The 57303-nt window shown below is 40.8% G+C and carries 58 protein-coding genes and 4 tRNA genes (2 of these 62 running past the window's edge); 29 read left to right on the forward strand and 33 right to left on the reverse strand.

Annotation, left to right across the window (positions count from 1 at the left end; genetic code table 11):
* Positions 1-883 carry the 5' portion of a cytochrome c oxidase subunit II gene (coxB, locus tag ABZP26_RS15620; protein ID WP_013466140.1) on the reverse strand. The gene continues 260 nt to the left of window position 1, outside the view, so only the first 883 of its 1143 coding nucleotides appear in the window; it begins with the start codon at positions 881-883; the stop codon falls past the left edge of the window.
* A gap of 493 nt (positions 884-1376) precedes the next feature.
* Positions 1377-1994 carry a transcriptional repressor LexA gene (lexA, locus tag ABZP26_RS15625; protein ID WP_008114166.1) on the reverse strand — a complete coding sequence of 206 codons (618 nt, stop codon included), beginning with the start codon at positions 1992-1994 and terminating at the stop codon, positions 1377-1379.
* A 198-nt stretch (positions 1995-2192) separates the two neighbouring features.
* On the opposite strand from lexA, the gene ABZP26_RS15630 reads away from it, so the two are divergent.
* Positions 2193-2636 carry a PaaI family thioesterase gene (locus ABZP26_RS15630; RefSeq protein WP_013466144.1) on the forward strand — a complete coding sequence of 148 codons (444 nt, stop codon included), beginning with the start codon at positions 2193-2195 and terminating at the stop codon, positions 2634-2636.
* Between the two features lie 29 nt (positions 2637-2665).
* On the opposite strand, the gene ABZP26_RS15635 is transcribed toward ABZP26_RS15630, so the two are convergent.
* Positions 2666-3046, reverse strand: a complete 381-nt coding sequence (locus ABZP26_RS15635) for a hypothetical protein (RefSeq protein ID WP_013466145.1) — start codon at positions 3044-3046, stop codon at positions 2666-2668.
* A gap of 252 nt (positions 3047-3298) precedes the next feature.
* Between ABZP26_RS15635 and ABZP26_RS15640 the strand changes: the two genes are divergently transcribed.
* Complete coding sequence (locus ABZP26_RS15640) at positions 3299-3952, forward strand: endonuclease (protein WP_028834827.1); 654 nt, start codon at positions 3299-3301, stop codon at positions 3950-3952.
* 39 nt (positions 3953-3991) lie between these two features.
* Here ABZP26_RS15640 and hmpA read toward each other — a convergent pair whose 3' ends face one another.
* On the reverse strand, positions 3992-5173 hold the full coding sequence (gene hmpA, locus ABZP26_RS15645) for an NO-inducible flavohemoprotein (RefSeq protein ID WP_028834826.1): 1182 nt from the start codon (positions 5171-5173) through the stop codon (positions 3992-3994).
* 165 nt (positions 5174-5338) lie between these two features.
* On the opposite strand from hmpA, the gene norR reads away from it, so the two are divergent.
* Positions 5339-6904, forward strand: coding sequence for a nitric oxide reductase transcriptional regulator NorR (gene norR, locus ABZP26_RS15650; protein WP_028834825.1), 1566 nt, complete (start codon positions 5339-5341; stop codon positions 6902-6904).
* A 5-nt stretch (positions 6905-6909) separates the two neighbouring features.
* Here norR and ABZP26_RS15655 read toward each other — a convergent pair whose 3' ends face one another.
* Entirely contained in the window at positions 6910-7806 is an 897-nt protein-coding gene (locus ABZP26_RS15655) for a LysR family transcriptional regulator (protein ID WP_028834824.1), read from the reverse strand.
* A gap of 116 nt (positions 7807-7922) precedes the next feature.
* Here ABZP26_RS15655 and ABZP26_RS15660 point away from each other — a divergent pair, with 116 nt between their 5' ends.
* Positions 7923-8489, forward strand: a complete 567-nt coding sequence (locus ABZP26_RS15660) for an NADPH-dependent FMN reductase (protein ID WP_013466150.1) — start codon at positions 7923-7925, stop codon at positions 8487-8489.
* A 7-nt stretch (positions 8490-8496) separates the two neighbouring features.
* Here ABZP26_RS15660 and ABZP26_RS15665 read toward each other — a convergent pair whose 3' ends face one another.
* Positions 8497-8940 (reverse strand): TerB family tellurite resistance protein, encoded by a 444-nt coding sequence (locus ABZP26_RS15665; protein ID WP_013466151.1) that lies wholly within the window; start codon positions 8938-8940, stop codon positions 8497-8499.
* Positions 8941-9035: 95 nt separating this feature from the next.
* Between ABZP26_RS15665 and ABZP26_RS15670 the strand changes: the two genes are divergently transcribed.
* A complete protein-coding gene (locus ABZP26_RS15670; RefSeq protein ID WP_013466152.1) occupies positions 9036-9416 on the forward strand; it encodes a hypothetical protein in 381 nt (126 codons plus the stop codon).
* Between the two features lie 74 nt (positions 9417-9490).
* Here ABZP26_RS15670 and ABZP26_RS15675 read toward each other — a convergent pair whose 3' ends face one another.
* The gene (locus ABZP26_RS15675) at positions 9491-10087 is read right to left on the reverse strand and encodes a hypothetical protein (protein ID WP_028834823.1); all 597 of its coding nucleotides are present in this window, start codon (positions 10085-10087) and stop codon (positions 9491-9493) included.
* A 385-nt stretch (positions 10088-10472) separates the two neighbouring features.
* On the opposite strand from ABZP26_RS15675, the gene ABZP26_RS15680 reads away from it, so the two are divergent.
* Positions 10473-10766 carry a hypothetical protein gene (locus tag ABZP26_RS15680; protein WP_013466154.1) on the forward strand — a complete coding sequence of 98 codons (294 nt, stop codon included), beginning with the start codon at positions 10473-10475 and terminating at the stop codon, positions 10764-10766.
* A 51-nt stretch (positions 10767-10817) separates the two neighbouring features.
* Here ABZP26_RS15680 and leuD read toward each other — a convergent pair whose 3' ends face one another.
* The 5 genes from leuD to fabR all read right to left on the reverse strand — a co-directional run bounded on the left by leuD (position 10818) and on the right by fabR (position 16513).
* On the reverse strand, positions 10818-11417 hold the full coding sequence (gene leuD, locus ABZP26_RS15685) for a 3-isopropylmalate dehydratase small subunit (RefSeq protein WP_028834822.1): 600 nt from the start codon (positions 11415-11417) through the stop codon (positions 10818-10820).
* Positions 11417-12817, reverse strand: coding sequence for a 3-isopropylmalate dehydratase large subunit (gene leuC / locus ABZP26_RS15690; protein WP_008465616.1), 1401 nt, complete (start codon positions 12815-12817; stop codon positions 11417-11419). The genes leuD and leuC overlap by 1 nt, the downstream gene beginning before the upstream one ends.
* Positions 12818-12873: 56 nt before the next feature.
* Positions 12874-13950 (reverse strand): 3-isopropylmalate dehydrogenase, encoded by a 1077-nt coding sequence (leuB, locus tag ABZP26_RS15695; protein ID WP_013466156.1) that lies wholly within the window; start codon positions 13948-13950, stop codon positions 12874-12876.
* Positions 13947-15500 carry a 2-isopropylmalate synthase gene (gene leuA / locus ABZP26_RS15700; RefSeq protein WP_368485136.1) on the reverse strand — a complete coding sequence of 518 codons (1554 nt, stop codon included), beginning with the start codon at positions 15498-15500 and terminating at the stop codon, positions 13947-13949. Before leuA ends, leuB begins: the two co-directional genes overlap by 4 nt.
* Positions 15501-15895: 395 nt before the next feature.
* On the reverse strand, positions 15896-16513 hold the full coding sequence (fabR, locus tag ABZP26_RS15705; protein WP_013466159.1) for an HTH-type transcriptional repressor FabR: 618 nt from the start codon (positions 16511-16513) through the stop codon (positions 15896-15898).
* Between the two features lie 130 nt (positions 16514-16643).
* On the opposite strand from fabR, the gene ABZP26_RS15710 reads away from it, so the two are divergent.
* Positions 16644-17777: a fatty acid desaturase gene (locus tag ABZP26_RS15710; protein WP_013466160.1), complete on the forward strand. Its 1134-nt coding sequence runs from the start codon at positions 16644-16646 to the stop codon at positions 17775-17777.
* A 13-nt stretch (positions 17778-17790) separates the two neighbouring features.
* Positions 17791-19221, forward strand: a complete 1431-nt coding sequence (sthA, locus tag ABZP26_RS15715; RefSeq protein WP_016900074.1) for a Si-specific NAD(P)(+) transhydrogenase — start codon at positions 17791-17793, stop codon at positions 19219-19221.
* Between the two features lie 73 nt (positions 19222-19294).
* Here the strand turns inward: sthA and hemE are convergent, their stop codons facing one another.
* Positions 19295-20359: a uroporphyrinogen decarboxylase gene (gene hemE, locus ABZP26_RS15720; RefSeq protein ID WP_368485137.1), complete on the reverse strand. Its 1065-nt coding sequence runs from the start codon at positions 20357-20359 to the stop codon at positions 19295-19297.
* A gap of 503 nt (positions 20360-20862) precedes the next feature.
* Here hemE and ABZP26_RS15725 point away from each other — a divergent pair.
* On the forward strand, positions 20863-21333 hold the full coding sequence (locus tag ABZP26_RS15725; RefSeq protein WP_013466164.1) for an Rsd/AlgQ family anti-sigma factor: 471 nt from the start codon (positions 20863-20865) through the stop codon (positions 21331-21333).
* 59 nt (positions 21334-21392) lie between these two features.
* Here the strand turns inward: ABZP26_RS15725 and fkpA are convergent, their stop codons facing one another.
* Entirely contained in the window at positions 21393-22145 is a 753-nt protein-coding gene (gene fkpA / locus ABZP26_RS15730; protein WP_013466165.1) for an FKBP-type peptidyl-prolyl cis-trans isomerase, read from the reverse strand.
* A 195-nt stretch (positions 22146-22340) separates the two neighbouring features.
* On the opposite strand from fkpA, the gene ABZP26_RS15735 reads away from it, so the two are divergent.
* Positions 22341-23339 carry a WD40 repeat domain-containing protein gene (locus ABZP26_RS15735; protein WP_013466166.1) on the forward strand — a complete coding sequence of 333 codons (999 nt, stop codon included), beginning with the start codon at positions 22341-22343 and terminating at the stop codon, positions 23337-23339.
* Positions 23326-23541 carry a SlyX family protein gene (locus tag ABZP26_RS15740; protein ID WP_013466167.1) on the forward strand — a complete coding sequence of 72 codons (216 nt, stop codon included), beginning with the start codon at positions 23326-23328 and terminating at the stop codon, positions 23539-23541. The genes ABZP26_RS15735 and ABZP26_RS15740 overlap by 14 nt, the downstream gene beginning before the upstream one ends.
* An 11-nt stretch (positions 23542-23552) precedes the next feature.
* Here the strand turns inward: ABZP26_RS15740 and ABZP26_RS15745 are convergent, their stop codons facing one another.
* Positions 23553-23756 carry a YheV family putative zinc ribbon protein gene (locus ABZP26_RS15745; RefSeq protein WP_008114218.1) on the reverse strand — a complete coding sequence of 68 codons (204 nt, stop codon included), beginning with the start codon at positions 23754-23756 and terminating at the stop codon, positions 23553-23555.
* Positions 23757-23888: 132 nt separating this feature from the next.
* Between ABZP26_RS15745 and ABZP26_RS15750 the strand changes: the two genes are divergently transcribed.
* Together ABZP26_RS15750 and ABZP26_RS15755 are read left to right on the forward strand one after the other, a co-directional pair.
* Positions 23889-25808, forward strand: coding sequence for an ATP-binding cassette domain-containing protein (locus ABZP26_RS15750; RefSeq protein ID WP_013466169.1), 1920 nt, complete (start codon positions 23889-23891; stop codon positions 25806-25808).
* On the forward strand, positions 25795-26211 hold the full coding sequence (locus tag ABZP26_RS15755; protein ID WP_013466170.1) for a TIGR02444 family protein: 417 nt from the start codon (positions 25795-25797) through the stop codon (positions 26209-26211). Before ABZP26_RS15750 ends, ABZP26_RS15755 begins: the two co-directional genes overlap by 14 nt.
* Before the next feature lie 77 nt (positions 26212-26288).
* On the opposite strand, the gene ABZP26_RS15760 is transcribed toward ABZP26_RS15755, so the two are convergent.
* Together ABZP26_RS15760 and ABZP26_RS15765 are read right to left on the reverse strand one after the other, a co-directional pair.
* A complete protein-coding gene (locus ABZP26_RS15760) occupies positions 26289-26522 on the reverse strand; it encodes a helix-turn-helix transcriptional regulator (protein ID WP_013466171.1) in 234 nt (77 codons plus the stop codon).
* A complete protein-coding gene (locus ABZP26_RS15765) occupies positions 26515-27015 on the reverse strand; it encodes a hypothetical protein (protein ID WP_368485138.1) in 501 nt (166 codons plus the stop codon). The genes ABZP26_RS15760 and ABZP26_RS15765 overlap by 8 nt, the downstream gene beginning before the upstream one ends.
* A 588-nt stretch (positions 27016-27603) precedes the next feature.
* On the opposite strand from ABZP26_RS15765, the gene ABZP26_RS15770 reads away from it, so the two are divergent.
* The 4 genes from ABZP26_RS15770 to ABZP26_RS15785 all read left to right on the forward strand — a co-directional run bounded on the left by ABZP26_RS15770 (position 27604) and on the right by ABZP26_RS15785 (position 31175).
* Positions 27604-28596 (forward strand): hydrolase, encoded by a 993-nt coding sequence (locus ABZP26_RS15770; RefSeq protein ID WP_013466176.1) that lies wholly within the window; start codon positions 27604-27606, stop codon positions 28594-28596.
* Entirely contained in the window at positions 28593-28838 is a 246-nt protein-coding gene (locus ABZP26_RS15775) for a YheU family protein (protein WP_008114225.1), read from the forward strand. The genes ABZP26_RS15770 and ABZP26_RS15775 overlap by 4 nt, the downstream gene beginning before the upstream one ends.
* Positions 28839-28898: 60 nt before the next feature.
* The gene (locus ABZP26_RS15780; RefSeq protein WP_368485139.1) at positions 28899-30089 is read left to right on the forward strand and encodes a dipeptidase; all 1191 of its coding nucleotides are present in this window, start codon (positions 28899-28901) and stop codon (positions 30087-30089) included.
* Between the two features lie 174 nt (positions 30090-30263).
* A complete protein-coding gene (locus ABZP26_RS15785) occupies positions 30264-31175 on the forward strand; it encodes a hypothetical protein (RefSeq protein ID WP_036957063.1) in 912 nt (303 codons plus the stop codon).
* A gap of 158 nt (positions 31176-31333) precedes the next feature.
* Here the strand turns inward: ABZP26_RS15785 and ABZP26_RS15790 are convergent, their stop codons facing one another.
* The 9 genes from ABZP26_RS15790 to murB form a co-directional block, all read right to left on the reverse strand.
* A complete protein-coding gene (locus tag ABZP26_RS15790; protein WP_164907914.1) occupies positions 31334-31474 on the reverse strand; it encodes a hypothetical protein in 141 nt (46 codons plus the stop codon).
* A 320-nt stretch (positions 31475-31794) separates the two neighbouring features.
* Positions 31795-32979 (reverse strand): elongation factor Tu, encoded by a 1185-nt coding sequence (gene tuf / locus ABZP26_RS15795; protein ID WP_013463851.1) that lies wholly within the window; start codon positions 32977-32979, stop codon positions 31795-31797.
* A 135-nt stretch (positions 32980-33114) separates the two neighbouring features.
* Positions 33115-33190: transfer RNA gene (locus ABZP26_RS15800), tRNA-Thr, on the reverse strand.
* A gap of 10 nt (positions 33191-33200) precedes the next feature.
* Positions 33201-33275: transfer RNA gene (locus ABZP26_RS15805), tRNA-Gly, on the reverse strand.
* A 46-nt stretch (positions 33276-33321) separates the two neighbouring features.
* A tRNA-Tyr gene (locus tag ABZP26_RS15810) sits at positions 33322-33406 on the reverse strand.
* Between the two features lie 39 nt (positions 33407-33445).
* Positions 33446-33521, reverse strand: a tRNA-Thr gene (locus ABZP26_RS15815).
* A gap of 126 nt (positions 33522-33647) precedes the next feature.
* Positions 33648-34346: a type III pantothenate kinase gene (locus tag ABZP26_RS15820; RefSeq protein WP_368485140.1), complete on the reverse strand. Its 699-nt coding sequence runs from the start codon at positions 34344-34346 to the stop codon at positions 33648-33650.
* Positions 34343-35335, reverse strand: coding sequence for a bifunctional biotin--[acetyl-CoA-carboxylase] ligase/biotin operon repressor BirA (gene birA, locus ABZP26_RS15825; RefSeq protein ID WP_024602235.1), 993 nt, complete (start codon positions 35333-35335; stop codon positions 34343-34345). Before birA ends, ABZP26_RS15820 begins: the two co-directional genes overlap by 4 nt.
* On the reverse strand, positions 35332-36342 hold the full coding sequence (gene murB, locus ABZP26_RS15830; protein ID WP_096038835.1) for a UDP-N-acetylmuramate dehydrogenase: 1011 nt from the start codon (positions 36340-36342) through the stop codon (positions 35332-35334). The genes birA and murB overlap by 4 nt, the downstream gene beginning before the upstream one ends.
* Positions 36343-36484: 142 nt before the next feature.
* On the opposite strand from murB, the gene ABZP26_RS15835 reads away from it, so the two are divergent.
* Complete coding sequence (locus tag ABZP26_RS15835; protein ID WP_096038836.1) at positions 36485-38326, forward strand: M1 family metallopeptidase; 1842 nt, start codon at positions 36485-36487, stop codon at positions 38324-38326.
* A 57-nt stretch (positions 38327-38383) separates the two neighbouring features.
* Here ABZP26_RS15835 and ABZP26_RS15840 read toward each other — a convergent pair whose 3' ends face one another.
* Positions 38384-38986 carry a DUF2057 domain-containing protein gene (locus ABZP26_RS15840; RefSeq protein ID WP_013466184.1) on the reverse strand — a complete coding sequence of 201 codons (603 nt, stop codon included), beginning with the start codon at positions 38984-38986 and terminating at the stop codon, positions 38384-38386.
* A gap of 92 nt (positions 38987-39078) precedes the next feature.
* Between ABZP26_RS15840 and ABZP26_RS15845 the strand changes: the two genes are divergently transcribed.
* The 3 genes from ABZP26_RS15845 (at position 39079) to ABZP26_RS15855 (ending at position 42557) form a co-directional block, all read left to right on the forward strand.
* On the forward strand, positions 39079-39450 hold the full coding sequence (locus tag ABZP26_RS15845; RefSeq protein ID WP_013466185.1) for a histidine triad nucleotide-binding protein: 372 nt from the start codon (positions 39079-39081) through the stop codon (positions 39448-39450).
* 213 nt (positions 39451-39663) lie between these two features.
* Positions 39664-40320 (forward strand): response regulator transcription factor, encoded by a 657-nt coding sequence (locus ABZP26_RS15850; RefSeq protein WP_008108518.1) that lies wholly within the window; start codon positions 39664-39666, stop codon positions 40318-40320.
* An 80-nt stretch (positions 40321-40400) separates the two neighbouring features.
* Positions 40401-42557 (forward strand): response regulator, encoded by a 2157-nt coding sequence (locus ABZP26_RS15855; protein WP_013466186.1) that lies wholly within the window; start codon positions 40401-40403, stop codon positions 42555-42557.
* A 96-nt stretch (positions 42558-42653) separates the two neighbouring features.
* Here the strand turns inward: ABZP26_RS15855 and ABZP26_RS15860 are convergent, their stop codons facing one another.
* From ABZP26_RS15860 to ABZP26_RS15870, 3 genes are read right to left on the reverse strand one after another with little or no spacing between them, the layout of a single operon-like run.
* Positions 42654-44078 (reverse strand): mannose-1-phosphate guanylyltransferase/mannose-6-phosphate isomerase, encoded by a 1425-nt coding sequence (locus ABZP26_RS15860; RefSeq protein WP_090495071.1) that lies wholly within the window; start codon positions 44076-44078, stop codon positions 42654-42656.
* 58 nt (positions 44079-44136) lie between these two features.
* Positions 44137-44910, reverse strand: coding sequence for an amidohydrolase (locus ABZP26_RS15865; RefSeq protein WP_290191626.1), 774 nt, complete (start codon positions 44908-44910; stop codon positions 44137-44139).
* Positions 44898-46040 carry a methionine aminotransferase gene (locus ABZP26_RS15870; RefSeq protein ID WP_013466189.1) on the reverse strand — a complete coding sequence of 381 codons (1143 nt, stop codon included), beginning with the start codon at positions 46038-46040 and terminating at the stop codon, positions 44898-44900. Before ABZP26_RS15870 ends, ABZP26_RS15865 begins: the two co-directional genes overlap by 13 nt.
* 107 nt (positions 46041-46147) lie before the next feature.
* Between ABZP26_RS15870 and ABZP26_RS15875 the strand changes: the two genes are divergently transcribed.
* Genes ABZP26_RS15875 through ABZP26_RS15885 form a run of 3 tightly spaced genes read left to right on the forward strand, consistent with a single transcriptional unit; the run spans position 46148 to position 47987 of the window.
* Complete coding sequence (locus ABZP26_RS15875) at positions 46148-46765, forward strand: methylthioribulose 1-phosphate dehydratase (protein ID WP_013466190.1); 618 nt, start codon at positions 46148-46150, stop codon at positions 46763-46765.
* On the forward strand, positions 46762-47448 hold the full coding sequence (gene mtnC / locus ABZP26_RS15880; RefSeq protein ID WP_138561391.1) for an acireductone synthase: 687 nt from the start codon (positions 46762-46764) through the stop codon (positions 47446-47448). The genes ABZP26_RS15875 and mtnC overlap by 4 nt, the downstream gene beginning before the upstream one ends.
* A complete protein-coding gene (locus ABZP26_RS15885; RefSeq protein ID WP_368485141.1) occupies positions 47445-47987 on the forward strand; it encodes an acireductone dioxygenase in 543 nt (180 codons plus the stop codon). The genes mtnC and ABZP26_RS15885 overlap by 4 nt, the downstream gene beginning before the upstream one ends.
* Positions 47988-48050: 63 nt before the next feature.
* Here ABZP26_RS15885 and mtnA read toward each other — a convergent pair whose 3' ends face one another.
* On the reverse strand, positions 48051-49076 hold the full coding sequence (gene mtnA, locus ABZP26_RS15890) for an S-methyl-5-thioribose-1-phosphate isomerase (protein ID WP_368485142.1): 1026 nt from the start codon (positions 49074-49076) through the stop codon (positions 48051-48053).
* A 130-nt stretch (positions 49077-49206) separates the two neighbouring features.
* Between mtnA and mtnK the strand changes: the two genes are divergently transcribed.
* Positions 49207-50424 carry an S-methyl-5-thioribose kinase gene (gene mtnK / locus ABZP26_RS15895; RefSeq protein ID WP_290191621.1) on the forward strand — a complete coding sequence of 406 codons (1218 nt, stop codon included), beginning with the start codon at positions 49207-49209 and terminating at the stop codon, positions 50422-50424.
* 70 nt (positions 50425-50494) lie between these two features.
* Here mtnK and ABZP26_RS15900 read toward each other — a convergent pair whose 3' ends face one another.
* Together ABZP26_RS15900 and ABZP26_RS15905 are read right to left on the reverse strand one after the other, a co-directional pair.
* Positions 50495-51976 (reverse strand): FMN-binding glutamate synthase family protein, encoded by a 1482-nt coding sequence (locus ABZP26_RS15900; protein WP_016899068.1) that lies wholly within the window; start codon positions 51974-51976, stop codon positions 50495-50497.
* A gap of 77 nt (positions 51977-52053) precedes the next feature.
* Positions 52054-53832: a DUF885 family protein gene (locus tag ABZP26_RS15905; RefSeq protein WP_368485143.1), complete on the reverse strand. Its 1779-nt coding sequence runs from the start codon at positions 53830-53832 to the stop codon at positions 52054-52056.
* Between the two features lie 334 nt (positions 53833-54166).
* On the opposite strand from ABZP26_RS15905, the gene ABZP26_RS15910 reads away from it, so the two are divergent.
* From ABZP26_RS15910 to ubiB, 4 genes are all read left to right on the forward strand, one after another.
* Positions 54167-55126, forward strand: a complete 960-nt coding sequence (locus ABZP26_RS15910; RefSeq protein WP_064662687.1) for a diguanylate cyclase — start codon at positions 54167-54169, stop codon at positions 55124-55126.
* A 108-nt stretch (positions 55127-55234) separates the two neighbouring features.
* Positions 55235-55990 carry a bifunctional demethylmenaquinone methyltransferase/2-methoxy-6-polyprenyl-1,4-benzoquinol methylase UbiE gene (gene ubiE / locus ABZP26_RS15915; RefSeq protein WP_008108541.1) on the forward strand — a complete coding sequence of 252 codons (756 nt, stop codon included), beginning with the start codon at positions 55235-55237 and terminating at the stop codon, positions 55988-55990.
* 12 nt (positions 55991-56002) lie between these two features.
* Positions 56003-56662 (forward strand): SCP2 domain-containing protein, encoded by a 660-nt coding sequence (locus ABZP26_RS15920; protein WP_368485144.1) that lies wholly within the window; start codon positions 56003-56005, stop codon positions 56660-56662.
* 17 nt (positions 56663-56679) lie between these two features.
* Positions 56680-57303, forward strand: partial view of a ubiquinone biosynthesis regulatory protein kinase UbiB gene (gene ubiB / locus ABZP26_RS15925; RefSeq protein WP_290191618.1) — the start only. It continues 978 nt past the right edge of the window; the window shows 624 of its 1602 coding nt (coding positions 1-624); its start codon is at positions 56680-56682; the stop codon falls past the right edge of the window.

Raw genomic sequence — 57303 nt, forward strand, 5'->3', positions numbered from 1 at the left:
GCTGATGGCACGCCGCGCAGCTCGCCATATAAACCTGCTCACCAAGCGCCATCAGCTCTTCTTTTGGTACAACTTGGTCTAATAACGCAGCGTCTGCTGCAGCTGCTTTTTGCTTGGCTTGTTTAGCCTCTGCTAACCACGTTTTGAAGTCTTCTTCAGTTTTAGCTTCTACCACAACAGGCATAAAACCATGATCTTTACCGCAAAGCTCTGCACACTGCCCACGGTAAGTACCAACCTCATTAATATTGGTCCATGTTTCATTAATAAACCCAGGGTTTGCATCTTTTTTAACGGCAAAGTCAGGCACCCACCATGAGTGAATAACATCATCTGAAGTCATTAAAAAACGTACTTTTTGATTAATTGGTAGTACCAGCGGTTTATCGACCTCGAGTAAATAATTCGGGTTTTTATCAGCAAGGTTGGTTATTTCATTTTGAGGTGTAGCTAGCATGGAATAAAACTCAACGTCCTCCCCCATATACTCGTAATGCCACTTCCACTGTGAGCCTGTAATTTTAATGGTGAGATCAGCTTTGCTGGCATCCTCCATGGCAATTAAGGTTTTAGTCGCAGGAATGGCCATAACAATTAATATGACAAAAGGGATCGCAGTCCACAGTATTTCTACTTTGGTGCTTTCATGGAATTGGGCAGGGACAGCCCCTTTAGATTTGCGATGATGAATGAGTGCCCAAAACATAATGGCAAACACGATCACCCCAATCACACAACATATTAAAAAAATAGTCATGTGCAGTTGGTATACATTATTACTTATATCGGTTACGCCTTTACGCATATTATATTGGCTATTAGCAAGCACATTCTGCGAAAAAACAAACAATATAAGCCACAAGGAAGAACTCAGCTTACCCATGTGACGGCTCCTTTGATGCTATTGCTGACGCAAAGCGAAGAGGCATACGGCTTAAACGCCTATTCGTTATTTTTATTTTTTATAAGGGTGCTGGATTTAGTAAATGTGTGTTCTCAAAACGACTAAGCTGTGAGTTATTTTTATTCCAGCTCTTTAATAACTAGTTAAAAAATAAACAATAAGCAAGGTGAGTATGAAAAATAAACAAGGTGTATTTTTTAAAATGCGCAGCTAAAAAAATAGCAACTAGTCAGGCAATTAATCTAAGAGTCAGGTTTAGTAAGGGGTGTATTGAAATTACAGGATAGAAATATAAAAAATTGTTAACTTAAAAAAGCAGAGTAAATTTGTTTATTTATAAAGTATTTAGTGATTTTATTTATGATAGGAGAAGCACTTAACAACATATAGTCATACATTTGATAAGTTAGACATTGTGCTGCTAACAAACCCAGCGCCTAATCACTATTAAGCGCTAAATTATGCTTTAATACTACATCCAGTCAGCGTTACGAATAACACCTACCGCTAAGCCTTCAATATTGAACGACTCATTTTCTAAATCGACCTCAATAGCTGAAAACTCATCATTTTCAGCATGTAAGAGTACTTTTCTGCCCGCTTTTTCTAAACGCTTCACGGTTACATCGTCGTCAACACGGGCAACAATAACTTGTCCATTTTCGGCAACTTGGGTTTTATGCACAGCAAGTAAATCACCATCCATAATACCAATGTCTTTCATACTCATACCGTTAACACGCAATAAAAAATCGGCCGCAGGTTTAAACATTAAAGGGTCAATTTTACAGTGGCTTTCTACATGCTGTTGCGCCAATATAGGCTCACCGGCAGCCACCCTGCCAATTAAAGGTAAGCCTAACTGCTCTGGCTCCTCTTCTTCAACAAGCTGAATGCCCCGACTCGCGCCTGGCTTCATTTTAATCACACCTTTTTTGGCCAGTGCTTTTAAGTGTTCTTCTGCAGCATTCGCACTTTTAAAACCCAGTGTTTGTGCAATTTCGGCACGTGTAGGAGGCATACCAGTGTCTTTAATAAACACTTTAATGAGTTCGAGTATTTGCGCTTGGCGTTTCGTTAATGGTCGCATACAACTGGTTTTCCATACAGTACAATTAACTGTGAGTATATACAGTTATTTAAAAATCGCAAATATAAATTAATGCCTTATATGCCGTTATCATCAAACAATAACCTACTTTAAAAGCAGGGTGATAAATGTAATTATTAGCAACGCATTATCATATTAATAAATTTTAATTCTCAATTACTTATCCAAGGAGCTAGCATGAGTATTTGGCATCAACCGATTACATTAGAGTTTTGTAAGCAATTAGATCAAGGTATTACAGGCCAAGGGACACTCATGAAAACCATGGGAATAGAAATCAGTGAAATTGGTGATGACTACTTAGTGGCAACTATGCCGGCAATTCCAGAGCATCATAACCCTATGGGTATCGTTCATGGTGGTGCAAATGTGGTGCTTGCTGAAACAGTAGCAAGTTATGCCGCTAATTTTGTGGTTGATTTCAATCGGTTTTATTGTGTTGGCCAAGAGATCAGTGCAAGTCATTTAAAGGCATCACGCAATGGCACATTAACGGCCACAGCGAGAGCTTATCATATCGGCAAGCGCAGCTCGGTTTGGGATATTAAAATAACCAATAGCCGCAATGAGCTTTGCTGCGTATCACGTATGACCGCAGCCGTAGTAGAGCGAAAAGGCTAGTAAGTCAATTAACCAAGGTTGAAATTAAATTACTTTTCGAAAGGGTAAATAGTAATTTCTACGCCTGCACCAATTGCAGATATACGTAACAAGGTATCTGCATGTAAGGCTTGGTTAAAGCATTTTGGCGAAGTGCCAGACTCAAACCCAATATCGAAAGTTCTGCGTGAACAACTCAACCATTGCTTTAATGCATTGCGTGAACACGACTCGATTAACTCACACAAGTGATTAATCGCTTTATCTGGCGTGGTTATTTCACCTGCAACCTCAATGCGAGCAAGTTGACGGTATTCGTCTTTATCATAATGTAAAATAGTTGCGACCTTTTTTAAATCAGCAACTAATACGCTAATATCTTGCTTTGACTCAAGCTCTAGATCTACATTTAAAAATTGAATTTCCGACATTATCTCGTTTTTACCCTCTATTAATCTCATTGCAAACTTTAACGCAGTTTTACCGTTATACCAAATCAACAACGCAGGAATCACTGCATTAACGCGTTTTTAGCGTTAGCCTCTGAATATTGCCCACTATTTACTCCTAAAAAACGCCCTACACAAAATACGCAAATTAAAATTAAAGCATGCCGGCGGCAGTTTACTTTTTTATTCTAGGCCTTAAACTAGCCGCTCCTGTAGTTCACGTATGTGATGGATATGATTCGGTTTATTTTAGCTTTGTTGGCTTGCTGTGCTTGTTTTTCAGCAATGGGCGAACAATTTACGCGGTTTTCGAGTGCCAAAAAGCACTTAATTAATACCCTTCCCGAAAACGCTAAAAGTATTTATTGTGGTTGCGATATAAAAAAACAAGGCAAAAAGTTGGTACCCGACCCTACCCATTGTGGCTACGTGCCTCGCAACACACTAACCCGCTCAGGCAAAGTAAATCAACGTGCCCTGCGAATTGAATGGGAACATATTGTCCCTGCATGGGAATTTGGTCACCAGTTACAATGTTGGCAAGATGGTGGGCGTAAAAACTGCCGCAAAGTTAGCGCTAAGTTTCGCTTGATGGAAGCCGATATAAACAATTTAGCCCCTGCAATTGGTGAAATTAACGCCGATCGCTCAAACTACCGCTTTGGCATGTTAGCCCAAAACGCGACGCAATATGGTCGCTGTGAGGTTAAAGTTAATTTTAAACAACGTGTTGTTGAACCGCCTGTTCATGCACGTAAACGCATTGCCGATGCGTACGCTTACATGCAAAAAACGTATGGTTTAAAAATTTCAGCTAAACAACAAAAGCTATTTAATGCTTGGCAACAACAAGCTTATGCTGCTAACACAAATAGTAAAAAGCTGTAAGTTTAAATTAAAAGCGTGTAACACACGCTTTTAATTAACCTATAACGCTTGGTGTGGTCCAAATATTTCGTAGTGAATGTTTGAGCTTTGCACACCTAAATCAAGTAGCTGGCCTTTTACGTAAGCCATAAATGATGCTGGTCCACACAAATAAAATGCCCCTTCGCTAATAGGTAATGATGCCTCAAGCACCGATAAATCCATTAGCCCAGTGAAATCACACTCCTCGCCACCTTGATTAAACCAAGTAAATGTTTTTAGCTGTGGATGCATTGCCGTTTGCTGCGCTAAATACCCTTTAAATGAAAATTCGCGGCTGTTTTCACACGCGTGCAAATAACTAATCGCTTGATTTTTATCACCACTAAGTAGCGTTTGCAGCATCGCCATCATCGGGGTTTGGCCAACGCCTGCTGAAATAAGTACCACTGGAGTTGCCTCATTTTTTAAAATGAAATCTCCCGCTGGCGGGTATAACTCTACTCGTGCGCCTTGCTCTAGTGAGTGTAAATAATTAGACACCACGCCAGGCTTTGGTTGGCACTCTTTTTTAACGCTAATACGATAGTTTTTAGCATTGCTCTTTTGCGAAATAGAATACTGGCGGATCTCTTCATATTCTGCGCCCTCAGGCTTAACTTTAATGCCAATGTACTGTCCTGGCTTGTAGGTAATAACTGCTTTACCATCCACAGGTGTCAGCGTAAAACTAGTTACGAATTCAGATTCAATATGTTTATCAGTAATTTCAAACTGGCGCGTGCCTGCCCAGCCACCATGGTTGTTTTTACTGTGCGCATACAATGCCGCTTCTTCGGTAATACAAATATCAGCAAGTACACCGTAGGCTTCGCGCCACGCATATTCAACATCGGCAGTAAACTGCTCAGGAATAAGCTCTTTTAACGTACCGATTAAATGTGCGCCCACAATAGGATAATGCTCAGGTAAAATATTTAAGCTGGTATGCTTATGATTAATTCGCGCTAGCGCCTCTTTTAACACGGCTAAATTATCAATATTTTGCGCGTACGCAGCCAACGCATTAAATAATGCAAATTGCTGACGACCCGTTTCTTGATTAGTCATATTAAAAATATGTTTAAGCTCGGGATTATGACTAAACATGCGCTTGTAAAAATGATCGGTTACGACCGTACCTGCCTCTGCAAGCAATGGCACCGTGCTTTTAACTATTTGTATGGTTTTATCGGATAACATGTTTATTTCCTATGTAATAACTAACTGCTTGCATTTAGCATTACACAGAGTGTGCCAACCAATTAAACCTATAATATTCAAAAGGTTAAATTAACTCGCTTTACAAGATGGGTCTTTATGACCTACTATAAAACCTGTAAAAATACACTAAAAGGTCATTTTGACATGAACCAACAATTCAACCTGACGCAAGTTGCATTAGAACTTGCGCAAAGTACGTTACATGCTCACAGTTTTGAGCAACTTTTAGCCACGGTTGAACGTGTTATTCCCAGCGATGCCAGTGCATTATTAATTCGCCAAGGTGAGCAATTAAAACCCTTAGCCATTAAAGGGCTTATGCCCGATAGCCTAGGACGACGTTTTGATATTGCGGAGCATCCTCGCCTTAAAGCCATCTGCAGTAGTCGTTTGGCTCTGCAATTTGCACATGACTGTCCACTACCTGATCCATACGACGGGCTACTACTGGCTAAAACCGGTGATATTCCAGTGCATGCCTGCTTAGGGTTACCCCTTTATGATAAAAACGCACTACTTGGCATTCTGACCTTTGATAGCCTTAACGCCAATGCGTTTGACGGTATTACCACTGATACACTCAACACCTTACAAACCTTGTGCAGTGCGCACTTTAAAACAGCCCTAGAGCTTGCCCATTACAAACAACATGCGCAGCACTCTAGTGAATTAGTACAAGCGTTAAACCGTGAGGCGCTCAAACGTGATGGTGGTGAAATTATTGGCCAAAGCTCAGCAATACAAACGCTTAAAAATGAGATAAAACTGGTTGCGGCATCAAACTTTAGTGTCCTTATTTTAGGTGATACTGGGGTCGGCAAAGAGTTGGTGGCACGTAATATTCACTTACACTCCGCACGTAAAGATCAGCCATTAATTCATTTAAATTGTGCATCACTGCCTGAAAACCTCGCAGAAAGTGAATTTTTTGGCCATGCAAAAGGCGCTTTTACCGGCGCCCAAAATGCCCGCCAAGGTAAATTTCAGTTAGCCGATGGCGGCACCTTATTTTTAGATGAAATCGGCGAGCTGCCTCTGGCTATGCAAAGTAAATTATTACGCGTACTGCAAAGTGGCGAAGTACAAACCGTTGGCGAAGATGAACTTAAATATGTCGATGTTAGAGTGATTGCAGCAACCAATCGCGACCTAAAACACGAAGTAACACAAGGACGGTTTCGCGCCGATTTGTACCATCGATTAAGTGTTTATCCACTCACAGTCGCTCCATTGAAAGCCCGTGATGAAGATGTTATTTTATTAGCCGGTTATTTTGCAGAAAAAACAGCCCGCAAGCTCGCTATTAAACAGCTAAAACTCAGTATTGAAACGCAACTGCTGCTTAAAAAATATGACTGGCCAGGCAATGTGAGGGAGCTTGAGCATGTGATTAATCGGGCTGCATTAAAGGCTAAACAACATCAGTGGCAGCAACCAATTATTACTATTGAACCTGCGCATTGTGAGCTAAATTTAAGCGATGTTAACACCTTAGCTCTTGAACACTCAAACCAGCTTGTAATCCCACCTTTAGCAAACAACATTTCGTTAAAGCAAGCCACAGATACCTATACTCAGCAACTTATAATACAGCAACTTAAACAACATAATTATAACTGGGCAAGCACAGCGCGTAGTTTACAGGTCGACCGCGCTAACTTAACGCGGCTAGCCAAGCGCTTAGGTGTTTCAATAAAAAAATCGTTGTAGCCTTTTTAACTTAACTTTCGCTGCTTAAAATAATTTTTTAATAGCTGACTAAACGCTTGAACTTTTGCCGTTCGATGCACTAAATGATGCGTAACCAGCCACAAATCGGTTGGCCAACTCAGTTCATTAGGCAGTACAGGGACTAAATCAGAGTATTGCGCTGCAACATCATGCTGTAATCCGCCAATACCGAGTCCTTTAACGATGGCGCGGGTCGCTTCTGAGGTTTCTGACACTCTTAGCTTAACTTGCGACGGGGGAATATTTTCATCAACCCATGCAAAGTAAGGCACTTTGGCATTATACCCTGCTACACCTGACACAAAGCTATGCAGCGATAGTTGCGCTAATGTTTGTGGCAACCCATAACGGCTAATGTAATGCTTTGATGCATAAAATCCTGACGAGAGCGCCGCTAAATGCTGAGCAATATAATCACCCTCATCCGGTCTGGGTCCAGCTCTTACTGCGATATGTGCTTGGCCATGATCTAAACGTAAGCGTTTTTGATCCATAATCACTTGTAATTGCACTTGCGGATGCAAGGTTTGAAACTGCTCACACACCTCACTTAATACATCAATAAAGCCACTAACTGTGGTGAGTAACAAGCTACCTTGCAAGGTGCTATCTGCAGCAATAATGTCATTATGTAGGCGCTCTAGTTCACCATTAATCGCTTGTGCTGTGGTAAATAACTTAGCGCCAATTTCTGTGACTTTGTAGCCGCGAGCATGGCGATGAAATAGTCGCGCATTTAAGCTTTTTTCTAAGTTATTTATTCGCCTGAGCACCGTACTATGGTGAACATCTAACACTTCGGCCGCGGCAGTTAAAGTACCTAAGCGCGCTACCTCGTAAGCAACCTTCAGGTCTTGCCAATCATTAAATTGAATTGCCATGATAACTACTCTTTAATCTGTGCATATACGCACACAAGTTTTGCGTTTATTTGGCTTTTCTGCAAGTGATTATTTGTTAAAGTCACATTATACAAACTCATTATCAGGAGCAGCTCATGACAACACCAAAAATTATTGCCCTAGCAGGTAGCTTACGTAAAGATAGCTTTCATCAAAAACTCATTAACGAAGCGGCACGCTTTGCTTTAGAAAGTGGCGCTGAAGTAGAAGTGATTAAACTCGCAGACTTAGCCATTCCTATGTTTGATGAAGATCTCGAGGCACAAGGCACACCAGCCGGTGTACAACAACTTAAAGACAAACTTCGCGCAGCCGATGGCATTTTGCTGGCCAGCCCAGAATATAATGGCTCTATTACCGCCGTGTTAAAAAATGCTATTGATTGGGCATCGCGCACCGAACAAGGCGCAGAGCCTGCATTTGCAAATAAAGTAACCGCGTTATATGCAGCCTCACCAGGTGGGTTGGGCGGTTTACGGGGCTTAAATCATGTGCGTGATATATTATCAGGCATTGGCAGCTTAGTATTAGCGAACCAACTGGCAGTACCGGCTATTCATACTTTATTAGATGACAACGGTCGAATTAGCGACCCCGCTACCGCTGAAAAAGTGGCTGGTCTTGCACAGCAGTTAGTTAGCGTAGCAAGTAAGCTTAAATAAGCAGCCACTATAACTTTGTTGCTGCAAGCTTTGCAGCAATAAAGTCTTCATGGGTAACATACAATAAATTAGCAACACGACGAATAACGTATTCTTCTTGTGGATCAAGTTCTCCATCGGAGTACGCTAAACGCCAAAGTAATTCAACTATATCAATGCGTTGCTGTGCACTACATTGATTGTTAATTTGCTTAGAAAATTGAAAATAATCAATGGCGTCATCTAAGCTTGCACTTGCTTGCTCGGTTAACTCATCTACTGCTTCATCCGTTAAATCAAAATATTTTTTTAATGTTAGACTTAGCGTATGTTGCTCATCAGCCTGTAAATCGTTATCCGCTCGCATTACCTCAATTAATAATGCGGCAACCGCTGTTTTTAAATCATGTTGTTCAATATCATAATCTTGCTGATCAATACTCGAAAAAAGCTGTTTAATTTGCTTGAACATCACATTTCCCCTTTTTGGGTGTTAGACTTATATCATAACGGGTTTAATAGATATGCTGATCACACTACCCAAAATCAAGATGGAGTTAAAGGTTTATGAGTATAAAAGCCAATCATTACATACATGGAATTATTAGCTGGTGTTTATTAACGGGGTGTTTGAGTGTGTCGGCAGAGCAAAGTGAAATGCAGCGACTTTATGATTTTGATGAAAAGGTGCATTATAAGCAAACTCAAATAGACACTAACAATTACCACCTAGAAATACAGTCTGACGACTACCCACATTTTAGAAACCAAAGTGTGTTTTTGTTGCGCCACGCAAATCGTTTATGTCACGATAATCCTTTTATGTTAAAAGTGACTGAGGGCGTGCAGGAGTACCAACGCTTTCCAACTAAACCGCGTGCTTATCAGCCACCGCTCAGTGTATTTGTGCAGTGTGAAATGCCTGCAGAAAAAACCTCAAAAAAATAACACCTCGTTATTTTCAGTAAAACCACTGAGTATTAAAATAGCCTGTGGTTTTACTGTAGTTAACCTGAACTAAGTTAGTTAACGCCATATCCCCACGGCGCAGCCGGTGGTGTGATAGGTTTAGTTAAATCAAAATCAACACGGAATTCGCGACCTTGGCGAATAAGTCGATAAGTGAACTGTTCAGGGTAAATATACATTTGCCATGTATTGCCTACCGATTGCGGTATGCCTTGGCTAACAAATAACTCTTTTGAATACTGATCTGCAGGGAATGACTGCATATTAGCAAAACCCGCATCCACAGTATGACCGCCATACATAGTAGACACATCATCGCTGCCATCTTTATGGCGATGATCGTGCTTTAGGCTCAAACCACTACCTGTTTTAGTAATGATCCACGTACGTGAAGCATCATCACCGACATGAAACGGCACCTGTAACTCACGGTCATTACACTTACGCACATGCATAATTAACTTTTTATCGGCAAATGAACTCGGCCCTGTTGCATTATCAACCGTTACTTTACCCTCGAAAGCTTTACCGCAGTGAGCAGCAATACTATTGAAAAAGCTATCATGACTTGGAATTGATACCAAAGGCGCTGGACGTGCTAATGCAGCAGTGGATGCCAGCATAAACGCTGCAGCTGTTAATAATTTCATAATGTGTCCCTAAACATGTAAAAAATCAGCTTAGCGTTTAAGCAAACACAAAGAAAATAATCACGATGAACAGCAATAAAAATTAACAGAACAATAGGGTTTTACTTTAATTAATTAGTAAAAAAATATCGCTTGAAAGAAGATAAGAAATTAAATATTGTTGTTTGATAAAGGGGAAATAACTAATACCAATTCGCTTAATTAAGCGGTCTATTTTGAGGCAGGAAAAACGGGGTGATAGCTAGGCAAAAAATTCGCTATTTAGTTGTTCGAAATTAGAATTTTTTAACACAGATAGCGACACGTTTAGCCCCGCAAAATGATTGAGTATTATTGCGGATTGGTATAAACGTAAAGCCAGTTTTAGCGCGGAGCACATATTTAAATGGAAAAATATATCGGCTTAATAATCATCGTATTACTATTAATTATTCAAAATCGCTACACTCTGCACATATATCAACACCTTGCTGAGCAGCACCCAGAACAATGGAAAAAATTATCACAAAATTCATTAGATGGGACACCCTATGCCAATCTTGCTGAGTCATTTAAAGATGGTTTTTTTTCGACTATCAACGACCCAAAGGTAGTCCGCTACCAGAAATTTAAAACTCTCAATTTATTACTAATGGCAATGATTACATTAGCAAGCTTATTGCGTGGTTTTTTAATATAAGCGATTAAAAAAGCGCAACCTAAGTTGCGCTCCAGTTTCATATGTAAAAGGTTACTGCCACGGTCTCTCTGCGGCTAACTGCTTTTCAAACGCATCAATTTGCGGATTGAGGGTTTCGGTTACACCAATAAAGTCTAAGCCACTTAATAAACGCTCTTTCACGTCTTTGCGAATATCAAAGCGAATTGGCGCAAACTTATTGCTGGTAAGTAACTGGTTTTCAAGATCCACATCAATGTGAATATCGTCGTGCTGCTCACTTAACACAAATAACTCTTCCAGCGTTTGCGCTGGCAATGTAATAGCAAGCATTTGATTGTTACCACAGTTATTAAAGAAAATATCAGCAAAGCTTTCAGCTAAAATCACTTCAAACCCATATTGCTTTAATGCCCATGGTGCGTGCTCGCGTGATGAGCCACAGCCAAAATTATCGCGGGTTAATAATATTTGCGCACCTTGGTAACAAGGACGATTTAAAATAAATTCAGGGTTTGGCTCGCCATTATCTAAATAACGCCAATCGTAAAACAGTGCTGCATCAAAACCATCACGGCTGGTTGAAGTTAAAAACTGCTTAGGAATAATTTGGTCGGTATCGACGTTGTTTTTATCAAGTGGGGCCATTAAGCCGCTAAAATAGATGCTCATTAAGCTTCTCCTCTAATATCAACAAAGTGACCATGTATTGCAGCTGCTGCCGCCATTGCAGGGCTCACTAAGTGTGTACGCCCGCCGCGCCCTTGGCGACCTTCAAAATTACGATTCGAGGTGGAAGCACAGCGTTTACCAGCTCCTAAACGGTCATCGTTCATAGCTAAACACATCGAACAACCCGGCTCGCGCCACTCAAACCCTGCAGCTTTAAAAATATCGGCTAAGCCTTCATCTTCAGCTTGCTGCTTAACTAAGCCTGAGCCTGGAACAATCAGCGCTTCAATACCAGCTAAAACCTGTTTACCTTCAACAATTTTTGCTGCAGCGCGTAAATCTTCAATGCGGCTGTTGGTGCATGAGCCAATAAATACCGTGTCTACTTTGGCGCTTGATAGTTTATCGCCCGCTTTTAAGCCCATGTATTTAAGCGCACTGCGAATTGCATCGGCTTTAATTAAATCGGTTTCTTTATCTGGATCTGGAATACATTCATCAACGCCAATCACTTGCTCTGGATTAGTCCCCCAAGTAACTTGCGGTTGAATACTGCCTGCATCTAACTCTACTTCTAAATCAAAATGAGCACCATCATCCGTTTTTAAAGTTTCCCAGTAGGCAACAGCGGCATCAAAATCAGCACCTTTAGGTGCAAACGGGCGCCCTTTTAAGTACTCGTAAGTGATTTTATCTGGGGCAATTAAACCTGCCTTGGCACCCATTTCAATGCTCATGTTACACAATGTCATACGGGCTTCCATTGATAGAGCTTCTATGCCTTCACCACAAAATTCCGCCACATAGCCAGTGCCACCAGCAGTGCCTAGCTTACCAATAACCGCCATAATTAAATCTTTAGCTGTTACTGTAGGGCGTAATACACCGTTAATTTGAATTTTTAACGACTTCGCCTTTTTTTGCTGTAGCGTTTGCGTAGCTAATACATGCTCAACCTCTGAGGTACCAATACCATGTGCCAAGGCACCAAACGCACCATGCGTTGAAGTATGACTATCGCCGCAGACTATAGTGGTACCTGGTAAAGTAATCCCCTGCTCAGGGCCAATAACATGCACTATGCCTTGGTTTACTGAATTTAAGTCGTACAGCAAAATGCCAAATTCTTTACAGTTTGCATCCAGTGCCATTAATTGATTTTTAGAGACTTCGCTGGCTGCATCCAGTGAACGACTTTTAGTTGAAACATTATGATCCATGGTGGCAATGGTTTTTTCTGGACAACGCACTTTACGATTTTTTTCACGTAAGCCTGCAAATGCTTGTGGTGACGTCACTTCGTGTACTAAATGACGGTCAATATAAAGTAAATCGGTTTGCTCATTAATACTGGCAACGGTATGTGCTTGCCAAATTTTATTGTATAAGGTTTGGGCCACTTGCTAACTCCCTGATCTGATTGAGCCACAGCCTGACGGTGCTGTGGCTTTAATAATTAAATGCGTGAAACGATGGCCGCTGCTACATCGGTGGTGGTATAGCCGCCCTGCGGATAAATATCTGGCGTTCCCACACCGGCTTCAACCGCCTCTGCGACTGCTTTTTCAATCGTACGAGCCGCTTCGTCTTGGCCTAATGAGTAACGTAGCATTAATGCGGCACTTAAAATTTGTGCGATTGGGTTTGCCACCCCTTTCCCGGCGATATCAGGCGCTGAACCACCCGCGGGTTCATACAAGCCAAAGCCTGATTGATTCAAACTTGCCGACGGTAATAACCCCATCGAACCGGTGATCATGGCGCACTCGTCCGATAAAATATCACCAAATAAATTATCGCAAAGTAATACATCAAACTGGCTAGGTTGCTTAACCAGTTGCATCGCTGCGTTATCTACATAAATGTAATCTAAGCTCACTTCTGGAAAGTCTTTACTCACTTCGGTTACCACTTCGCGCCATAAAACGCTTGATGCTAAAACATTGGCTTTATCAACCGAGGTCACATGATTGCTGCGCAACTTAGCGGCCTCAAAAGCAAAACGTGCAATGCGCTCTATCTCTTTACGTGAATAAGTTTGCGTATCAAATGCAGTTTCTTCTGCCCCTTCGCCACTGCGGCCTTTCTCACCAAAATAAATACCACCCGTTAGCTCGCGCACACATAAAATATCAAACCCTTTTTCGCTAATATCAGCACGTAGTGGTGATGCAGCGCTTAATGCGGGTAACAACTGAGCAGGGCGTAAGTTACAAAACAAACCAAAGTGCTTGCGCAGTGGTAACAGTGACGCGCGCTCCGGTTGGTCATTAGGTGGTAAATGTTCCCACTTAGGGCCACCCACGGAACCAAATAAAATAGCATCGGCGTTTTCACACGCTTTTAAGGTCGTATCAGGAAGTGCTTTGCCAAATTCATCAATGGCAGCACCACCAATAGCATGGTGTTCACGGTTCAGAGTAAAGCCAAACTTATCACTGACTGCATCAAGCACTTGCTCTGCAGCTGCCATAACTTCTGGGCCAATACCGTCGCCCGCTAATACGGCAACGCTGTAATGTGTTTTACTCATCCTGCTTTCCTTTGTTGTTTTAAATCAGACACTTTTTGTGCTCGATAAATTAAGTTATAAACCCGAACCATAGCGCGTACTGAGGCTTCGACCACATCGGCCGCAATACCGGCACCGTGATAAGGACGGCCATCATATTTAGCAATAATATTCACTTGTCCTAATGAGCTTGCACCTTGGCCGGTGGCCTCTAAATTGTATTCAATCATTTCAACGCTCATACCAGTTAAGCGCTCAATGGCTGCAAATGAGGCTTCTACCGGGCCATTACCTGTGGCCGCTTCTTGTTTTGCTTCGCCAACAATCAACAAACCTATCGTTGAGCTGGCTACCGATTGAGAGTTCGACGTAGAGTGAACAAACTCTAATTGATATTTTTCATCTTTGTCGCTGATTTGATTAAAGTAAATCATTGCTTCTAGGTCGTAGTCATATACTGTGCCTTTTTGGTCAGCTAACGCAACGAAACTTTGGTATAAGCTATCCATGTCGTAATCAGATTTTTGATAACCTAATTCTTCTAAGCGATGCTCTATAACATGACGCCCTGAACGCGAGGTCATATTTAATTGATTACTTGGCACACCCACACTTTCAGGTGACATAATTTCATAGGTATTTTGCGCTTTTAATACACCATCTTGGTGAATACCTGAACTGTGGGCAAACGCATTTTCGCCAACAATCGCTTTATTTGGCTGTACCGGCATATTACAAATTTTGGCTACTTGGCGAGAGGCGCGGTAAATTTCTTCGCTTTTTATATCGGTATATACGTTTAAATAGTCTTTGCGCATTTTCATGATCATCGCCACTTCTTCAAGTGAACAATTACCCGCGCGCTCCCCTATACCATTAATGGTGCATTCGATTTGGCGCGCACCGGCTTGAACGGCAGCAACAGAGTTAGCAACGGCTAAGCCTAAGTCGTTATGGCAATGCACACTTAAACGGGCTTTATCAATATTTGGCACGTTGTTCATTAAATGACGGATCATTGCTGCGTATTCATCTGGCGTTACAAAACCGACGGTATCTGGCAAGTTAATCGTGGATGCACCGGCATTAATAGCTTGCTCAACAATTTTGCATAAATCCCAATGTGGTGTACGTCCTGCGTCTTCACATGAAAATTCCACATCATCAGTGTAATTACGGGCAAGCTTGATTGATTTAACCGCCATCGCGGTTGCATCATCTAAGCTCATACGTAGTTTATGCTCAAGGTGTAAAGGGCTGGTTGCAATAAAAGTGTGAATACGGCTTTGCTGTGCACTGCGAAGTGCCTCGCCACAGGCTTCAATATCTTTGGCAACCGAGCGTGCTAAGCCACAAATAATAGGGCCTTTTACTTCAGTGGCAATTCGCTGCACTGAGCGAAAGTCAGCGGGGCTCGAAACCGGAAAGCCCACTTCCATGACATCCACATTTAAGCGGCTAATGGTATGCGCTAGTTGAATTTTATCATCTTCAGTCAGGCTTGCTTTAAGTGCCTGTTCGCCATCGCGTAAGGTGGTATCAAAAATCCATACTTTATCTTGCTCTTGCATAACTGCCCCTCATTCCTGTGTTACCCAAATTTCGATTTATCCCTGCAGCGAGATAAAAAAAACCCCGCAATTGCGGGGTTTTGTTGTTTAGCTCAATGCAAACACACTAATCCCCGCTCACTTGCCACAGCAGTAAGAGGTTTAGTTTTAGTGTAATTAAACGATTAGTTTGCATTTGTTTTCTTGTGTGTGTGTCCAATGAGGCTTATTTTTATCATTGCAGCGCAATAGGTGCAAGCATAAAAATGCCATAAAAATAATTGCACAAGACTTTTAAGGGATTTAAAATTCAACAAATAGATAAAAAAGAGATAAAGAATTCAATCTTGGAGGACGTGGCGTTTAAATTAACAAGCACCGTAAAGTACAGTGCTTATTTTAACTTTTTTTAATATTTACTCTTTCTTTTCTGCGCGTACGTAATTTGACGCACCACGAGTAATATAGCGTAACTGCCAAATAACTCGCTCAATTAATTCATCGCGTTGCTGACCTTCAATATCTAGCGCTTCGGCGCCAGCATTAAATACCAACGTAACCATAGCCTCTGCCTGAATATACGCATGAATCGCATCACAGGGCGTTTCACTTTCTAAATAATGAGCAAGCTCTAAAATAAAGTGTTTCACTTCACGTGCTACAGCCGCTCTAAATGCTTTTGAGGTACCCGAGCGCTCACGCAGCAATAACCTAAATTGATTACTAGAGTTATCAATAAACTCCATAAAAGTAACCACAGACGTATTTATTACACTGCCGCCACTGGCTATTCGCCTACGAGCTTGACGCATCAGCTGACGCAGCGTTAAACCCGCTTCATCAACCATGGTTAAACCTAGCTCGTTCATATCTTTAAAGTGACGGTAAAAAGAGGTGGGCGCAATACCCGCTTCGCGCGCTACTTCACGCAAGCTCAAATTTGAAAAGCTATGATCAGCACTAAGCTGATTAAAAGCAGCTTCAATTAATGCTTGTCGTGTTTTTTGTTTCTGTTGTGCTCTAACGCCCGACATCAACAGCTCCCTGAATGAATTTGTAATAAATTTTTAATTAAAAAAATAGCTAATAGTACAGTCTAATACTTGACGGCAGCAGATTGAAATATTATTTTAGCGTACAGTTGTACGCTGAGAAATGAGAAAGATGAAAAAACCACCACTTATATGGACCAACGTCCTGTTCTTTAGCCTGACGTTTTTGGCTGCTGTTACACTTGTACCTTGGTATGGGTTTAACTATGGCTTTACAGGCACACAATGGGCTGCTTTTGTAGCTTGCATGTTTTTTGCTGGATTATCGATCACTGCGGGTTACCATCGTTTATGGGCGCACAAAACCTACAACGCACACCCGGTCGTTGAATTTATTTTTGCCTTAGGCGGCGCGTTTGCTTTGCAAAACAGTGCGCTGCATTGGAGCAGCGATCATCGTATTCACCACGGTCAAGTTGATGACCCTGTAAAAGACCCTTATGCCGCTACCAACGGCTTTTGGTATAGTCACATAGGCTGGATGCTGCGCGACTACCAAGGCGATAGCTACGGTGATTACAGCAATTGCCGCGACCTACAACGCAATAAAATAGTGATGTGGCAACATAAACATTACTTAAAGCTGGTAGTTGCCATGAATGTTGGTTTACCACTGGTATTAGGTTTAATGTTAGGTGATGTGTGGGGCATGTTATTACTAACGGGACTACTTCGTTTAGTACTGAGCCAGCATTTTACCTTTTTTATTAACTCTGTTGCGCACATTTGGGGTTCTCGCCCTTACACAGAAAAAAATACCGCACGCGATAATGGCTTTTTAGCCTTATTTACTTATGGCGAGGGTTATCATAACTTTCATCATATTTTTGCTAGCGATTACCGCAACGGCATTAAGTGGTTTCATTACGACCCAACTAAATGGATGATCCGCTCGTTAGCTGCACTTGGTTTAGCGAGTAAATTAAAGCGCACACCGGTTGAGCGCATAGAAAAAGCTAAAGCAGAAACCTTGATGAGCAAAACACAAGGTCGCCTCGCAAAATTGCCTTTAGCGCAAGATAAGCTTACATTATTACAACAAGAGTACGATTTGTTGCTTAAAAAACTGCAAAATTATTGCTCATTACAAAAACAAGTGTTGGAAGCTAAAAAAAATAATATGGCAAAGCAGTGTGAAAAGTCGGCATTAATGGCACAATATCACGAGCTTGAGGCCGCCTGGGAAACACAAAAACAGGCATGGCTAGCACTTAATGCGAGGTTATTAAAAGCCTCTTTTAGTTAAAATAGGAGTGGCTGTGGCCAAACAACCAGAAAAGAAAAAAGTACCCGTGACATACCAATATGATGCAATCATTATTGGCACGGGTCCTGGCGGTGAAGGGACCGCTATGAACCTCTCTAAAAGTAACAAAAAAGTAGCGGTTATTGAACGCCAAACAGCCGTGGGTGGTGGCTGTGTACATTGGGGTACCATTCCTTCAAAGGCACTTCGTCATTCTGTTAGTCGCTACATTGAATACAAAGCAAATCCTTTATTTAACGTAGGCGAGCGTCCGGTAAGACTTACCTTTCCTGATATTTTACGCCATGCCAGTTCGGTAATTTCAAAGCAGTCAAACTTACGCAGCAGTTTTTACGATCGTAACCGCATTCATATGTTTCAAGGCGATGCTAGCTTTGTTGATAAGCACACTATTGAAATTAGACGTAATGACGGTTCTACTGAGCGCCTTACTGCACAAACGATTGTTATTGCTACCGGCTCACGACCTTATCGCCCACCAGGGGTGGATTTCACCCACTCACGAATTTACGAAAGTGACACTATTTTAGGCCTTGAACACGACCCGCATCGCGTACTTATATACGGCGCGGGTGTAATTGGTTGTGAATATGCGTCTATCTTTAAAGGGCTAGGTGCCAAAGTCGACTTAGTGAATACTCGCGATCGCTTATTGGCGTTCATGGATGCTGAAATATCTGATGCATTAAGCTATCACTTTTGGAATAGCGGTATTGTAATTCGTCATAACGAAGAGTTTGATCGCATTGAAACCCGTGATGACTGCGTTGTTATGCATTTAAAATCGGGCAAACGTGTTAAAGCTGACTGTATTTTATTTGCCAATGGCCGAACAGGTAACACTGATACCCTTAATTTAGAAGCCATTGGCTTAAAAGCAGATAGCCGCGGACAGATAAAAGTAAACGAAACCTACCAAACAGAAGTAGACAATGTATACGCGGTAGGTGATGTTATTGGCTATCCAAGCCTTGCGAGTGCTGCCTTTGATCAAGGTCGAATTGCCGCAGATGCCATCGCGTGTGGTAATTGTGATGAAAAGCTGATTATTGATATTCCAGCCGGTATTTATACTATTCCTGAAATGAGTTCTGTCGGTAAAACAGAGCAGCAATTAACTGCTGCAAAAGTACCGTATGAAGTGGGACGTGCGCAATTTAAACATTTAGCCCGCGCGCAAATTGCAGGCACCGATGTGGGCAGTTTAAAAATATTATTTCATACAGAAACCAAAGAAGTACTCGGCGTGCACTGCTTTGGTGAGCGTGCCTCTGAAATTGTGCATATTGGCCAAGCTATTATGGAACAAAAAAATGGTGGCAACACCATCGACTACTTTGTAAATACCACGTTTAACTACCCAACGATGGCAGAAGCCTACCGAGTTGCGGCGTTAAATGGTTTAAATCGCTTGTTTAAGTAATATTAAGCACTAGGTAACAAAAAGCCCGCTTGAATCAAGCGGGCTTTTTTAATAACTCATCGTTATTTAGAAACTATTTATGATATTGCGCACTTAATTCATGCACGGCGTTAATGAATACACCGGCATTTTCTGGGTCAACATCTGGTGTAATACCGTGGCCTAAATTAAATACATGGCCATTGCCAGTACCAAAGTCTTCTAAAATAGTACCAACCTCTTGGCGAATACGATCAGGCGTACCATGAAGCATTGATGGGTCCATATTACCTTGCAGTGCAACTTTATCGCCAACACGACGTTTAGCATCACCAATGTTAATAGTCCAATCTAAACCTACTGCGTCACAGCCCGTTGCGGCAATCGCTTCAATCCACTGACCACCATTTTTGGTAAATAAAGTAACCGGTACTTTACGGCCATCGTATTCACGAATTAAGCCATCAACAATTTTATGCATGTATTGCAATGAAAACTCATTGTAATCACGCGGGCTTAGTACACCGCCCCATGAGTCAAATACCATTAGCGATTGCGCACCCGCTTTAACTTGCGCGTTTAAGTAATCTATCACCGAATCAGCTAGTTTATCGAGTAATAAATGCAGTGTTTGCGGCTCAGCAAACGCCATTTTTTTGATTTTACCAAATACTTTACTGCTACCACCTTCAACCATGTAAGTTGCAAGTGTCCAAGGCGAACCAGAAAAACCAATTAATGGCACTTCGCCTTTAAGTTCACGACGAATAGTGCTCACTGCGTTCATTACATAGCCAAGCTCATCGGTAGGATCAAGTTTAGGAATTTTTTTAACATCAGCTAGTGACGAAATTGGGCGTTCAAACTTAGGGCCTTCGCCTGTTTCGAAGTACAAGCCTAATCCCATTGCATCGGGAATAGTTAAAATATCACTAAACAAAATAGCTGCATCTAATGGGTAACGGCGCAAAGGCTGTAATGTTACTTCACAGGCTAACTCAGCATTTCTACACAGGCTCATAAAATCGCCCGCTTGTGCACGTGTAGCACGGTATTCAGGTAAATAACGTCCTGCTTGACGCATCATCCATACCGGCGTGACATCAACAGGTTGCTTGGTAAGGGCACGTAAATAACGGTCGTTTTTTAATTCGCTCATAGCGTATAGAGTCCTAGGGCTTTTAGAAATTGTGCAAGATTGTACCACCATATTCACGCCCCCTCTATCGCTAAGCGATTAAATCGCTACAGAGTAGCGCTAGATCAAGTAATTTTTAATTTTCATGTTACTTTGTACATAAAACAACCAAACGTTAATAATAAAAACTTTTCATTAAACTATTTGCAACATCTAAAAAAGCTTGATATTGTATCTCCCGCGTTAACAAAACAATAACAAAAATTGTTAATATAAAAATAATAAAAATCTCTAATAAAAATAAGAATGCTTGTTTAAACAAGTCTAATAAAGAAATTAAACCACCGTAATAGGTGGTTTTTTCTTGCCTGGAATAAATTACTTACAACTTATACCCTTAAACAAAATTCCCTCTGGTATTACATCTATTTTACTTGTTGATATACACGCCAATTAAATATATCTTGGATAACATAAGTTTTATTTTTAATTTAAAAAATCCAACCCAGCTTAGGAGAAGAATTATGCTGAAGCGTGTAGAAAAAGCTCAACAAAAGTGGGGGGGTAGCCATACGGTCATCGATAATTGGTTAAACGAACGCCAAGAGTTGATTGTGCTTTACTGTAAAATTGCAGGCTTTTCACCTTATGAGAAAAAAGATCAGTCTTTGCCTGAACCATCACAAATTCAGGCATTTTGCCAAATTTTAATGGATTATTTATCTGCCGGCCACTTTGAAGTGTACGACGATATTGCTAAAGCCTGCGAAAAGAAAGGCCTAGAAAGCCAGCAACTCGCTAATACGATATACCCACGTATTTCAGATACCACTGACATCGCTCTGGATTTCAACGATAAGTACGCTGAGGTAGACGCTGAAGATTTACTAGAAGGCTTTGATAACGATCTTTCAGTAATGGGTGAAGCACTCGAAGCGCGCTTTGCACTTGAAGATGAGCTGATTGATAACTTATTTTCTAATCACACTGACTAATTAGTTATTCAACGTAATAAAAAAGGGACCTAAGGTCCCTTTTTTATTATCTATAACGCTTATTCTGCAGCGGCAGCTGCTGCATCATTTTGAATTTCTAATAATTCAACTTCAAAAATGAGTGTTGAATTAGCAGGAATTTTACCTAAGTCACGATCGCCGTAAGCAAGGTCTGAAGGAATAGTAAATTTGTACTTAGACCCTACAGGCATAAGTTGTAAACCTTCAGTCCAACCAGGAATTACACGGTTTAGTGGGAACGTTGTCGGCTCGTTACGTGAGTAAGAGCTATCGAACTCAGTACCGTCTAACAATGTGCCTTTATAATGTACTTTAACCACATCAGTTGCTACTGGTTTTGCGCCTTCGCCTTCGCTCATTACTTCGTACTGTAAACCAGACTCAGTAACCATCACGCCTTCTTTTTTAGCGTTATCAGCTAGGTATTTTTCACCTTCAGCTTTGCTTTTTTCAGACTCTACTTTTGCTTTTTCTTCTTGTTTAGTACGCACTGATTCGTCTAATGCTGTTAGTACTTCACGAATTTTCTCTTCGTCAATTTTTGCATTACCCGCAAGTGCATCTTCAAAGCCTCGCATTAATAAAGCTTGGTCTAATTCAATACCAATTTCTTTTTTATCCGCTAGGTCTTTATTTAAAAAGTTACCCACAGATGCACCAATACCGTACGCTTGTTGCTGTGCTACAGTATCTAGCTTAACGTCTGCTTGCTCTTTTTTTGCTTCTTGATTACAAGCTGTAAGCGCTAAAACTGACGCTGCAATCAATGACAATTTAATCGTCTTTCTCATTTTAAATCTCCGACACACTTTGCAGTTGCCATTTATTGTAATATTACTAGTTAAAGATTAACGGCCTACATGGTAGGCTGCTTGTTTAATAGCTAAACTAAAAACATATCCAGTGATTAGACAAACAACCTAGGCGTTTAACGAGACCTAGTCTAACCTCTCAGTCACTAAGAGTTAAGAGGAAATACCTGTAATATGTCGTTATTTCGTACTTTTTTAGTCGCCACTTGCTGTTTATTAACAATTGCATGTAGTGATGAAAAACAACAAGCAGTGGCCAGTTTTGAGCACACTGCACAGGGCGCCTTTTCATCTGCGTTATCGCACGATGGTCAATACAGCTTAGTGTCTTCTATCCATCATGGGGTCGCCCTTTGGGATAATCAACAGCAAGCGCTTAAATACCAATGGTTTCAACAGCAGGCTGAAGATAGCTTAGTTTATGCCGTAGCCATTGCTTTTGATAATAGCGTGGCTGTTACCGCCGAAAAAACCACCTTTGCGGTCTGGGATATTGCCACCGGCAAAAATAAAGGCTTTTATAAAATACAAAAAGCCAGCATTCGCGATATTGCCATTAGCAACCAAGGCCAAAGTGTTGTTTACGGGCGCAGCGATGGCGTTGTGGTATTTATAAACCTTAACACAGGTAGGCGCATTGAATTTTTAGGCCATCAAGAAAAAGTAAATACCGTTGACCTATCACCCAACGGGCGCTATGCACTAAGCGGCTCTAACGATTATGTTGCCTACTTATGGGATACTCAAAGTGGGCAAGTAGTTCATCGCTTTAATCACCCAACCCGAGTAACGCAGGTCGCTTTAGATCCTCAAGGGCGCTATGCTTTTACCGCCGACAGTATGGCACAAGCAAATGTATGGAAGCTGACTACAGGTGACCTTGTTAGTAAACTAAAGTATATTGCGCGTCAGAAAATTTTTACCGCAGTGCGCTTTAACGATCAAGGCACTTTATTAGCAACCGGTTCACCCAATAAACGGGTTGATTTATGGCAGCTAACCAGCGGTGAAAAAATTCAAACATGGCAAGTCACTCCGCGAGAAGGCAGTAAGCCCAAATCGGCAGTGGTACTTGATGTGGCATTTACAGATAACGGTAAATCATTGTTAACTGAAAGCTCGAGCGGAATCGCTGAGCGCTTTATTATACGAGAACCAAATGAACACAATTGAACATCGGCTAATGGAACTTGAGGCTAAAGTGGCTTTTCAAGACGAAACAATTGAAATTTTGAATGATGAAATAAAAGTTCACCAGCAACAGTTGGCAAAAATAAAGCGCCAAACCGAATTGCTGGCTGAAAAACTTAAAGAGTCACAAGCATCGCAACCTATGATGTCGAATATGCCGGAGCCTCCGCCACCGCATTACTAAACTGTTTAGGTTTAGTCGCCTGGATTAAACACGCCAATGATCTGTTCAAATTGGCGTGTTGATGCCTGCACAGCCTGCTCTGGTTGAGCCATTTTATGACCACACTGCATACATTCAACTTTTTCTACGTCATGCTCTTTGTAGAGCATTAACATATCCATGGTTTTACACTCAGGACACGTTGCTCCAGCAATAAATCGTTTTTTATGTTTCACTTCGTTTTTCCTACCATTTTAACTGACGTTATTTTATCGCAATATTTGCCTACTTGATACGATTGATATAGCTAATAAGATCCGTGTTATAATGGCTGCAATTCAATCAAGGCACAGTAAAGTAACGTATTTATGATCCAAATCTCAGAAATAGAACTGCTTCGCGGTGGCAAAGCTTTATTAAAAAATGCATCGGCTACATTATTTCCAGAGCACAAAGTAGGCCTTGTTGGTGCTAATGGCTGTGGTAAGTCAACGCTATTTAGTTTATTAAAGTCTGAGCTTTCATTAGATGGCGGTAATTGCAGTATTCCTAAAGATTGGTCACTGGCCTCAGTAAAACAAGAAACCCCCGCCCTTGAAATAAGCGCTATAGATTACGTACTGCAAGGCCACCCTGAATATTATGCGCTACGAATTGCTTTGCGTGAAGCTGAGCAAACCAATGATGGCGACACTCAAGCTAAAGTGCATATTCAGCTAGAAAATATTAAAGGCTATAGCATAGAAGCCAAGGCAGGAGAGCTATTACATGGTTTAGGGTTTGCTAATAACCAAATAGAAAATCCGGTAAGTGCATTTTCGGGTGGTTGGCGTATGCGTTTAAACTTAGCCCAAGCGCTTATTCGCGATGCCGACTTGCTGTTACTGGATGAGCCTACAAACCACCTTGATTTAGATGCTGTGTATTGGCTTGAGCGTTTTTTACGTGCATACACTGGTACACTGGTACTGATATCTCATGATCGAGAGTTTTTAGATGCGGTGGTTGATCAAATTTGGCATATAGATAAACAACTTATCAATGTATATAAAGGCAATTACTCGCAGTTTGAACGCCAAAAAGCTGAGCGTTTATTACAGCAGCAAGCCATGTTTGAAAAACAACAAGATCAAATTGCCCACTTAGAGCAATTTATTACTCGTTTTAAAGCTAAAGCCAGTAAAGCCAAACAGGCACAAAGCCGCGTTAAAGCGCTAGAACGCATGGAAAAACTTGCCCCTGCACATGCTGACTCGCCATTTGATTTTGAATTTGCCGAGCCAACCGCTCTGCCTAACCCGCTAATGACGCTCGACAAAGCAAAAGCTGGTTATGGCGATGTGACCATTTTAAACAGTATTAAGCTGAACTTAGTGCCAGGCAGCCGTATTGCACTACTTGGTAGAAATGGCGCAGGTAAATCAACACTTATTAAGCTGCTCTCTGGTGACTTACAACCTCAAGCAGGTGAAGTGTTTCAGCATCAGGGGTTAAACATTGGCTACTTTGCGCAGCATCAATTGGAATCACTTGATTTAAAAGCCAGTGCCGTCACTCACCTGCAACGTTTAAACCCTAAAGCCAGCGAACAATCACTGCGTGACTTTTTAGGCGGCTTTGCCTTTGTAGGCGATAAAGCACTCGACCCTGTTGCCCCTTTTTCAGGCGGCGAAAAAGCGCGCTTAGTGCTAGCTATGTTAGTCTATCAAAAGCCAAACTTACTGTTACTCGATGAGCCAACCAACCACCTTGATTTAGAAATGCGCCACGCATTGGTTATGGCATTACAAGGCTTTGAAGGCGCTATGGTCACGGTATCGCATGATCGCCACATGCTTAAAAACACCGCTGATGAATTTTACTTAGTTGATAACGGCGAAGTTACTCAGTTTGGTTACGACCTAGACGCGTATTATCAGTGGCTGCTTAATGCTAATAAAGAAGCCGCTAAAAGCGACACCGATGACGAGCCAAAAGCCCACTCACAAGTAAACCGAAAAGAGCAAAAGCGCTTAGAGGCCGAGTTTAGAAAAGCGATTCAACCGCTTAAAAAGCAAATTGAAAAGCTTGAAAAACAATTGGATAAATTTGCTGCAGAATTAGCTGACGTTGAAGAGGCGCTCGGCGATAACACACTTTATAACGATGAAAATAAAGCTAAGCTCAAAGAGCTAATTACCAAGCAAGCCACACTTACGCCTAAGCTTAATAATGTTGAAGAAGAGTTATTAATGGCCCTTGAAGAGATGGAACAAAAAGAACAGGCATTCGCCGATGAACTTGCTTAACAGCAACGATTTTTGGCAGTTTGCATGTCAGCTTTATAGCGAAGATGGCATGCAAGCGCGCCTGTTAGATTACCAAAACCTGCAAGGTAAAAACGTCAACCTATGCTTGTTGCTGTATTACTTAGATTCTCTCAATCTAGCTATTAACCAAACACAGCTGAGCAAGCTTGAACAATCTATTAGTGAATTTGAGCAGCAGGTATTAAAGCCTCTACGTACTACCCGCGCCTATTTAAAAACAATTCAAACCGAGATTACCGATTACGCCGCAATTCGAAAAGCACTTCTCGGCGCCGAGTTGAAGTTAGAAAAGCAGCAACAAATAATATTGATTGATGTAGTTAATAGTATGGATTTAACAGCCTGTTCAACGCCCAATAACAGCGATAAATATTTGGCATGATTTTTCACCATTATTTTCATCATATCACTTATATTATGAATATTAGCTCGTAATATACGTGGTTACTTTGGTTTGTTTTATAAACCAAGCTGCATATCTTTGGCTTTGTATTGAAACACCTCTTCTAATGGCAAGTTAAAAACTATAGAAATTTTAAAAGCCACTTCTAGAGAGGGTGAATATTTATTTGCCTCAATTGCCATTACCGTTTGCCGAGTTACACCAATAGCATCTGCTAATTGCTTTTGCGTCATTTCATCGCGTAAAAAGCGTAATGTTCGAATAGAGTTAGTTATTACATACTCACTCATAAATATTACCCGTTCTACCTTTATAAAGCTGCGCTATATAGTTGACTATTTCGGCAATCAAAAAAGCACCTACCATGACGTGCATTGGTAAGTATGGAATATTATATTCAATGGCTGGGCCCCAGTTATTAGCTTCAATTTGATACTGAACAATAGCAACACAAATTCCCGTCTGTAATATTATGGCCTTATATTTATAACCCACTAAATTTATTTGCTTTTCTCTCACATCAGGTGGCTGATTTAATTCATTATCACTGATAAATGAAAGTAATAAATAGCTCAATACTATAAGTATCACAGAATAAATTAACACCTGTAGCAATAAACCAGATAACCAAGAAACAGAACTAAGCTGCTGCGTACTCGTATTCATTAGGCTGTTTACATAAAAGTAAGATATGTACACGCTTACTAGTAAATCGATACTCAGCGTCAGTTCTCTAAAACTTATGCTTTGTAAAAATTCTTTAAAGTGCTCTGAACGAGTCATATAAAGCTAACCCCAAGTAAAATATTTTTGACTTTAAAACTATAAGTTCACTCTTTAGCCATGTCAAATATATTTAACACTAGGTTTATTTTATTTAACCTAAAACAAAGCAACGGTTATTCAAAGCTGAACTTTGCTGACCATCTTTATTATAAAAGTGATTAAAAAATCGCAGATAATTTACTAAAAAGTGCAAAATCGACTTAACTTTATTGATCAAAATCAACATCTGCATTGCCCATTTTATAATCTTTTAAATAGCTTGATCTGGATCATATCAAGCCCTGCCAAGCCAGCCTATGATTAACCCATAGACATCAGGAGGCCATTATGGACGTATTCTTTAGAGATTTTTTTAGCGACCCAGTACTATTTTTATCATTTGGATTTTTAGGCGTCGTTATTAGTTTATGCCTCTTCTTTGTGTATTTTTTCATGAAAAAAGTACACGATGCAGATATTAAAGAACAGCATTAAGCACGACGCACAAAGCGCCTTATTAGTTTACTGATTAGGCGCTTTTTATTTTTAAATATAAAAAATTTGCTACACTAGCGCTTCGTTTATTGCAAAGTGCGTAGTACAGACATGATCCCTAAGTTCAAACCCGCATGGTGGATGACCAACCGACACGTTCAAACCATAATGCCGCGTTTTTTTCGCCCTTTTCACCATACTCGCTACGAACTTGCGCAACTTGATACACCCGATGGTGACTTTATTGAGCTTGCTTGGTCACTCCCGCATAACGAAACGGCGCCGCTCGCAGTGGTACTTCATGGACTTGAAGGCAACATAAATAGTTTTTATGCCAAAGGCATGATGAAAGCATTAAAAAAGCAAGGGTTTGCAGTGGTGCTAATGCACTTTAGAAACTGCTCAACCGAAGTCAATCGCCTGCCAAGAGCCTACCATAGTGGCGACACTGCCGATTTAGCTTTTTTTATAAACCATTTAAAACAGCAATTTCCAAAGCGCCCGATTGTGGCGGTTGGCTTTTCATTGGGTGGTAATGTGCTGGCTAAATACTTAGGGGAAGAACACATTCACTGCCCGCTTAGTGCAGCCGCCGTGATATCTGCGCCCTATGATTTGTCATCATCTAGTGATGTTATTCGTAAAAGCTTAGGTAAAATTTACCAAAAATATTTGCTCGATCGGATGAAAAAGTCGATGCAACGCAAACTACCACAAATTAAACAGCAAATACCGATCACCACCGATCAGTTAATGGAAATTGACGATTTATTAGAGTTCGATAACCAGCTTACAGCACCGCTACATGGCTTTGAAAATGCGCACGACTACTACAAAAAAGCCAGTGCCATGCCGTATTTAAAAGATATTGCGACACCCACACTAATTATTCATGCCAAAGACGACCCTATGCTGTCGATTAAAGCAGTTCCAAGTAGTCAGAATGTGAGTGAGCATGTTACGCTGCGTATCTCAGAGAAGGGCGGCCACGTAGGTTTTATTAGCGGTAACAACCCATTTAAACCCGTGTTTTGGTTAGAGCAAGTGGTGCCTGATTATTTTAAGCAATGTGTATTTAATAACACCGATAAAGAGTGGCTATGATTATTCCTTTTGAACAACTTGATAAAGACACACTGTACAACCTAATTGAAAGCTACGTTTTGCGCGAAGGCACTGACTATGGCGAACAAGAGTTCAGTATTGAAAGTAAAGTAGCGCAAGTAAATCAGCAATTAAAAAGCGGCGAAGCTATGGTATTTTTCTCTGAGCTACATGAGTCGGTCACCATAATTTCTAAAAGTGAATTCAAAGCACTACAAAGTGAAGCGCAATTCGACGAGTAAACTTGTCAGACACGGCGTAAAAATAGACAATGGCTTTTTTAACTTAAAGAGCCATTATAAATGATAAAACTAAGCTCAATAGTTATTGCAATGTCGATTGCATTAACAGGTGCAGTACACGCAGAAATTAATCCCTCGGATAAAGCAATTAAGCTTGCACACGATACCATTTTAATCGATACCCACATTGATGTACCTTACCGTATTCACGCAAAATGGGCTGATGTAACTAAAGCTACTGATGGCGGCGATTTTGATTACCCTCGTGCAGTAAAAGGCGGTTTAAACGCGCCATTTATGTCGATTTATATTCCTGCTCATTTAGAGTTTGAAGGCAAAGGCAAAAGCTTTCAATTAGCGAATCAATTGATTGATGGTATGGAAGCAATTGCACAACGTGCACCTGACAAGTTTGCCATTGCCAGCTCAACAAGCGATATCGAAGCACAATTTAAGCAAGGTAAAATGTCGATTGCTATGGGCATGGAAAACGGCTCACCCATTGAAGGCGATTTAAACAACCTACAGCATTTTTTTGACCGTGGTGTGCGCTATATCACCCTTGCTCACTCGCAAAGCAACCATATTTCTGACTCATCATACGATATTCGTCGCAAGTGGAAAGGCCTAAGCCCATTTGGTAAAGAACTAGTAAAAGAGATGAATAATATCGGCATGCTGATTGATGTGTCTCATATCTCGGACGATGCGTTTTATCAAGTGATGGAACTGTCTAACACCCCTGTGATTGCATCACACTCATCACTACGTAAATACACACCAGGTTTTGAGCGTAATATGAATGACGACATGTTATTAGCTCTTAAAAAGAACGGTGGTGTTATTCAAATTAACTTTGGTTCAAGCTTTGTTACTGCTAAAGCAGGTACGTGGGGCAAACAGTTAAAAAGTAAAAAAGAAGCGGTAAAAAAAGATGGTACTAAGTTAAGTAAAGATTTTGATGCGATGTACCGCGCTAAAAACCCTTACCCATTTGCAAGCTTAGAGCAAGTGCTTGATCATATTGATCACGTTGTGAAGTTAATTGGTATCGAGCATGTTGGTATTGGCTCTGATTACGACGGCGTAGGTGACTCACTGCCTATCGGTTTAAAAGATGTGTCTAGCTACCCCAATCTAGTTCAAGGTTTAATGGACAGAGACTACAGCGATAGCGATATTAAAAAGATTTTAAGCGGCAATACGCTAAGAGTGTGGAAGCAAGCTGAGCAATACGCAAAATCTCATTAAGCTTTACGCGCTAGGCTTAGGTCTAGCGCTTATAGCCACTTTAAACACCGTATTTCGCCACTCACGCCCCGCATTCTTAATTAACCCGTATATTTAACCCTCATTTAACACACTTTTTAACAGACTTATATTTCGAAAACAGATAAATTACCCATTTTAGAGGCTGATTATTTTATGACTATAAACAAAGGAACTATTGCGATTGCTATAGCAACACTTGCCTTGGTAATTTCATGCTACGGAACATTTTTTAAAGATCAGGCCAGTTCGCTTAATAAACCCAACCAGCAACAGCTAAGCTCCACAGTTTCTATTAGTACTCCTGCAGAATACCAGCAATCAAATGAAGCCCTAATTGACGAACTAAGCAAGAAAGTAAGTTCGCTACAACGCAAAATAGCAAACTTAAAACTGCACGCTAATGACTCTTATCAAGAACAAGATACCGACGAATTTAAGGAGCTTGTTCTTGACGTACTAGAGGAAAAACAGCAGCAAGAAGATGAAAAACGACGTGAGCAAAATCCTCTTTATAGCTTTTATGCAGATTTACCAGAAGACTATGATTTAAGGATCAAATCAGAACCTGATTATGCTAAACAAATAAACTCTCAATTAAGAGAGCAAACTTTAGATCCAAGCATCTCTGATTTAAATAGGTTAGCTGCACTGAGCCAACTGCAAATGAATATGTATATTCTAAATAAATCTACTATGCCTGAGTATGACTATGAAGTAGTGGGTAACATTTTAAATTTAGCGAACAACAGTAGTGACGAAAAGTTTAAAATTCAAGCTGTTGAGTTATCAACTCAAACACCGGTACTTGATTACCGCCTTGCAGAGCAGTTTACAAACTTGTTAGAGCAAGACTCGAATGATTATATCCGTCGCTTAGCTGCACAAGGGTTGATGGCGCAATACTACCAAGCTCAAAATAAACAAGGTGGTTATACGAAGCAAATGGCGCAACATCTACTTTCAGTTTATGACAATACCTCTGACAATGCAGTCAGGGCAACGCTTGACGAAATGATGGGTAACCAAGATATGCTTGATGAATTACGTAAGAATGCTGGTTACTAACTAATTAAGTCCATACTCCTACTTTGTTACAGCGATAACATTAATAATTACATTTTACCTCAGGCATAAAAAAACCGAGACTGAGCTCGGGTTTTATTAATGCTTAATGCATTACAACTAATGATTACTCTACGATAGTTGCTACAAAGCACCGATGCCTAAGTAAGTGCGCCACCTTCATGCTTTATCCTCTGAGTTCGATAAAACTCAACCCATGCTACGATGATCAAATTAATACCGCTTTGCTCTGCCTGAAGCCTCGCACCTAATACCTGAAACCTGTATTTTTCTTGAGACATTAAAAAGCCCGACGCTAAGCTCGGTTTTTTTCGTATTAATTAGCTAGGCTAATTATTACTCGTTGAACGTTGCGACAAAGCACCTACCCCTAAGGTAAGAGCGCCACCTTCACATGAAGTAAATTGCAGACATTAAAAAACCCGAGGCTAAGCTCGGGTTTTTTCGTATTAATTAGCTAGGCTAATTATTACTCGTTGAACGTTGCTACAAAGCACCTACGCCTAAGGTAACTGCGCCACCTTCACATGATGTAAATCGCAGCCATTAAAAAAGGCCACCTAAGTGACCTTTTTCTAACAATTAACTTAAACGTTAATTATTACTCTACGATAGTTGCTACAACACCAGCACCTACAGTACGGCCACCTTCACGGATAGCGAAACGAAGACCTTCGTCCATCGCGATTGGCGCGATTAGCGTTACAGTCATCTTAACGTTATCACCAGGCATTACCATTTCTACGCCTTCTGGTAACTGTACGTCACCTGTTACGTCAGTTGTACGGAAGTAGAACTGTGGACGGTAACCTTTGAAGAATGGAGTATGACGACCACCTTCATCTTTCGAAAGTACGTATACTTCTGAAGTGAATGTAGTGTGTGGCTTGATTGAACCAGGCTTAGCTAGTACTTGACCACGTTCAACGTCTTCACGCTTAGTACCACGTAAAAGTGCACCAATGTTCTCACCAGCACGACCTTCGTCAAGAAGCTTACGGAACATCTCAACACCAGTACAAGTAGACTTAGTCGTCTCTTTGATACCAACGATTTCAACTTCGTCGTTCACGTTGATGATACCAGCTTCAACACGGCCAGTTACAACAGTACCACGACCTTGGATTGAGAAAACGTCTTCGATAGGCATGATGAATGGCTTATCGATGTCACGCTCTGGCTCTGGAATGTAAGTATCTAGTGCTTCTGCAAGCTCTACGATTTTAGCTTCCCATTGCTCTTCGCCTTCAAGTGCTTTAAGTGCAGAACCTTGAATTAGTGGTAAGTCATCACCTGGGAAGTCGTATTCAGAAAGAAGTTCACGAACTTCCATTTCTACTAGCTCAAGTAGCTCTTCATCATCAACCATGTCACATTTGTTCATGAACACAACGATGTAAGGAACACCAACTTGGCGAGAAAGTAGGATGTGCTCACGAGTTTGTGGCATAGGGCCATCAGTCGCAGCTACTACTAAGATAGCGCCATCCATTTGAGCAGCACCAGTGATCATGTTTTTAACATAATCGGCGTGACCAGGACAATCTACGTGTGCGTAGTGACGAGTAGGAGTATCGTACTCAACGTGTGAAGTTGAGATTGTGATACCACGCTCGCGCTCTTCTGGAGCGTTATCGATTGATGCGAAATCTTTAGCAACACCGCCGTATACTTTTGCAAGTACGTTAGTGATTGCTGCAGTTAGTGTAGTTTTACCGTGGTCAACGTGGCCGATTGTACCAACGTTTACGTGCGGTTTTACGCGTTCAAACTTTTCTTTTGCCATGACGGAACCTATCAGTTTTGTGTATCTAGATTACATATGAAAATAATCCACCATAGGTAGATTAAGTTAATTTTTTCAAATTTCAAATAGTTTTTTCTGACAGATAAAGGAAGTGTTTAAGGCGATTCGATTGACTGGTGCTGATAGGCAGATTTGAACTGCCGACCTCACCCTTACCAAGGGTGCGCTCTACCAACTGAGCTATATCAGCATCATCAAATTGGAGCGGGCAGCGGGAATCGAACCCGCATCATCAGCTTGGAAGGCTGAGGTAATAGCCATTATACGATGCCCGCTTTAAGGAACCTGTTCTTAAACTACCTCTAACCGTCTAGAATAAAGTGGTGGAGGGAGCTGGATTCGAACCAGCGAAGGCTGAGCCGTCAGATTTACAGTCTGATCCCTTTGGCCGCTCGGGAACCCCTCCACGATAATTCTTTACTAAGCACTTCCGGTAAAAGGAAAGTGGTGCCGACTAACCGAGTCGAACGGTTGACCTACTGATTACAAGTCAGTTGCTCTACCAGCTGAGCTAAGTCGGCACTGCTTTAGTACGGGGCGAGATTCTAGAGTAAGGTTTATTGGGATGCAACCAAAAAATTAAAAAAAATGTGATTTAATGCTTCAAATGCTCACTATTCGCGCAAAAAGCTGTTTTTTTGTTGTTTTTAACTCTTTTTAGCTAACTCATACCAGTAATTTAAGCCTTTCATTACTAGCATTGGGTCGAAAATACTCTGTGAAAAATGCCCTTGTAACAGCTGACCATAACCACCCGCAAAAATTAAGAGGCTATTTTTTGTCTTTAAATGCAATCTTGCTTGCTCAATGGCACCCATAGTTGCCACTAAGGCTCCGTTTTTTAACCCATTAGGGGTGTTTTTTCCAAGCTCATTAGCAAATGGCGTGTTTGCATCATTAAATACCCTCTGAGTATTTTGAGTGAGTGATGAGGTCATTAAATCAAGCCCAGGTAATATCCAGCCTCCTAGATGCTGCCCATCATTATTGAGAACGTCTATAGTAGTAGCCGTGCCAGCATCAACAACAATAGCAGCCGTATTAGGGTAAAGCGTATAACCGCTAATAAGCGCCAACCATCTATCTATACCCAAATTACCTACTTGCTGATACGCGCAGCGCAACCCACCAAGCTCACTACTAACCGTAGCCTCAAAACAATCAATATTATGCGTTTTGGCTTGCGCTAATAATTGTTTAAGTAACTCGCTACGACCAACACAAGCGTAAATAACAACCGTAATTTGCTGCCATGAAATATTATTAATATCACATGGCTGTATTTGCCCGTTTTCCCACAATACGGCTTTGAGTGAAGTATTACCTACATCAATTAACAATCTCATGCTTGCGCCTTTCTTAATGAAATCTCGCCGCCATAATAACTTTTTACTTCGCCGTCTTGGCGAATACGTACACCACCGTGCGCATCTATACCTTCACAAATGCCACGCCAACTACGATGCCCAGTATTAAGCTCTACCTGCTCGCCTGCAAACGCATTTAATGCATTCCATTGTTGATACATAGTTTGTAAGCCGTTCTCGCGATATTGCGCTAAGCGCTGCTCTAACCAATAAGTTAATGAAGCTACTAATTGATTTTTATCTAGCTGCTGGGTGTGCTGACTTAAATCTGTCCATGCTTGGTCAATGTGCTGACTTGCACTTTGTGGCATATTTAAATTAATACCAATTCCTATCACCAACTGACAGGGCCCTTGTGGTTGCCCGTCTAATTCAACTAATACGCCAGCGAGCTTTTGTTTGTTTATGTAAATGTCGTTTGGCCACTTTAACTCTACATCAATACCATAAAGTGCTTTTATCGCATCATACACCGCTAAACCAACCGCAATCGATACACCCATAGCGGCTTGTAAACCATCATCTAATCGCCAAAAATAGCTGTAGTATAAGTTGGCACCAAATGGCGATTGCCATACACGCCCTCGACGCCCCCGACCTGCTTGCTGCATTTCGGCAACGATTACCGTGCCCGACTGAAGTGGTGTTTTAGCCTGAATGCGGCGCATTAGTTCGCTGTTGGTTGAATCAATGAGCGGCTGCACTTCAATATTAGCGGTATTTTGCCCTAACTCAGCATAAAGCTGTTGTATTTTTTCCTGATTAAGTAATCCTACTTGGTTATTTAAGCAATAGCCTTTACCTGTAACTTTAAATACATCTAAGCCCATAGCTTGTAGGCTTTGAATGTGTTTACTAACAGCGGCACGACTAATTCCTAATTCCTCTCCTAAAGCTTGCCCAGAGACAAACCCGCCTTTATTAAGCGCATTTAAAATAGCCAGCTTGTTTCCATCAGGTGCTTTCATGCTGATTGCTCCAAAGAGATATGGCATTCATTGTGTTGATCAATTAACCGCACTTCGTGTTCTAAGTTTATGTTATAGCGCGCTAAAACAGTGTTTTGAATATGGGTGATCATGCTGATCAAATCATCCCCTGTACTGTGACCATGGTTAACGAGCACCAAAGCTTGCTGCTGATGCACTTCAATACCGGCAATCTTATATCCCTTTAATCCCGCTTGCTCTATTAACCACCCCGCTGCAACTTTATGATGACCGGCTCCGTGTGGGTAATGAGGTAACTCAGGAAACTGCGCAAGTAACGGCACTAACGCAGCATTCGTAATAATGGGGTTTTTAAAAAAACTCCCAGCATTAGCTAGTTTATAAGGGTCTGGGAGTTTGCTATTGCGTGTTTGTATCACCTGCTCACATACTTGCTGTGGCGTCGGGTTTTTTAGTTGTTGTAGCGGTCCATAACTGAGTACTGGTTGCCATATTTTTGGCAGTTTAAAGTGCACTTGGGTGATCACCGCTTTATTTTTTAACGCGTGTTTAAAAACCGATTCACGATAAGCAAAGTGGCATTGCTGATTAGTTAAAGATTTGAAGCAGTTGCTATTAATATCAAAATAGTCAACAGCTTCTATAAATTGTGCTATTTCTAAACCGTAGGCACCAATATTTTGCACTGGCGCAGCACCGACTGTGCCAGGTATGAGTGCTAAATTTTCAAACCCTGCTATGCTTTGCTCAAGCAAGTAAGTCACTAATTGATGCCAATTTTCACCGGCAGCCGCACTGACTAAAAAATCATTTTCCCGTTCAGTAATATTAATTCCTTGGGTCGCCATTTTAATAACCGTGCCAGCATAATCATTTAAAAAAATGGTATTACTGCCCTCCCCTAACAGACAAAAAGGCGCGTTAAAGCTCTGAGTTTGAAGCTGCGCTGAGTCGGTGATCTCAATAAAATTTTGGCATTGGCTACTTAATGCAAATGTATGTAGGGGTTGTAATGAGTGCGCCACAAGGGTCCTAAAGGTACCAGTAATTAATCGCTCTAGTTTAACTCATCGTCGCAAATTGCGCATCAGCTTGTAAAAATTGTTCAACCCACTGTGGCAATCATGTTATAAAACGGGTACTTTTTTATTTGTACTCAAGGTAATTATGAAAATCAAACCTCTTTTTTTAAGCCTCGCTATGGCCGGTATGTGCTCGCAAGTAATGGCTAGCGCTATTGATCAAAATTCCTACGCCAACCTTGATGATGTTATCACCACGCATTTAAACCTTGATTTAGACATCGACTTTGCCGACAAGCAATTAGAAGGTTTTGTTGAGCATACGCTACAATGGCAAAACGCGAAAAGCACAAAGCTAGTACTTGATACCCGCGATCTTGATATTGATAAAGTGATGTATCAAACAGCCAATGGCAATTGGCATAAAGCCAGTTTTAACCTTGCTAATCGCGACGATGTTAAAGGCTCAAAACTAACCATTACATTTAAAAGCCAAGCTGAAAAAGTCCGTATTTACTACAACAGTCGCCCAGAAGCGTCGGGCTTACAGTGGTTAACGCCAGAGCAAACAGCCAGTAAAACGCACCCGTTTATGTATAGTCAATCGCAAGCGATACATGCACGTAGTTGGATCCCTGTGCAAGATACCCCAGCAATGCGTGTGACTTATTCTGCACGTATTCATACCCCTGAAGATGTGCGTGCGGTAATGAGTGCCGATAATAAAGATGCCCTTTATAAAGACGGTGATTACCACTTCAATATGCCACAAGCAATTTCGCCTTACCTAATTGCGATTGGTGCTGGTAACTTAGAATTTAAAGCGATGTCTAAACAAACCGGTATTTTTGCTGAACCGACTATTTTGGATGCCTCAGTTGCTGAGTTTAATGACACCCAAGCGATGATCGACAAAACCAATGCGATGTATGGTGAATATGCTTGGGGTCGCTATGACTTACTTATGCTACCGCCTAGCTTCCCATTTGGTGGCATGGAAAACCCGCGTCTATCATTTATTACCCCAACCGTTGTTGCTGGCGATAAAAGCCTAGTTAACCTGATTGCACATGAGCTTGCTCACTCTTGGTCTGGTAACTTAGTAACCAATGCCACATGGGAAGACTTATGGTTAAACGAAGGATTTACCTCTTACGTTGAAAACCGCATTATGGAAGAAGTATTTGGTCGCGACCGTGCAGTAATGGAGCAAGCGCTTGATGCTGCTGGTCTGCGTGCGCAACTTAAAACCATTGATGCACCAGACACTCGCCTTAATTTAAAACTTAATGGCCGCGATCCGGATGATGCGTTTAGCTCAGTGCCTTACACAAAGGGTCAGCTATTTTTAATCTACCTAGAAGAAAAATATGGCCGTGATAAGTTTGATGACTTTGTTAAAACTTACTTTAATGAATTTGCGTTTAAATCGCTAACCACTGCGCAATTTGTGACTTACATCAAAGCTAACTTAATTGAAAAGTACCCTGGTGTAGTGAGCATGGATAAAGTGAACGAGTGGATTTTTGAGCCAGGTTTACCAAGTGATGCACCTAACCCTACCTCTGATGCGTTCGATAAAGTAGATGCTGCAACACAAGCATGGTTAAAGGGGGATACAACTGCCGCACAATTACCTACTGCAAATTGGACAGTGCATGAGTGGCTGCACTTTTTAAATAACCTACCGCGCGATTTAAGCATTGAAAAAATGACTGAATTAGACGGCGAGTTTAACTTAACCCAATCAACTAACGCAGAACGCGCATTTGCATGGTACATGCTAGCAGTGGGTAACGGTTACCAACCGATTTACCCTGCGCTTGATAAACACTTATCGGGTATTGGTCGTCGTAAGCTAATAGTGCCACTTTACAAAGCACTTATTACACATGGTAAAAAAGGCTGGGCACAAAGCGTGTACTTAAAAGCACGTCCGGGTTATCACCCACTTGCACAAGGTACCATTGACGCGTTATTTGAATAAATAATAGCGTTACCAATAAACTAAAAAGGGCCAATTTGGCCCTTTTTTAATGCTTAATTATTTTGTTACTTTATCTAAAAAAGCCTGCCTTTCAGCGAGCGTTGCTTGTTGCCACCAAAAGTCGAGCATATTTGCCGCACTTGGCATGCCTTTTCCATTAATTGGCGTAATCGGTTTAATGGGACGACTCGGTTTTTGCGGGCCCGCTGGGGTTGCTGTTGTTTGCTGGTTAAACTGTGCGCTTTGAACTTGTCGTTCGGCAATAATATTTAATGGCTTAGCTAAGGTGCTGCCTTTTGCTTTTAAACTCACTTGCGGTGCCTCAGCAAATACTTTTGCCGCTACCGCATTTTCAGCACGATTAAATACTAAGGTGTAATCTTTACCCGCTTCAATGGTTACATTCACCCAAAAAGGTTCTGACTCAATCACTTCATGATCGTCATAACCTAAGTCATATAAATCTGTGTATTTAAGTTTTAGCTGATAAGTACCCGGTGCTAATTCAACATCATCAACACGACTAAAAAGCGAACTTTCAATTATTCGTTCACCCACTTGCAAAGGAACAAATTCCTCAGGAAAGTGAATATTTTCTGCCAAACTCGATGCACTCACTAAGAGCGCCGCTACACTGCCTAATAATATTGATTTACGCATAATTACTCCTTTAGTTGATTTCAGTTTGACACTGCTAGCAAAATTTGTCATTAGTGACACATATATTAATCAAATAAATTAGAGTCATCATTATGAGCCAAGAGACTATTTTTACTAAAATTATTAATCGCGAAATTCCAGCAGATATTATTTACGAAGACGATGACACGCTAGCGTTTAAAGACATTAATCCTCAAGCGCCATTTCATGTATTAATTATTCCCAAGCAACCAATTGCCACTATAAATGATATAAATAATGAAAACTCACATTTAGTTGGTAATTTATACACGGTCGCCGCAAAACTGGCCAAGCAACACAACTTTAGCGATGACGGCTACCGCGTTGTGATGAACTGTAATGAACATGGTGGCCAAACTGTGTATCACATACATTTACATATGCTCGCAGGTAAAGAAATGGGCTGGCCTCCATACCAAGAAACTAAAAAAACGGCGCTATAGTGCTTAGTTAAATCTTAGATTAGTTTAAAAAAATCAAAAATACGGCGTTTTTCTTACTACACGAAAAAAAACAATTACTTATTTGCAACATTTTATGTTTAAATAATCGGAAATCGCACCTTTTCTCCAGTGAAATAATGATTTTCTAATACAAAAGGTGTGTAGGGATTGTGGTAAAATTAATTAGCCAGCTTTATAAAAGAGTAAAAAAACATGAGCAGTTCAGCCTTTTTGTTGTTAGATGAAGAACCAATTAACACTATTGGTATTAACGTTTTAGAGCCATTGTTAAAAACGCAAGGCCTTGACGTAACTACGGGTACAAATATTTTAGATGTTCCGGTAGGTACTCGCTTATTGTTCATTGAAACATCAAGTAAAGACGCATGGACAAAGCTAAAAGAGCAACTCGTTAATTTACGCATCAAGTGCGATATTGTGTTGTTCAATTTAGATGAAAACCCAGAGCTTGCTAATCGCGCATTACTTAGCGGTATTCGTGGTGTATTTTACACCACAGATAATGCCGATGTACTCATGAAAGGGATTCGTTTATTACTCGAAGATCAGCTTTGGTATCGTCGTGACATTATGTGTAATGCGCTTAACCGCATGCTGCAATTTAATAAAGATGCCCTGCATAAGCTAACTGATGGTGATATTGAACCAATAAAGCTAACGAAGCGTGAAAAAGCAATTATCTCGTTAATGAGTAATGGTTCTAAAAATAAAGAAATTGCTGAAGAGTTAAGTATTAGCCCGCATACGGTTAAAACTCATTTATACAGTGCATTTAGAAAAACTAAATGTCGTAACCGTATTGAATTACTTTCTTGGGCACAACAAAACATTCCTGACGAAATTCGTTAACGTTTGTTTGAATAAATACCATACAGGCACTTTAAGTGCCTGTTTTTATATCTTCTTTAAAAAACGCTGTTGGGGTCTTAATGCTCGACTCATTTACGCTTTATTTTGCCAGTATCGCCGTTATGACAGTGATGACGCTACTGAACTTTTTAACCTGGCGTACCAATAAGCATGTTCCCGGCACGTTACTTTATATTTTCTATCCTTTACTGCTATTAGCTGCCATTGTTAGTTTTGCGCTAATAGGCAAAATTCCTGATCAGATTGCCATTACCCTTGCTAATAACATGATGTTTTTAGCCTCTATTGTGCATTGTTTGTCACTGAGTCAATTTTTAAATTATCATGGTCGTGGCCTTAAGTTTGTTTGCCTATTTACAGCGCTCAGCGCTTTGCTGCTTGTTTATTTCACATTTTTACAGCCCTCAATGCGCTCACGGGTATATATTTCTGATTTGCAGCATATTGTAGAGGCCACTTTTTTATTATTTATATTTATAAAATATGCGCGAAAACCCTACCCTAACGCCAGTATTGTTTACATTATTATTTTAACTTTAGTTGCAGCAAGTTTTATTACCCGAAGCCTATTTATGGATGACATTGCACAACAGGATGCCATTTTAAATTCATGGTTTAACTCACTGTTATTTTTAAATAGTGTTATTGCCCCCATGTTCTATGCTGCAGGTATGGCGTTGTTATGTAATGAGCGCAGGGAATTACGACTTAATAAACTCACCGAAAAAGCTCATAAAGATTTAGAAATTCGCGGACTGTTTTTATCCACCATCAGCCATGAAATACGCACACCACTAAACGGCATATTAGGCAGTGCACAACTGGTATTAAATCAAACCAGCGACAGCCGTAACAAAGCCTATTGTGAGGCCATTATCAACTCAGCTGAGTCACTCAACTTACTGGTAGATAAAGTGCTGGAATATGCAAGCTTAGATCAGCACGACGAAGCCCTGTACGAAGAAGACATAGAGTTTAAAACGTGGCTGCAAAACTTATGTTTGCTGTTAAGCCCTCTGGCCGAACAAAAACAACTTAAATTTGAGCTCGCCTGTAATATCCCCGACAAAGCCTGTTACTACTGCGACCAACAAAAACTCAGACAAATTATTATTAACCTTGTCGGTAATGCGATTAAATTTACCGATACGGGGATGGTAAAAGTACAAATAGACTTAATTAATGAAACCCAGCTAGATCATACCCTTAAAGTAAGCGTACTCGATTCAGGCCCTGGTATTGAAAAAGATGAAATTGATTATTTAACTGAGCCCTACATTCAAAGCAGTGCCGGTAAAGAAAAAGGCGGAACAGGTCTAGGACTAGCTATAACCAGTCGCCTTCTCGATAAAATTAATAGCCAGCTAGAAATTACCAGTGAGCTGGGAGTAGGCAGTGTATTTAGCTTTAACATGACGTTAGCTATTGGTGAGCTTAGTCTCGTAGAGCAACGCCATCAAAGTAAGGACTATTTAACCGGACTCGATGTATTACTTGTTGAAGATTTAGATCTGAACCAAAAAATTGCCGTTGAATTTATGGCTGACGACGAGCATAAAATTAAGCTCGCTAAAGATGGCAAAAGTGCGATTGAGTTGATGAAAAAATACCACTTTGATGTGGTGCTACTTGATATGAACTTACCCGATTTAACAGGGCAACAGGTACTAAAAACTCTCAAACGGGTGGAGCATAAAAATCAGCGAACGCCGGTGCTGGCCTTTACTGCCAGTTTGAGCCCTGATGAAATAAAAGAATACTTAGCACTGGGTATTAAAGACATTGTTGGCAAGCCATTAAAGCAAGAGAAACTACGCCAAGCATTGAGTGATTCACAGTCAACACAAACAGCTAATATTGCTGTCGAGCTGATTGATACGTTATACGATGAAACCGCAACAGACACCCTGACAAGCTCTTTTAGTATTGATGAAGTATCTTCTATCTATAATGAATTTATTCTTTCTGCTCGTAATAAGCTGAGCCGTTGCCAAGCTTTATTAGAGCAAGACACCGAGCAATGCATTAAGTTATTACATCGCCAAGCTAGCACCGCTATGCAACTTGGTTTTAATAGCTATGGACTAGCTCTAAAAAAAATTGAGCGACGCTTACTAGATAAAAAACCATTAAATAACTCGTTAAATGAAGCCAGCACACTGTGGCAACACAGTTTAGAGGCGTATTTAAAGTATGTACGGCAAGGACTAGGGTAAAAACGGGCTACGGGCTACGGGCTACGGGCTACGGGCTACGGGCTACCAAGTTTTACTGCAGTGACAAATAATCAAGCATTTTCACTATTTATACTGTTATTTTCTGCCGTATATATCGTCAAATCGCTCTATATCGCTTTCATCTAAAATGGCACCCGTTTGCACTTCAATAACAACTAAGGGCTCGGGCTGATTATTCGCTAAACTGTGCAGCTGTTTTGCAGCAATATAACAAGACTGGTCATGGGTCAGCGTTAAGCTTTGCTGGTCAATACATATATCTGCAGTGCCCGACACCACAACCCAATGCTCAGCGCGATGCTGATGACGCTGCGTTGAGAGCCTAGCCCCACTATTAACGGTTATTTTTTTTACTTTAAAACCGATACTTTCTACCAGCGTACGATAATTTCCCCAAGGGCGGTAAACCACCTGATGGTGTGTCAGTTTGTTATTATGTGTTGTTGTCAATTGCTTGAGTAATAACGGGAGGGCATCAAGCGCATTTTGATCAGCAATTAAAGTGGCGTCGTGGGTATGAATAACCGCTAAATCGCTTACCCCTAACGTCGCTATTGTGTGTCCATCTTCGCTAATAACTAAGTTGTTACTACTGTTTTGGGCGATATGTTCTTGGTGTGGGCTATTACCCTGTGGATCTTTTTTACTCAACGCTGCGAGTGCAGAAAAACTACCCACATCGCTCCAATTTAATGCAACGGGCATTACCACCACATTATTACTACGCTCTAAAATAGCATAATCAATCGAGTCACTTGGGCAAGATTCAAGTGCATGAGTATTTGCTCTTGTAAACGCTAAGTCTTGTTTAAAATCAGTGGCACTAGCAACACTTTTAGCTATTTTTGGCGCAAAGCGTTCCAGCTCTTTTAGATATGCAGCGGGAGTAAATAAAAACATTCCACTGTTCCAACTATAACCGCCCTCAGTTAAATAGGTTGATGCAGTTGCTAAATCAGGTTTTTCTTTAAACTGGTCTACCTCAAAGCAAGCAGTACCTATAATTGCTGTGCCCTGTTTGATATAGCCATAACCGGTATGCGGCTCTGTTGGCGTAATTGAAAATGTAACTAATTTACCTTGCTCAGCCAGTGTCACCGCATCAGATAACTGAGCAGTTAATGGCGTAAAATCTTCAATATAATGATCGGCAGGCATCACCAACAAAGGACCTGTAATATTATTTTTTAATGCATAGTGCGCGGCAAGGGCAATGGCTGGTGCGGTATTTTTGCCTTCTGGCTCAAGTACTATGGCATGGGGCTTTGCAAATGCTGCCTGCTGCGCGGCAATAAATCGATGCTGCTCATTACAGACCAAAATAGCGGGATTAAAGTCCTCAGTTGCAACACGCACTAACGTGCTTTGCAATAACGACTGCTGGTTTTTATTATCAAGCAAAGATAAAAACTGCTTTGGCATTGCTTGGCGCGACAGCGGCCAAAGCCGTGTGCCAATGCCGCCAGCTAAAATTACCGGTGTAATAAGGGTTGTATTCATAAAGCCGCCAATAAAAATATCAGCGGCTATTTTAGCACTTTATCGGCTGGGCGCTAATTTATACCAATGTAAAAGCATCAGCATCTAAATGTGCCGGAAATTTAGCTCTAAACTCATCAAGCGGCGCTTTATTTAACATGATTGTTAGTAGTGCTTGCTGGTCGTCATTCGCTTTAATCAGTGGCTCACCTTTAAAGTCATACACTGCAGTTCCACCACTGTGGTCAATACCATTGCCATCTTCACCAACCCGGTTTACGCCAACCACGTAGCATAGGTTTTCCATTGCTCGTGCCATTAATAAAGTGTCCCATACATTGCGCCTTGCTGCTGGCCAATTGGCAATATTTATCATCACGTCGTAGTCATTGTTATTGCGCTGAAACACCGGAAACCGTAAGTCGTAGCATACTTGTGGCAATATTTTAAACCCATTGAGTTCAAACACTTCACGCGTTTGTCCTGCCACTACAAACTCGCCTTCGTTACCTAAACAAAATAAGTGCCGTTTATCGTAATAGCTCACTTCTCCATTTGGTTGTACCCAGTAAAACCGATTCGCTTTTTTACTTCCTTGGGTTACCAATACCGAGCCTGCAATTACCGCATTATAGTGCTTCGCCTGTGCCTTGAGCCAACTCAGTACTGAGCCATTTTCAGCTTCGCCACAGTCAAGGTTAACCGCAAATCCAGTGGCAAAGGTTTCAGGAAGTACAATTAAATCAGGTTGATTGGTGATATTAGCAAGCTGTTTTTCAAACATAGCTAAATTGGCTTTTTTATCGAGCCAATGCAGCGAGCTTTGTAATAATGCGAAGGTTAAAGTTGACATAAAATATGTGCCGCCTCTATTAAGGTTTGATCATTTTTAGCAAAACATAAACGAATAACTTTATCATTGCTTGGTTGCTGATAAAACACGCTCAGTGGAATGGCTGCAACGCCTGCTTGTTCTGCTAACCATTGGCAAAATTCTACGTCATTTAAATCCGATACATCACTGTAATCAAGCAGTAAAAAGTAGGTGCCTTCACTTGGTAAAATGCTAAAGCGGCTATCTTGTAGAGCATTACTGAGCACATCGCGTTTTTGTTGATAAAACTCACTTAGCGCATCCACATGCTCACCTTGCTGTTCTAACATATCGGCGAGTGCATGTTGCGCAGGCGTGAAGCTTGAAAAAGTCACATATTGGTGAATTTTACGAAACTCGACCGCAAGTGTAGCGGGTGCGATGCAGTAACCCATTTTCCAACCAGTGCTATGAAAAGTCTTGCCAAAGCTTGAGATCACAAAGCTGCGAGCAAACAATTCCTCATCTCGTAACACACTTAAATGTGGTTGCTTATCAAAAGTAATATGCTCGTATACTTCATCACTTATCAGGTATAAATCATGCTCGATGACTAAGGCTTTTAGGGCATTAATATCGTGCTGTTTTAACGTTTTACCACTTGGGTTATGTGGAGTGTTGATAATAATAGCCCGCGTTTTGCTATTAATAGCCGCAGCCACCGTTTGCCAGTCAATTACATAACTCGGAGCATGCAGAGCAATATTAACTGACTTACCACCGGCCAATTCAATCGCTGGCTGGTAAGAGTCATAAGCAGGGTCAAATACAATGACTTCATCACCTTCGCGCACTAGCGCTTGAATGGCAACAAACAGCGCCTCGGTTGCCCCTGAGGTTACCGTTACTTGCTGCGCGGCATCTATTTCAACCGCATATTTTCGTTTTGCTAACTGGGCAATTTGTTGCTGCAGGCGCGGTACACCAGATGAAGGTGAATATTGATTAACTCCTTCAAGCACATAATGATTAAGCTGTTTTTTAAGTAGCTCAGGCGCATCAAACTCAGGAAAACCCTGCGATAAATTAATCGCTTCGAATTGATTTGCTAAAGCAGTCATTTGACTAAAAATACTGGTGCCTAAATTTGGCAATTTACTTTCAAACACTGGTTACCCTTAATGATGGTTTTACGCCCAAAGCGATGCTATCATTGCTTAAAACAGAAGTATAGCCGTCTAAAACAAATAGCTTTATGCTCATTAGTGAGGAATGTATGCAAAACAATACCGCTATTTCAGAACTTATTGAAGCCGGAAAATGGGTCAGTCAAAAAGGTTGGGTACCCGCAACAGGTGGAAACTTTTCAGCTCGCACCAGTACGGGCTTTGTAGTCACAGCCAGTGGCCACGACAAAGGCGCGTTAATGCCTGAGCATTTTCTACAATTAAATCATTTAGGTGAGCGTGTTGCAGGGGCAATAAAACCCTCAGCCGAAACACAACTGCATTTGAGCTTGTATCAACTTATTCCTGACGCGCAATATGTTTTGCATACTCACTCGGTAGCGGCAACTGTACTTTCAAATATTATTCAACGCCATCAGCTTGAACTAACCGGCTACGAGATGCAAAAAGCGCTCAGCGGTATTACATCGCACTTAGAATCACTGGCCATCCCTATTTTCGATAACGATCAAGATATAGACCGTTTAAGCCTACTTGTGAGCGACCATCACTTACACTCACCAATTAAGCATGCCGTATTGATCAGAGGTCATGGTTTATATGCTGTTGGCCGTAACATTGATGAAGTTCGCCGCCATTTAGAGGCATTAGAGTTTTTATTTAGTTGCGAGCTAGAACGCTTAAAAATAACAGGAACCGCACTATGATCAAAGCATTGCTAACTGATATTGAAGGCACTATTACGCGTATTTCGTTTGTAAAAGATGTGCTATTTCCTTATGCCGCACAACAACTGCCTGCATTTGTGCGCGGTCACACAGAACAGCCTGAAGTAGCAGAACAAATTAGCGCTGTAAAAGCTGAAATTAACGAGCCTAATGCCGATATCGACACCGTTATTAGCACTTTACTTACTTGGATTGAAGAAGATAAAAAAATAACGCCACTTAAACAATTACAAGGTTTAATTTGGCAAACAGGCTATGAAAACGGTGATTTTACTGGTCACTTATACCCAGATGCTTATCAATTTTTACAACAACAAAAGCAAGCTGGCCAACAGTTATACGTTTATTCGTCGGGCTCTGTGAAAGCACAGCATTTAATTTTTCAGTATTCTGACTTTGGCGATATTCGCTCACTATTTAGTGATTACTTTGATACCAAAGTAGGCGCTAAACAAGCGCCAAGCGCCTATGAAAACATAATAACGCAATTGCCTTTTAACCCAGACGAAGTATTGTTTTTAAGTGATGTAGTTGCAGAGCTTGATGCTGCAAAAACCGCTGGGCTTAAAACTTTACATTTAATTCGCGATGGGCAAGAAAGCTCATCAAAGCACAGCTACATTAACGATTTTAGCCAATTTAAAGCGGAGCATTTAGCATGAGCCAACTCACTATTTTTGCAGATTCTGACGCCACTAATGCACTGCTGACCAGTAGCGACGTTCAACGTATTACCGCTGAACTTGCTAAGGTTAATGTGCGTTTTGAGCAATGGCAGGCAAATACCGAGATCACTGAAAGCACCAGCAATGATGATATTTTAACTGCCTACAGCGGCGATATTGAACACTTAAAACAGCAAGGCGGCTATCAAACTGTTGACGTTATATCGCTGGCTAAAGGCAACCCTGATGTTTCAGAATTGCGCAAAAAATTTTTATTTGAACACACTCACAGCGAAGACGAAGTACGCTTTTTTGTCAAAGGCCAAGGGTTATTTTGCTTACACATTGGCAGTAAAGTGTACCAAGTACTTTGCCAACAAGGCGATTTGATCTCAGTACCTGAACTGACACCTCATTGGTTTGATATGGGTAGCGACCCAGAATTTACCGCTATTCGTCTATTTAACAATACACAAGGTTGGGTAGCACAAAGCACGGAATCACCGATTGCAGAGCACTTTCCATTATTACCGTAAGTTAATCATTCAAAACCCTGGTCCACACAAATAAACATAACGTGGACCAAACGCATCGCAAAATTACTTCAGCTGTAAGAGCACGCCATTTTCTACCTGACTCTGGTTATAAACACCGGTATCTAACACCCACCCAGTAACCAAGTTTGCGGGTGTTACGTCAAATGCGGGGTTATATACATTAGCATTAGTGGGAGCCCACAATGCCTCGCCAAAACTACCACTAACACCACGCACTTCTTGTGGATTACGTTGCTCTATTTCTATATCGCTACCTTGGGCAGTATTTACGTCAAGCGTAGTAACCGGTGCCACCACATAAAATGGAATATTATGAAAATGCGCAAGCACCGCTAAATTATAAGTACCGACTTTATTGGCAAAGTCGCCATTAGCAGCAATACGATCAGCCCCTACAACAATTTTATCTACCTTACCTGCAGCCATTAAACTGGCCGCCATGTTATCGCAAATTAGCGTGTAAGGTATTTGCCAACGCTCCAATTCAAACGCAGTTAAACGTCCACCTTGTAGTAAGGGGCGCGTTTCATCCACCCACACATGGACATCGCCATGGGCTTGTTGTGCTTTATAAATAACACCCAATGCAGTACCTATGCCAGCAGTGGCTAAAGCGCCTGTATTACAGTGAGTTAATATATTGTCGCCGCTATTTATTAGCTCGGCACCACGTGTTGCCATACGCTCACATAGCTCAATGTCTTCAATAAATAACTGCTCAGCCGTTGCAACAATACTGGCAACATAATCAGTTTGTTTAAGCGCTTGGCGCAACGCCGCCATACAATGCATTAAGTTAACCGCTGTTGGGCGAGTGGCTTCTAGCTCATTTATGGCGGTTGCAAGCGCGTCTCTAGTCATACCTTGCTCAGCTAAATAAGCAATTAATAAACTGGCCCCTAAGCCTATAAGTGGCGCACCACGCACTTTTAAGCTGATGATCAGCTCTTTCATGGTCTCTACAGTGTGGCATTCATGCCACACTTGTTGATGAGGAAGCAAATATTGATCAAGTACGCTCAGCGTACTATTTTCATATTTTAAACTGCTTGCGATTAAATTTTGCATAAGGCTCAAAAGATTAGAAGTGCGTAGGGTTATTTTACACCACTTTGAAGAACTCTCAAGTTAGACTTATAGACATCTAAACATTTAAAGGTATAGAATGCTTAAATGCATCTTTATTGAGAATAAAACCATGACTAACTATGTTGCTTTTAATGCACAGCACGCTATTAATTACATCAATTCGTTAATTGAATCTAATCAATACGACTTTTTTAAGCCGGGGCAAGCGCTTACCGCTTATGAATTTGGTGACGGTAATCTCAACTTAGTATTTAGAATTACGGATGAGCAAAACAACAGTATTATATTAAAGCAAGCTTTACCGTATGCGCGTTGTGTAGGTGAGTCGTGGCCATTAACACTTGATAGAGCACGCATTGAGGCAGAAGTTTTACTTAATCATGGGGCTATTTGCCCTGCGCATACGGTTACTGTTTTACATTACAATAAAGACTTAGCCCTGACCATTTTAGAAGATTTAGGTGATATGCAAATTTTGCGAACAGCGCAAAATAATGCTGAACAATTTTCAAACCTTGCTCACCACGTAGCTGTGTATTTAAGCCAAACGGGCTTTTATAACTCTGACTTTTATTTATTAGCGCAAGATAAAAAAGCACGTATTAGCCAATTTACTAACCCTGAATTGTGCCAAATTACTGAAGATTTATTTTTTAGCGATCCGTACACAGAGCATGAACGCAACAACTATCCGGCACAATTACAAACTGAAGTTGAGGCTATTCGTAAAAACGGGGCATTAAAACTTGAAGTAGCAAAGCTAAAAGCTAACTTTTTATCGAACCCACAAACCTTGTTGCATGGCGATATGCACAGCGGAAGTATTTTTGTTAATCAAACTACCACTAAAATGATCGACCCTGAGTTTGGCTTTTTTGGCCCTATTGGCTTTGATATTGGATCTTTTATCGGTAACTTACTACTAAATTACTGTGCTCAGCACGGTCGCATTGACGACTTTGTAGCACGTCGTAATTATCAAACCCATTTATTAAGTACATTGGTTGAATGCTACGCCACATTTGAACAACAGTGGTTTGAGCTCATAAATAAGCAAACAACTGATGAGACACTTAAAGCTTCAGGCTACGCAGAGTATTTTATGAAACATGTTTTACAAGATGCTATTGGCTACTGTGGCATAGAGCTAATTAGACGCACTATAGGCCTTGCTAATGTAATTGATATAGAAGGCATTACCGATGAGGCCGCACGGTTAAACGTACAAAAACAAACATTAGCACTGGGTGAGCAATTGATTTTAAATGCCCACACTTGCGATACTAAAGACGCGTTTTTCAGCTTGCTAATAAGCCATTTAAATTAGGGTCTGTTTGACCCTAAACTAAGTCTTTATTTTATTAAAAAAGGCGCTTTAAGCGCCTTTTAAGCTATATTTAATGATAGTGCTCGTACATTTTATCTAGTGGCTCAGAAAGACCGCTCTCTTGCACTATACGCACATGTTTGCGTTTTAATTCGCGAGCACTGGTAACGCCACAAGAATGTGCAATAAGCCCCGCACCGTAATGAATGTATTTATTATAATTTGCGACCCGCTGCGCTTTATCCTCAACATTTAAACCACGCTGTAAACGTTCATTATGCGTAGTAATTCCTGTGGGGCAGGTATCTTTATTACATTGCATAGCCTGAATGCAGCCTAGTGCAAACATATGTCCACGTGCAGACACAACAAAGTCGGCACCTAGTGCTAATGCCCACGCAACTTTTGAGGGCACAATTAATTTGCCAGAGACAATAATTTTAACTCGCTCTCTAAGGCCATGCTTTTTTAGTAACTGAATAACTAAAGGAAGACTTTCTTTTAGCGGTAACCCCACCGAATCGAGTAAAGACTGAGGCGCAGCGCCGGTACCACCATCAGCACTATCTATGGTAATGAAGTCGGGTGCAGACTCAATACCACGATGATTTATCTCGGCAAATAAACTTTCTAACCAAGCATGTTCACCAATTACCGCTTTAAAGCCTGTCGGTTTACCGGTTGTACTTCTTATCGTGGTGAGCATGTCTAAAATATCGTTTGGATTTTTTATTTCTGGGTGCCCATTTGGGCTAATTGAATCCTGCCCCTCAGGTATGCCTCTTATTTTAGCAATTTCAGCATTCACTTTTCGCCCAGGTAACATACCGCCTTTACCTGGCTTGGCACCTTGGCTCATTTTCAGCTCAAACATTTTAACTGCTGGGTGTGCAGCAACGGCTTTTAGTTTTTCTGTGCTTAAATTTCCCTGCTCGTCGCGTACACCATATTTAGCCGTACCAATTTGAAACACGATATCGGCACCACCTTCTAAGTGATACGGACTAAGTCCGCCTTCTCCCGTGTTCATCCAACAACCGGCTAATTTTGCCCCCTTTGAGAGTGCACGTACAGCAGGACTGGATAACGCGCCAAAGCTCATGCCCGATATATTAAATAACGAATTTGTGGTGTAAGGAAATTTACAATAAGGCCCAAGCGTTACGTTGCTAGGCGCTAGGGCTTCTTCATCTAAGGTAGGAAATGCGCAGTTCATAAACATTACGGTGCCTGTCGTTTCTAAGCTTTGGGTTGAACCAAAAGCAGCCGTATGATCAACATCTTTAGCAGCCCGATATACCCAACTGCGTTCGGCGCGATTAAAGGGCATTTCTTCACGGTCGAGAGCAAAAAAATACTGACGAAAAAACTCACCTTGGCGTTCAAAAAAGTACCGAAAACGTCCAATTACTGGATAATTACGCCGAATAGCATGCTTTGTTTGGGTAACATCTCGAACATAAAAAATAGCAATTAATATAACCAGCAATCCAAATACAACAATAAATAAGCTGGCAAACACATCGATACTGAACATTATAAATTGACTCATTACTTATCCTTAAATGCTAAAAAAGCGTGATGTCATTAAATAACACCACGCTTTTATAGTTTCAAAATAATGCGCTATTAGCTATCTGTTTTTGCTAATTCTGCTTGTATATACAAACGTATTTGCTGCTCAAGCACCGACAAAGGCACTGAACCATGGCGCAATATTTGATGATGAAACTCACGAATATCAAACTGCTGACCTAATGATTGCTCGGCCTCTGCACGCAGACGTTTAATTGTTAACTCACCAATTTTGTATGACAACGCTTGAGCTGGCCATGAAATATAACGATCGGTTTCTGTTTTTACATTATGTAATGAAAGCGCCGTATTATCGGCCATAAAATTCATTGCACGCTCACGACTCCAGCCGTACATGTGCATACCCGTATCAACCACTAAACGTGCAGCACGCCACATTTCGTAGGTTAAACGACCAAAGTTGCTGTACGGGTCTTGATAAAAACCCGCTTCAACGCCTAAGTACTCTGAATACAGTCCCCAGCCCTCACCAAACGCTGATAAATACGCATCACGGCGATAGCTAGGTAAACTTTCAAGTTCTGCATTGAGTGATATTTGTAAATGATGACCCGGAACAGCTTCGTGCAAAGTTAATGCTTCTAAAGCATAGAGTGGTCGTTTATCTAAAGCGTAGGTATTCACCCAATAAAAGCCGGCTTGATCATCACGGCTCGAACCTGAATAGCGCCCAGTAGTGTACTTAGGAGCAATATTGGCAGGCACCGGCGCTACGCCATAAGGTTTGCGCGGTAAGGTATGAAATAATTTAGGCAACTGCGCATCCATTTTTTTTGCAATATACGCGGCCTCTTTTAATAATTGCTCAGGCGTTGTGGCGTAAAACTGCGGATCTGTTCGTAAAAAGTGGATAAATTCTGCAAACGTGCCTTTAAAACCTACTTCTTTAATAACCGCTTCCATTTCACTACGAATGCGCGCAACCTCCGCTAAACCCAGCTCATGTATTTCTTTTGGGGTCATTTGTGTGGTGGTGTAATATTTAGCACGATTTGCATAAAAGGCCTCACCATTCGGTGTTGACGAAATACCAATATCACTACGTGCGCCTGGTAAGTATTCGTTATTAAAAAAAGTTAAGTAGTCTTTGTAGGCATTAATAACTTGGCTACTGATAATTGCTTTAGCTTGTTGTTGCAAATCTGCAAATTCACTATCACTTAAACCCGCGGTATTGTTTAAAAATGGCTTATAAAATTCAGATTGTGTGACGTCATCAACAATGTAAGCAGTAATCGAGTCTTGATAACCAATTAACACCGCTTTGGGTTGAGTTAAACCAACCTCTAATCCTTTGCGCATCCAACCTATGTTTTGCTCAAAAAAGCGCGGCACTTGCTGTAATCGCTTTAAATAGTGTTGATAATCTTGTGCAGTTTTATAATCAGAGCTATTAACAATAAACGATAGGCTTGAATGAAAGCCATACTCTGACGTTAAAGGCATGTAATGTGCGTTAAATACATATTCATCAACACTATTTTGCACTTGCGCTCGAATAATACTGTAGTTAATTTGGTTTTCATCACTGAGCTTACTTATATCTATGGCATCTAAATCTGCTAATAGCTGCGTGTTTTTTTGATATTGCTGCGCTAAAAATTCAGCTGACAAATTAGGTAATAAGTAGCCATCAACTCCTTCGGGGTTACTATACGGGCTAACATTTTGGCGATGCTGTACTATATTTTCAGCCGCTTGCGTAAATTGTTGATCCGCATTAATTGCGGTGAGCTGACACGCGCTTAGTGAGCACATTAAAGTGACACTTAATAGGGAAAGACGCATTTGTTTTGAAAGAGATAAATTCATAGTGATTGATCTTAGTAATATTACAGATGTGATAAACCTATCGTAGCCTAGATAAATAGCAAATAGATATACGACCAACTGCGCAAAATATACGCCCGTGAGACATTGTATTAACTTAAGTTAATACTTAACAATTAGAGTAATTGCTCAGAAAAACAACGGTTATTGAAATTATAGTGCTATTTTAGCCAACTACGACTCATTTTACTTTTAAATAACGGATATAATGATTATTGTATCGTTGCTTGGAAGCAAATTGCCTCATTGGACGAGTTTTATAAATCAGCATTTATGCGTATTTGGTTGGTAATTGCAAATGATGTTCCATGATTCCATGGCTTTAGCACAAGAAAAAATGACAAAAGTATGTATGTTTTTAGAGCATCATGTTTTGCCTCCTACCCCCTTAAATTTTCAAGTTGTGTATACATACATTAGTAAAATCCATTTTGCGCTTAATAATGCCATTGATGATGCCATAGATGCCCATCAAAATATTGATGAGCTGTTTATTGAACAACTCTATTTTGAATATTTAAATCAAGGGCATAAAACCGAAGTAGCAATGATTGAAAACGTCAATGGCGTGATCAATTCACTATCGCAAAATGCTCAACAGACCGAAAAAAAGCTAAATGACTTTGCAGGTCATGTTAATGACTGTATGCACTCTCTAGATGAAAATAATATTGGCAACAGCCGTATTGCTTTAGAAAGGCTTAATGAACAAACTCAGCTTTTATTAACGCAACAAGCACAATTTAAACACCAACTAAGTCAGGCCAAAAAACTACACGAAGCAACTAAAAAACAACTTAATACCTTACGCAAACAACATGTGATTGACCCACAAACTGGCTTATACAAACGCCATTATTTAACCAAACAAACACAGTTATGGTTAAAACAAGACAAATCAATCTCAGCTATTGCCATTCAAATTGATAATTTAGAGCATTTTATTAATAATTTTGGCGATGCCATTGGCGAAGTGATTTTAAATAAAGTGGCTAAGCAAGTGCAAAAATATGTTTCGCAAAGTGGCTTAGCTGGGCGCTCTGCAAAAGATCAATTCATCGTTTTACTTGCTAACATAGAACCCGAAACCGCTAACCTTATTGCACAAAAAGTGATAAGCGGAGTTGAAAAGCTACGTTTTATTAGTTCAAAAAGCGATCTAAAACTACCCCCCATTTCTCTCTCACTAGGGATCACTGAGCAACAACAAGGCGACTTTAACCAGCTGGTTAAAAGTGCCTCAAACGCCGCTTTTAAGTCACGCTCTTCTCAATAACCCAGTACACTGTTCAAACAATAAAATTAACTGATAAATCATATTCAAATTGCACCCTTGGTGCACAATCAAGTACACTAGTCTTTATTACCACGATAGAGATTAATCATGAACGAGAACCCTGAAAAGACCACGCATTTTGGCTATAAAACTGTTGCCGAAACCGAAAAAGCTTCTATGGTTGCTGATGTATTTCATTCTGTTGCGACAAAGTACGATGTTATGAATGATCTCATGTCTTTTGGTATTCATCGTTTATGGAAACGTCAAACAATTGCCAGCTCAGGTATTCGTAAAGGTCATCATGTATTAGATTTAGCCGGTGGTACTGGCGATTTAACTGCAAAGTTTAGCCAGCTTGTTGGCGAAACCGGTCAGGTTGTTTTAGGTGATATAAACTCTTCAATGTTAAAAGTAGGCCGCGAAAAGCTGCATAACTTAGGCCTTGTAGGCAACATTGATTACGTACAAATGAATGCCGAAGCCTTGCCTTTCCCTGATAATAGCTTTGATTTAATTACGATTGCTTTTGGTTTACGTAATGTGACGGATCAAAATAAAGCGCTGCGCTCTATGTATCGTATTTTAAAGCCAGGTGGTCGTTTACTCATTCTTGAGTTTTCAAAACCAGAGCAAGAATTGTTGAGCAAAGCGTATGATTTTTACTCTTTCAACATTTTACCTACTATGGGTAAGTTGGTTGCTAACGACAGTGAATCATACCAATATTTAGCTGAGTCAATTCGTATGCATCCAGATCAAGAAACGCTAAAAGCGATGATGGTCGAAGCAGGATTTGAACAAGCAACTTATCAAAACCTTACAGGCGGCATTGTTGCACTTCACCGTGGGTTTAAATACTAAGGTTAGTAATTTATGGCGCTTGAAGAAAACAATAAAGAACAATCGGCTGAAAGCAGTTTTTTTATGCTACCGAGCTTTGTGCTTTCGCTTATTGAACAAGTATTAAATCAAGCGCTTAAACTCGACCCGAGCTTAGTCGATAAGCTAAAAGCGGTAGAACATCAGCGTTTATTAGTTGAAGTTAGAGATTGGCAGCAAAAAATAGCCATTACTTATGCCAATCAGCAGCTACATCTTTACACTGCATTAGCACATGCTGACGCTGAGTGTATGATCAGTGCCAATATAAACACCTTGTTAGCTCTTAAAAATCCAGCCATGCTTACCCAGCTTATACGTCAAGACAAACTTGATTTGCAAGGGGATTTAAACATAGCTCAAAATTATAGTTCCGCCTTTTCAAGTTTAGACATTGATTGGCCAGAGCAACTAGCAAAGTATGTTGGAGATGCACCTGCACAGCAACTTTATTTGCACTTTCAGTCGTTTAAGCAGCAAGGTAAAAAAGCAAAATCACAGCTCGATAGCATCTTGATTAGCCTGTTCCAAGATGAATTGGCAATTACAATTCACCCATTAGAGCTTGCGCAATTTAAACAACAAAATAGAGCACTAAAAAGCCAAGTTGCTGCCATTGAGCAACGCATTAACGCCCTAATTAAAGCACTTTAACGCGCTAAGGATTTTTTGTGTCAACTGCCCGACTGTATTACATAACTAAAACCCTGCTTAGCTACGGACTTGATGAGCTTGTACCCAAACATAAAGTACCTTGGTTTGCTAAACTTGCTCGTGGCAGTTTGTTTTGGTTGCGCAACCAACACAAAAATAAACCTCCTGGCTTAAGACTTCGTTTAGCACTACAACAACTTGGCCCTGTGTGGATAAAGTTTGGCCAAATGCTTTCAACTCGGCGCGATTTACTGCCTCATGATATCGCCTTAGAATTAGCCTTTTTACAAGATCAGGTAGAACCGTTCGAAGGTGAACTAGCCCAGAGAATCATCGAAAAAGCATTAGAAATAGATGATATTAGCCAGCTATTTAGTGAATTTTCACAAATACCTTTGGCATCGGCCTCAATTGCTCAAGTGCATACTGCTACCCTTGTTGATCCTCAAGGTGAATCGCAAGATGTTGTTATTAAAGTTATTCGCCCTAATATTGAGCAACAAATCAACGCTGACTTAGCACTAATGGAAAAATTGGCTAAGGTTGTCGGTAAGTTAATTAACGAAGCCAAGCGATTACGCCCAGTGGAAGTGGTTAAAGAGTATAAAAAAACATTGCTCGATGAGCTCGACTTAATGCGT

It is taken from the genome of Pseudoalteromonas sp. SD03, assembly GCF_040937955.1.
GTDB lineage: Bacteria > Pseudomonadota > Gammaproteobacteria > Enterobacterales > Alteromonadaceae > Pseudoalteromonas > Pseudoalteromonas tetraodonis.

Excerpts from the sequence above, each read along its gene's own strand:
- lexA (WP_008114166.1), bottom strand. The coding sequence starts at position 1,994 with ATGCGACCATTAACGAAACGCCAAGCGCAAATACTCGAACTCATTAAA.
- ABZP26_RS15630 (WP_013466144.1), top strand. The coding sequence starts at position 2,193 with ATGAGTATTTGGCATCAACCGATTACATTAGAGTTTTGTAAGCAATTA.
- ABZP26_RS15635 (WP_013466145.1), bottom strand. The coding sequence starts at position 3,046 with ATGTCGGAAATTCAATTTTTAAATGTAGATCTAGAGCTTGAGTCAAAG.
- ABZP26_RS15640 (WP_028834827.1), top strand. The coding sequence starts at position 3,299 with ATGATTCGGTTTATTTTAGCTTTGTTGGCTTGCTGTGCTTGTTTTTCA.
- hmpA (WP_028834826.1), bottom strand. The coding sequence starts at position 5,173 with ATGTTATCCGATAAAACCATACAAATAGTTAAAAGCACGGTGCCATTG.
- norR (WP_028834825.1), top strand. The coding sequence starts at position 5,339 with ATGAACCAACAATTCAACCTGACGCAAGTTGCATTAGAACTTGCGCAA.
- ABZP26_RS15655 (WP_028834824.1), bottom strand. The coding sequence starts at position 7,806 with ATGGCAATTCAATTTAATGATTGGCAAGACCTGAAGGTTGCTTACGAG.
- ABZP26_RS15660 (WP_013466150.1), top strand. The coding sequence starts at position 7,923 with ATGACAACACCAAAAATTATTGCCCTAGCAGGTAGCTTACGTAAAGAT.
- ABZP26_RS15665 (WP_013466151.1), bottom strand. The coding sequence starts at position 8,940 with ATGTTCAAGCAAATTAAACAGCTTTTTTCGAGTATTGATCAGCAAGAT.
- ABZP26_RS15670 (WP_013466152.1), top strand. The coding sequence starts at position 9,036 with ATGAGTATAAAAGCCAATCATTACATACATGGAATTATTAGCTGGTGT.
- ABZP26_RS15675 (WP_028834823.1), bottom strand. The coding sequence starts at position 10,087 with ATGAAATTATTAACAGCTGCAGCGTTTATGCTGGCATCCACTGCTGCA.
- ABZP26_RS15680 (WP_013466154.1), top strand. The coding sequence starts at position 10,473 with ATGGAAAAATATATCGGCTTAATAATCATCGTATTACTATTAATTATT.
- leuD (WP_028834822.1), bottom strand. The coding sequence starts at position 11,417 with ATGAGCATCTATTTTAGCGGCTTAATGGCCCCACTTGATAAAAACAAC.
- leuB (WP_013466156.1), bottom strand. The coding sequence starts at position 13,950 with ATGAGTAAAACACATTACAGCGTTGCCGTATTAGCGGGCGACGGTATT.
- leuA (WP_368485136.1), bottom strand. The coding sequence starts at position 15,500 with ATGCAAGAGCAAGATAAAGTATGGATTTTTGATACCACCTTACGCGAT.
- fabR (WP_013466159.1), bottom strand. The coding sequence starts at position 16,513 with ATGTCGGGCGTTAGAGCACAACAGAAACAAAAAACACGACAAGCATTA.
- ABZP26_RS15710 (WP_013466160.1), top strand. The coding sequence starts at position 16,644 with ATGAAAAAACCACCACTTATATGGACCAACGTCCTGTTCTTTAGCCTG.
- hemE (WP_368485137.1), bottom strand. The coding sequence starts at position 20,359 with ATGAGCGAATTAAAAAACGACCGTTATTTACGTGCCCTTACCAAGCAA.
- ABZP26_RS15725 (WP_013466164.1), top strand. The coding sequence starts at position 20,863 with ATGCTGAAGCGTGTAGAAAAAGCTCAACAAAAGTGGGGGGGTAGCCAT.
- fkpA (WP_013466165.1), bottom strand. The coding sequence starts at position 22,145 with ATGAGAAAGACGATTAAATTGTCATTGATTGCAGCGTCAGTTTTAGCG.
- ABZP26_RS15735 (WP_013466166.1), top strand. The coding sequence starts at position 22,341 with ATGTCGTTATTTCGTACTTTTTTAGTCGCCACTTGCTGTTTATTAACA.
- ABZP26_RS15740 (WP_013466167.1), top strand. The coding sequence starts at position 23,326 with ATGAACACAATTGAACATCGGCTAATGGAACTTGAGGCTAAAGTGGCT.
- ABZP26_RS15750 (WP_013466169.1), top strand. The coding sequence starts at position 23,889 with ATGATCCAAATCTCAGAAATAGAACTGCTTCGCGGTGGCAAAGCTTTA.
- ABZP26_RS15755 (WP_013466170.1), top strand. The coding sequence starts at position 25,795 with ATGAACTTGCTTAACAGCAACGATTTTTGGCAGTTTGCATGTCAGCTT.
- ABZP26_RS15760 (WP_013466171.1), bottom strand. The coding sequence starts at position 26,522 with ATGAGTGAGTATGTAATAACTAACTCTATTCGAACATTACGCTTTTTA.
- ABZP26_RS15765 (WP_368485138.1), bottom strand. The coding sequence starts at position 27,015 with ATGACTCGTTCAGAGCACTTTAAAGAATTTTTACAAAGCATAAGTTTT.
- ABZP26_RS15770 (WP_013466176.1), top strand. The coding sequence starts at position 27,604 with ATGATCCCTAAGTTCAAACCCGCATGGTGGATGACCAACCGACACGTT.
- ABZP26_RS15775 (WP_008114225.1), top strand. The coding sequence starts at position 28,593 with ATGATTATTCCTTTTGAACAACTTGATAAAGACACACTGTACAACCTA.
- ABZP26_RS15780 (WP_368485139.1), top strand. The coding sequence starts at position 28,899 with ATGATAAAACTAAGCTCAATAGTTATTGCAATGTCGATTGCATTAACA.
- ABZP26_RS15785 (WP_036957063.1), top strand. The coding sequence starts at position 30,264 with ATGACTATAAACAAAGGAACTATTGCGATTGCTATAGCAACACTTGCC.
- ABZP26_RS15790 (WP_164907914.1), bottom strand. The coding sequence starts at position 31,474 with ATGTCTCAAGAAAAATACAGGTTTCAGGTATTAGGTGCGAGGCTTCAG.
- tuf (WP_013463851.1), bottom strand. The coding sequence starts at position 32,979 with ATGGCAAAAGAAAAGTTTGAACGCGTAAAACCGCACGTAAACGTTGGT.
- ABZP26_RS15820 (WP_368485140.1), bottom strand. The coding sequence starts at position 34,346 with ATGAGATTGTTAATTGATGTAGGTAATACTTCACTCAAAGCCGTATTG.
- birA (WP_024602235.1), bottom strand. The coding sequence starts at position 35,335 with ATGAAAGCACCTGATGGAAACAAGCTGGCTATTTTAAATGCGCTTAAT.
- ABZP26_RS15835 (WP_096038836.1), top strand. The coding sequence starts at position 36,485 with ATGAAAATCAAACCTCTTTTTTTAAGCCTCGCTATGGCCGGTATGTGC.
- ABZP26_RS15840 (WP_013466184.1), bottom strand. The coding sequence starts at position 38,986 with ATGCGTAAATCAATATTATTAGGCAGTGTAGCGGCGCTCTTAGTGAGT.
- ABZP26_RS15845 (WP_013466185.1), top strand. The coding sequence starts at position 39,079 with ATGAGCCAAGAGACTATTTTTACTAAAATTATTAATCGCGAAATTCCA.
- ABZP26_RS15850 (WP_008108518.1), top strand. The coding sequence starts at position 39,664 with ATGAGCAGTTCAGCCTTTTTGTTGTTAGATGAAGAACCAATTAACACT.
- ABZP26_RS15855 (WP_013466186.1), top strand. The coding sequence starts at position 40,401 with ATGCTCGACTCATTTACGCTTTATTTTGCCAGTATCGCCGTTATGACA.
- ABZP26_RS15860 (WP_090495071.1), bottom strand. The coding sequence starts at position 44,078 with ATGAATACAACCCTTATTACACCGGTAATTTTAGCTGGCGGCATTGGC.
- ABZP26_RS15865 (WP_290191626.1), bottom strand. The coding sequence starts at position 44,910 with ATGTCAACTTTAACCTTCGCATTATTACAAAGCTCGCTGCATTGGCTC.
- ABZP26_RS15875 (WP_013466190.1), top strand. The coding sequence starts at position 46,148 with ATGCAAAACAATACCGCTATTTCAGAACTTATTGAAGCCGGAAAATGG.
- mtnC (WP_138561391.1), top strand. The coding sequence starts at position 46,762 with ATGATCAAAGCATTGCTAACTGATATTGAAGGCACTATTACGCGTATT.
- ABZP26_RS15885 (WP_368485141.1), top strand. The coding sequence starts at position 47,445 with ATGAGCCAACTCACTATTTTTGCAGATTCTGACGCCACTAATGCACTG.
- mtnA (WP_368485142.1), bottom strand. The coding sequence starts at position 49,076 with ATGCAAAATTTAATCGCAAGCAGTTTAAAATATGAAAATAGTACGCTG.
- mtnK (WP_290191621.1), top strand. The coding sequence starts at position 49,207 with ATGACTAACTATGTTGCTTTTAATGCACAGCACGCTATTAATTACATC.
- ABZP26_RS15900 (WP_016899068.1), bottom strand. The coding sequence starts at position 51,976 with ATGAGTCAATTTATAATGTTCAGTATCGATGTGTTTGCCAGCTTATTT.
- ABZP26_RS15905 (WP_368485143.1), bottom strand. The coding sequence starts at position 53,832 with ATGAATTTATCTCTTTCAAAACAAATGCGTCTTTCCCTATTAAGTGTC.
- ABZP26_RS15910 (WP_064662687.1), top strand. The coding sequence starts at position 54,167 with ATGGCTTTAGCACAAGAAAAAATGACAAAAGTATGTATGTTTTTAGAG.
- ubiE (WP_008108541.1), top strand. The coding sequence starts at position 55,235 with ATGAACGAGAACCCTGAAAAGACCACGCATTTTGGCTATAAAACTGTT.
- ABZP26_RS15920 (WP_368485144.1), top strand. The coding sequence starts at position 56,003 with ATGGCGCTTGAAGAAAACAATAAAGAACAATCGGCTGAAAGCAGTTTT.